The 49,959-nt window shown below is 67.5% G+C and carries 43 protein-coding genes and 1 tRNA gene; 9 read left to right on the top strand and 35 right to left on the bottom strand.

Annotated elements, in window-relative coordinates:
- Positions 1 to 171, bottom strand: a 171-nt coding sequence (locus tag JW876_05970; GenBank protein MBN1885051.1) for a C69 family dipeptidase, incomplete at its 3' end; no start/stop codon positions are given.
- Between the two features lie 346 nt (positions 172 to 517).
- Here JW876_05970 and JW876_05965 point away from each other — a divergent pair.
- Together JW876_05965 and JW876_05960 are read left to right on the top strand one after the other, a co-directional pair.
- The gene (locus JW876_05965) at positions 518 to 1,171 is read left to right on the top strand and encodes a CDP-alcohol phosphatidyltransferase family protein (protein ID MBN1885050.1); all 654 of its coding nucleotides are present in this window, start codon (positions 518 to 520) and stop codon (positions 1,169 to 1,171) included.
- Between the two features lie 4 nt (positions 1,172 to 1,175).
- On the top strand, positions 1,176 to 1,826 hold the full coding sequence (locus JW876_05960; GenBank protein MBN1885049.1) for an HAD-IB family hydrolase: 651 nt from the start codon (positions 1,176 to 1,178) through the stop codon (positions 1,824 to 1,826).
- A 19-nt stretch (positions 1,827 to 1,845) separates the two neighbouring features.
- Here JW876_05960 and JW876_05955 read toward each other — a convergent pair whose 3' ends face one another.
- From JW876_05955 to JW876_05905, 11 genes are all read right to left on the bottom strand, one after another.
- Positions 1,846 to 2,949 (bottom strand): ABC transporter permease, encoded by a 1,104-nt coding sequence (locus JW876_05955; GenBank protein MBN1885048.1) that lies wholly within the window; start codon positions 2,947 to 2,949, stop codon positions 1,846 to 1,848.
- A 1-nt stretch (position 2,950) separates the two neighbouring features.
- Positions 2,951 to 4,069: an ABC transporter permease gene (locus JW876_05950; protein ID MBN1885047.1), complete on the bottom strand. Its 1,119-nt coding sequence runs from the start codon at positions 4,067 to 4,069 to the stop codon at positions 2,951 to 2,953.
- Positions 4,066 to 4,803: an ABC transporter ATP-binding protein gene (locus JW876_05945; GenBank protein ID MBN1885046.1), complete on the bottom strand. Its 738-nt coding sequence runs from the start codon at positions 4,801 to 4,803 to the stop codon at positions 4,066 to 4,068. The genes JW876_05950 and JW876_05945 overlap by 4 nt, the downstream gene beginning before the upstream one ends.
- Complete coding sequence (locus JW876_05940) at positions 4,803 to 5,726, bottom strand: ABC transporter ATP-binding protein (GenBank protein MBN1885045.1); 924 nt, start codon at positions 5,724 to 5,726, stop codon at positions 4,803 to 4,805. The genes JW876_05945 and JW876_05940 overlap by 1 nt, the downstream gene beginning before the upstream one ends.
- Positions 5,727 to 5,753: 27 nt before the next feature.
- Positions 5,754 to 6,629 carry an efflux RND transporter periplasmic adaptor subunit gene (locus tag JW876_05935; protein ID MBN1885044.1) on the bottom strand — a complete coding sequence of 292 codons (876 nt, stop codon included), beginning with the start codon at positions 6,627 to 6,629 and terminating at the stop codon, positions 5,754 to 5,756.
- Positions 6,630 to 6,676: 47 nt separating this feature from the next.
- Positions 6,677 to 7,999 (bottom strand): TolC family protein, encoded by a 1,323-nt coding sequence (locus JW876_05930; protein MBN1885043.1) that lies wholly within the window; start codon positions 7,997 to 7,999, stop codon positions 6,677 to 6,679.
- Positions 7,992 to 8,645 carry a TetR family transcriptional regulator gene (locus tag JW876_05925; protein MBN1885042.1) on the bottom strand — a complete coding sequence of 218 codons (654 nt, stop codon included), beginning with the start codon at positions 8,643 to 8,645 and terminating at the stop codon, positions 7,992 to 7,994. Before JW876_05925 ends, JW876_05930 begins: the two co-directional genes overlap by 8 nt.
- A 239-nt stretch (positions 8,646 to 8,884) precedes the next feature.
- A complete protein-coding gene (locus JW876_05920) occupies positions 8,885 to 9,289 on the bottom strand; it encodes a biopolymer transporter ExbD (protein MBN1885041.1) in 405 nt (134 codons plus the stop codon).
- Positions 9,279 to 9,923: a MotA/TolQ/ExbB proton channel family protein gene (locus JW876_05915; protein ID MBN1885040.1), complete on the bottom strand. Its 645-nt coding sequence runs from the start codon at positions 9,921 to 9,923 to the stop codon at positions 9,279 to 9,281. Before JW876_05915 ends, JW876_05920 begins: the two co-directional genes overlap by 11 nt.
- 21 nt (positions 9,924 to 9,944) lie before the next feature.
- The gene (locus JW876_05910) at positions 9,945 to 10,748 is read right to left on the bottom strand and encodes a hypothetical protein (GenBank protein MBN1885039.1); all 804 of its coding nucleotides are present in this window, start codon (positions 10,746 to 10,748) and stop codon (positions 9,945 to 9,947) included.
- A 203-nt stretch (positions 10,749 to 10,951) separates the two neighbouring features.
- Positions 10,952 to 11,458 (bottom strand): T9SS type A sorting domain-containing protein, encoded by a 507-nt coding sequence (locus JW876_05905; protein MBN1885038.1) that lies wholly within the window; start codon positions 11,456 to 11,458, stop codon positions 10,952 to 10,954.
- Between the two features lie 129 nt (positions 11,459 to 11,587).
- Between JW876_05905 and JW876_05900 the strand changes: the two genes are divergently transcribed.
- On the top strand, positions 11,588 to 12,700 hold the full coding sequence (locus tag JW876_05900; GenBank protein ID MBN1885037.1) for a T9SS type A sorting domain-containing protein: 1,113 nt from the start codon (positions 11,588 to 11,590) through the stop codon (positions 12,698 to 12,700).
- Between the two features lie 105 nt (positions 12,701 to 12,805).
- Here JW876_05900 and JW876_05895 read toward each other — a convergent pair whose 3' ends face one another.
- From JW876_05895 to JW876_05880, 4 genes are all read right to left on the bottom strand, one after another.
- Positions 12,806 to 13,588: a hypothetical protein gene (locus tag JW876_05895; protein MBN1885036.1), complete on the bottom strand. Its 783-nt coding sequence runs from the start codon at positions 13,586 to 13,588 to the stop codon at positions 12,806 to 12,808.
- Between the two features lie 292 nt (positions 13,589 to 13,880).
- Positions 13,881 to 13,957 (bottom strand) — tRNA-Val (locus JW876_05890).
- Between the two features lie 4 nt (positions 13,958 to 13,961).
- Positions 13,962 to 14,117 (bottom strand): hypothetical protein, encoded by a 156-nt coding sequence (locus JW876_05885; protein MBN1885035.1) that lies wholly within the window; start codon positions 14,115 to 14,117, stop codon positions 13,962 to 13,964.
- Between the two features lie 105 nt (positions 14,118 to 14,222).
- Positions 14,223 to 16,079 (bottom strand): ATP-binding cassette domain-containing protein, encoded by a 1,857-nt coding sequence (locus JW876_05880; GenBank protein ID MBN1885034.1) that lies wholly within the window; start codon positions 16,077 to 16,079, stop codon positions 14,223 to 14,225.
- A gap of 266 nt (positions 16,080 to 16,345) precedes the next feature.
- On the opposite strand from JW876_05880, the gene JW876_05875 reads away from it, so the two are divergent.
- The 5 genes from JW876_05875 to JW876_05855 all read left to right on the top strand — a co-directional run bounded on the left by JW876_05875 (position 16,346) and on the right by JW876_05855 (position 25,362).
- On the top strand, positions 16,346 to 17,269 hold the full coding sequence (locus JW876_05875) for an Ig-like domain-containing protein (protein MBN1885033.1): 924 nt from the start codon (positions 16,346 to 16,348) through the stop codon (positions 17,267 to 17,269).
- Positions 17,270 to 17,439: 170 nt separating this feature from the next.
- A complete protein-coding gene (locus JW876_05870; GenBank protein ID MBN1885032.1) occupies positions 17,440 to 19,707 on the top strand; it encodes a carbohydrate binding family 9 domain-containing protein in 2,268 nt (755 codons plus the stop codon).
- A gap of 156 nt (positions 19,708 to 19,863) precedes the next feature.
- Positions 19,864 to 21,948, top strand: a complete 2,085-nt coding sequence (locus JW876_05865; GenBank protein MBN1885031.1) for a DUF3857 domain-containing transglutaminase family protein — start codon at positions 19,864 to 19,866, stop codon at positions 21,946 to 21,948.
- The gene (locus JW876_05860; protein ID MBN1885030.1) at positions 21,945 to 23,882 is read left to right on the top strand and encodes a DUF3857 domain-containing protein; all 1,938 of its coding nucleotides are present in this window, start codon (positions 21,945 to 21,947) and stop codon (positions 23,880 to 23,882) included. The genes JW876_05865 and JW876_05860 overlap by 4 nt, the downstream gene beginning before the upstream one ends.
- 121 nt (positions 23,883 to 24,003) lie before the next feature.
- Complete coding sequence (locus JW876_05855) at positions 24,004 to 25,362, top strand: hypothetical protein (GenBank protein MBN1885029.1); 1,359 nt, start codon at positions 24,004 to 24,006, stop codon at positions 25,360 to 25,362.
- A 43-nt stretch (positions 25,363 to 25,405) separates the two neighbouring features.
- Here the strand turns inward: JW876_05855 and JW876_05850 are convergent, their stop codons facing one another.
- The 16 genes from JW876_05850 to JW876_05775 form a co-directional block, all read right to left on the bottom strand.
- A complete protein-coding gene (locus JW876_05850; GenBank protein MBN1885028.1) occupies positions 25,406 to 25,873 on the bottom strand; it encodes a DUF5329 family protein in 468 nt (155 codons plus the stop codon).
- Positions 25,873 to 26,679 carry an ATP-dependent sacrificial sulfur transferase LarE gene (larE, locus tag JW876_05845; protein ID MBN1885027.1) on the bottom strand — a complete coding sequence of 269 codons (807 nt, stop codon included), beginning with the start codon at positions 26,677 to 26,679 and terminating at the stop codon, positions 25,873 to 25,875. The genes JW876_05850 and larE overlap by 1 nt, the downstream gene beginning before the upstream one ends.
- Positions 26,680 to 26,686: 7 nt before the next feature.
- Positions 26,687 to 27,763, bottom strand: coding sequence for an endolytic transglycosylase MltG (gene mltG, locus JW876_05840; protein MBN1885026.1), 1,077 nt, complete (start codon positions 27,761 to 27,763; stop codon positions 26,687 to 26,689).
- Positions 27,764 to 28,204 (bottom strand): Holliday junction resolvase RuvX, encoded by a 441-nt coding sequence (gene ruvX / locus JW876_05835; GenBank protein MBN1885025.1) that lies wholly within the window; start codon positions 28,202 to 28,204, stop codon positions 27,764 to 27,766.
- A 74-nt stretch (positions 28,205 to 28,278) separates the two neighbouring features.
- Entirely contained in the window at positions 28,279 to 30,543 is a 2,265-nt protein-coding gene (locus JW876_05830; protein MBN1885024.1) for a SpoIIE family protein phosphatase, read from the bottom strand.
- 126 nt (positions 30,544 to 30,669) lie between these two features.
- Complete coding sequence (locus JW876_05825) at positions 30,670 to 31,107, bottom strand: ATP-binding protein (protein MBN1885023.1); 438 nt, start codon at positions 31,105 to 31,107, stop codon at positions 30,670 to 30,672.
- Between the two features lie 37 nt (positions 31,108 to 31,144).
- Positions 31,145 to 31,486, bottom strand: coding sequence for an STAS domain-containing protein (locus JW876_05820; GenBank protein MBN1885022.1), 342 nt, complete (start codon positions 31,484 to 31,486; stop codon positions 31,145 to 31,147).
- A 43-nt stretch (positions 31,487 to 31,529) separates the two neighbouring features.
- On the bottom strand, positions 31,530 to 32,507 hold the full coding sequence (locus JW876_05815) for an RluA family pseudouridine synthase (protein ID MBN1885021.1): 978 nt from the start codon (positions 32,505 to 32,507) through the stop codon (positions 31,530 to 31,532).
- A 49-nt stretch (positions 32,508 to 32,556) separates the two neighbouring features.
- Positions 32,557 to 33,048 carry a signal peptidase II gene (lspA, locus tag JW876_05810; protein ID MBN1885020.1) on the bottom strand — a complete coding sequence of 164 codons (492 nt, stop codon included), beginning with the start codon at positions 33,046 to 33,048 and terminating at the stop codon, positions 32,557 to 32,559.
- A 3-nt stretch (positions 33,049 to 33,051) separates the two neighbouring features.
- On the bottom strand, positions 33,052 to 33,456 hold the full coding sequence (locus JW876_05805) for a TraR/DksA C4-type zinc finger protein (GenBank protein MBN1885019.1): 405 nt from the start codon (positions 33,454 to 33,456) through the stop codon (positions 33,052 to 33,054).
- A gap of 25 nt (positions 33,457 to 33,481) precedes the next feature.
- Entirely contained in the window at positions 33,482 to 36,628 is a 3,147-nt protein-coding gene (locus JW876_05800) for an isoleucine--tRNA ligase (GenBank protein MBN1885018.1), read from the bottom strand.
- Between the two features lie 230 nt (positions 36,629 to 36,858).
- Entirely contained in the window at positions 36,859 to 37,683 is an 825-nt protein-coding gene (locus JW876_05795; protein MBN1885017.1) for a purine-nucleoside phosphorylase, read from the bottom strand.
- Positions 37,684 to 37,775: 92 nt separating this feature from the next.
- The gene (locus tag JW876_05790; GenBank protein MBN1885016.1) at positions 37,776 to 38,069 is read right to left on the bottom strand and encodes a DUF167 domain-containing protein; all 294 of its coding nucleotides are present in this window, start codon (positions 38,067 to 38,069) and stop codon (positions 37,776 to 37,778) included.
- A 17-nt stretch (positions 38,070 to 38,086) separates the two neighbouring features.
- The gene (locus JW876_05785; protein MBN1885015.1) at positions 38,087 to 39,544 is read right to left on the bottom strand and encodes a DivIVA domain-containing protein; all 1,458 of its coding nucleotides are present in this window, start codon (positions 39,542 to 39,544) and stop codon (positions 38,087 to 38,089) included.
- A gap of 99 nt (positions 39,545 to 39,643) precedes the next feature.
- Positions 39,644 to 39,841, bottom strand: a complete 198-nt coding sequence (locus tag JW876_05780; protein MBN1885014.1) for a YggT family protein — start codon at positions 39,839 to 39,841, stop codon at positions 39,644 to 39,646.
- Positions 39,842 to 40,072: 231 nt separating this feature from the next.
- The gene (locus JW876_05775; protein ID MBN1885013.1) at positions 40,073 to 40,759 is read right to left on the bottom strand and encodes a YggS family pyridoxal phosphate-dependent enzyme; all 687 of its coding nucleotides are present in this window, start codon (positions 40,757 to 40,759) and stop codon (positions 40,073 to 40,075) included.
- Between the two features lie 214 nt (positions 40,760 to 40,973).
- Here JW876_05775 and JW876_05770 point away from each other — a divergent pair, with 214 nt between their 5' ends.
- A complete protein-coding gene (locus JW876_05770) occupies positions 40,974 to 43,091 on the top strand; it encodes an oligopeptide transporter, OPT family (GenBank protein ID MBN1885012.1) in 2,118 nt (705 codons plus the stop codon).
- Between the two features lie 111 nt (positions 43,092 to 43,202).
- Here JW876_05770 and JW876_05765 read toward each other — a convergent pair whose 3' ends face one another.
- The 3 genes from JW876_05765 to JW876_05755 all read right to left on the bottom strand — a co-directional run.
- Positions 43,203 to 45,407 carry a hypothetical protein gene (locus JW876_05765; GenBank protein MBN1885011.1) on the bottom strand — a complete coding sequence of 735 codons (2,205 nt, stop codon included), beginning with the start codon at positions 45,405 to 45,407 and terminating at the stop codon, positions 43,203 to 43,205.
- Positions 45,408 to 45,457: 50 nt separating this feature from the next.
- The gene (locus tag JW876_05760) at positions 45,458 to 47,677 is read right to left on the bottom strand and encodes a hypothetical protein (protein MBN1885010.1); all 2,220 of its coding nucleotides are present in this window, start codon (positions 47,675 to 47,677) and stop codon (positions 45,458 to 45,460) included.
- Between the two features lie 16 nt (positions 47,678 to 47,693).
- The coding region (locus tag JW876_05755) for a hypothetical protein (protein MBN1885009.1) at positions 47,694 to 49,959 on the bottom strand (2,266 nt) is incomplete at its 5' end.

Raw genomic sequence — 49,959 nt, 5'->3', positions numbered from 1 at the left:
GTGGTAGAGCTCGCCGTAGAGCTCGTGCGAATCGGCGGCGTAGGTGATCATCGTCGAGCCGTCGGCCGACGCTTTCTTCGTGACGAGAAAATTGGTGCATGCCGCGGCGGGCGCGGCGGCGAGCGTCGCCGTCAAAACGAGTGCGAGGGCGATCGCCGTCGTGGTCTTCATGCTGCGGTTCCTCCTTGCGGGCGGGCTGCCGGGCGGCGGCGTCTTTTCCGAGCGCCGTCCCTCGTGTCAGGGCAAACGAACCGGGCGACGGGCGGCTGCCGCGCCGCCGTGCGCCCGGAACTGTTCTTCAGTATTGCCCTTGCGGGCGCCGGATTCAAGGGCCGATTTTCCGCGGGCCGCGCCGCCCGGCGGGAATTGCGTTGCCCGTTCCGCCGCATCGCGCGTACAATGCGTCCGGAACGGGGGACCGACCGACGACAGACGATCGCGCGGGGCGCCGGCCCCGCCGGACGGCGCCGCGTTTCGACCCGGCGGAACGCGCCGCGCGCCCGCGGAAGGTGAGGTCATGACCGCCAACATCATCACGCTCGCCCGCATCCTCTTCGTCTTCGTGGCCGTCTTCCTCTACGGAACCGACGTGCGCGGGCAGATCGCCGCCTTCCTCCTCACGCTCCTCGTCATCTGGATGGACGCCCTCGACGGGTGGGTGGCCCGGCGGCGCGGCACCTCCTCGGATCTCGGCGCCCTCCTCGACATCACGGGCGACCGCATCGTCGAGATGGTCTTCTGGGTCTATTTCGCCGTTACCGGCATGATCTCCCTCTGGATTCCCCTCGTCGTCATCGCGCGCGGCTTCCTGACGGACTCGATGCGGAGCCTCGCCTTCGCCGAGGGACAGACCGCCTTCGGGGAAAAGACGATGATGCGATCGCCCCTGACGCGCCTGCTCGTCGCCTCGCGTTTCAGCCGGGGACTGTACGGGGCGGCAAAGGCCGTCATCTTCTGCTGGCTCGGCGGCCTGATCGCCCTGCGCGGGGCGATAACCCGCTACGCGTTCGCCGTCCCCCGGGATCTCCTGGCGGGGCTCGAGCTCGCCGGCAGGATCCTCGCCTGGGTCGTGCTCGTCATGTGCCTTCTCCGGGGGCTGCCCGTCCTCTGGGACGGCCGGCGATACCTCCTCGAGAAGCGTTTTCCGCGGGATCTCCGCGACGGGGACTAGGCCGATGAAACGCACGCTCGCCCTCTTCGACATCGACGGCACCCTCCTGCCCGGCTGCTCGGCCGAGACGATCTTCATCCGCTGGCTCGCGGCCCGGGGCGTGCTGACACCCGCCGACGGCGCGCGGTGGGTCGGCCGCTTTCTGCGGACGCTTCCGCGGGGAACGGTGGCCGCGGCAAAGGCGAACAAGGGCTACCTGGCGGGAAAACGCCCGGAGACGATCCGGGCGATGGCGGCCGACTGCTACGCCCGGTCGATCGCGCCCCGCATCCCCGCCGCGGCGCGCCGGCTCGTGGCCGGCCACCGCGAAAGCGGGCGGCGGATCGTTTTCCTCTCGGGGACGCTCGATTGCCTGATCGAACGGTTCCGCGACGATCTCGGCGCCGACGAGGCGATCGGCTCGACGCTCCTCGTGCAGGACGGCAGATACACGGGCGACATCGAGGGGATCCATCCGTACGGCGGGGCGAAGGCGGAGATCGCGCGCCGCCGGTGGGGCGACGGCTCGTTCGACCTCGCCGGCTCCTGGGCCTACGGCGATCGCCCGTCCGATCTCGCGCTCCTCGCCCTCTTCGGCCACCCGGCGCTCGTCGATCCCGGGCGCCGGCTCGCCGCGGCGGTGAGCCGACGCGGCATCGAGATCGTCCGCTTCTGACCGCCCGCCCGCTCCCGCCTCACCCCACGCGTTTCCTGAAGGAGAAAGTACCGAGCGTGAATATCCCCGCGCCGAAGACGGCCATCGGCGCGAGGTCGCGCCAGAGTTCGCACAGCGGCGTGCCCTTCTGGAAGACGTCGCGGACGATCGAGACGAAATAGCGCATGGGGTCGAGCAGAGTGAGCGCCCGGACGCCGGCCGGCATGTTCTCGATCGGGATGAAGAATCCGCTCATCAGGATCATGAACATGACGAAGAACCACGCGACGAACATCGCCTGCTGCTGCGTCCCGGTGATCGTCGACACGAAGATCCCCAGGCCGATCGTCGTGGCGAGGTAGACGAAGGCGGCCGCGGCGAGATCGAGATAGCTGCCGTTCATCCGGATGCCGAAGACGAGCACGGCGACCGTCGTGACGACGGCCAGCTCGGCGTAGGAGAGGACGAGGAAGGGCGCGAGCTTTCCCGCGAGGAGCTGCCGCTTGCCCAGCGGCGTCACCAGGAGCTGCTCGAGCGTGCCGATCTCCTTCTCCTTGACGAGGCTCATCGCCGAGAGCATCAGCGGCAGGATCGTGAGGAGGACGACGACGATCGCCGGCACCATGTAGTCCTTGGAATCGAGATCGGGGTTGAACCACATCCGCTCCCGCATCGCGACCGCCGCGGCCGGCCGCAACCGGCCCGCCGGCGGCGCGACGGCGCCGGAGAGGATCCCGGCCGCGTATCCCATGGCGACGCTCGCCGCGTTCCCGTCGACCCCGTCCATGACGAGGCCGGCCTGCGGACGGAGCCCGCGCGCCAGGTCGCGCCCGAATCCGGGCGGGATCACGAGGCCCACCTGCGCTTCCCAGCCGCGCATGCCGTCCTCGATCGAGGCGAGGCCGCCCGCGGCGGGTCGGAGATCGAATCGATCGGTGTTCGCGAACGCGCGGACGATCTCCCGCGAGACCGCGCCGTTGTCGAGATCGACGACGACGAGATCGACGTGCTTGACCTCGGTGGTGATCGCGAAGGAGAGGACGAGCAGCTGGACGACCGGCATCAGGAAGATGATCGCCATCATCGGGCGATCCCTGAAGATCTGCCTGAACTCCTTGCGTACCATGACGAGGATCCGTCTCATCTCATCGCTCCAGTCTCAGGCCGAACCGGCGCACGGAGAACGCGAGCAGGACCGTCGTCATGACGGCGAGCGGCGCCACCTCGCGCCAGAGATGCGCGATGCCGCTTCCCTTCAGCATGATTCCCCGGATGATCAGGAGATAGTACCTCGCCGGCACGAGGTAGGTGACGAACTGCAGGGGGCGCGGCATCGAATCGATCGGGAACATCAGCCCCGAGAGCATGATCGTCGGCAGGAGCGTCGCGGTGAGGGCGAGCATGATCGCCACCTGCTGCGTGCGCGCCCGCGTCGAGATCATCAGCCCCAGACTCAGCGCCGTGAGGAGATAGAGGGTCGAGAGCGCGGCCATCAGCCAGACGCTCCCGCGGAAGGGAACGTCGAAGAGGAGGATGCCGAGCAAAAGCACGACGAGGCCGTCGAGGAATGCCAGGAAAATGTACGGCAGCACCTTGCCGAGGATGATCTCCCGCGGGCGGACCGGGGAGACGAGGATCTGTTCCATCGTCCCCGTCTCCTTCTCGCGGGCGATCGTGATCGAGGTGAGGAGCGCGCAGATCATCACCATGATCATCGCCACGATCCCCGGCACGAAGAAGAAGGCGCTCTCGAGATTCGCGTTGAAGAGGACGGCCGTCCGCGTCTCGAAGGGCGAAACCGCCCGGGGGCGGCGATCGGCGTCGAATGCCGCGATCACCCGGCCGGCGTAGTTCCTGACGAGCTCGGCCGTGTTCGGATCGGCGGCGTCGATGACGACCTGGACCTCGGCCGTCATCCCGCGCCCGAGCCGGCGCTGGAAATCGTGCGGCACGACGAGAGCGGCCCGCGCCGTCCTCGCGCGGAAGCGGTCGGCGATGTCGTCGACCGCCGCCTCGCGCGCGTCGAACGAGAAGAGATCGCTCCCGGCGAAGCGCTCGACGAGGAGCCGCGAATCGACCGAACGATCGTGATCGATCACGACGAGGGGGATCTCCCCGATCTCCATGTTGAAGGCGTAGCCGAAGAGGATGAGCTGGATGGTCGGCAAAAGGAAGACGATTCCCAGCGTCCGCGGGTCCTTCCAGATGTGCAGCAGCTCCTTGCGGGCGAGGGCGGCGATCCGCCCGAACGACGCGCGTTTCATCGCTCCCCCCCCTCCGCGGCGAGTTCGATGAAGACGTCGTGGACGCTCTCCTTGCCGAACCGCCGCTTCAGCGCCGTGGGACCGTCCAGCGCGATCACCGCTCCGGCGCGCATGATGGAGATCCGGTGGCAGTATTCGGCCTCCTCCATGAAGTGGGTGGTGACGAAGATCGTCTTGCCACGCTCGGCCTCCTCGTGGATCACGTCCCAGAAGGCGCGACGGACGCGGGGATCGACGCCGGAGGTGGGCTCGTCGAGGAAGAGGATGGCGGGATCGTGGAGAAGGGCCGTCCCGAGGGCGAGCCGCTGCTTGAATCCGAGCGGCAGATCGCGCGTCAGCGTCCGCGCGTGGCGCTCGAGGCCGAGGTACGCGAGCAGATCCTTCTTCCGCTCGCCGATCGCCGCGCCGGAAAGCCCGTAGATCCCGCCGTAGAACTCGATGTTTTCCTCGATCGTGAGATCCTCGTAGAGGGAGAACCGCTGGCTCATGTACCCGATCCGGCTCTTGATTTGCTCGCTGTCGCGGCGGACGTCGAACCCGGCGACGACCGCCTCCCCCGAGGTCGGCGAGAGGAGGCCGCAGAGCATCCGGATCATCGTCGTCTTGCCCGCCCCGTTCGCGCCGAGGAAGCCGAAGATTTCGCCACGGCGCACCTCGATGCTCACCCGGTTCACCGCGGTGAAATCGCCGAAGCGCCTCGTCAGATCCCTCGTGCGCACCATGACGCCGGTCATCATCGATCTCCCCTCAGGAGGTCGAGGAAGAGATCCTCGATCGACGGTTCGATCCGCGTCCATTCATCGAGACGGTCCCCGAGAACCGAGCGCCACTCTCCCAGTCGTTCCCGCGGGGGCTCGCCGTCGAAGGAGACGTGCAGGGAATCGCCGAAGAGCTGGATGTCGCGCGCCGCGCCGGTGTCGGCGAAGAAGGAGCGGAGCCCCCGCACGTCCCGTCCCGTGACGCGAAAGAGGGGCCAGGGATAGCGGCCTCTCAGCTCGGCGGGCGTGCCGAGCGCGATCGCGTCGCCATCGAAGACCAGGGCCACGCGGTCGCAGCGGTCCGCCTCGTCCATGTATGCCGTCGAGACGACGACGGTCGTCCCGTCGGCGCGGATCCGCCCGAGCAGCGACCAGAACTCTGTTCTGGAGACCGGGTCGACGCCGAAGGTCGGTTCGTCGAGAACGAGGACCTCCGGCCGGTGGACGAGGGCGCAGGAGAGCGCCAGTTTCTGCTTCATCCCGCCGGAGAGGGCGGCCGCCTTCCGCTTCCTGAAGGCCGCCATCCGCGAGAACCGGTAGAGCTCCTCGATCCGCTCGTCGCGATCGGCGGCGGGCACCCCGAAGAGGTCGGCGAAGAACCGCATGTTCTGCTCGACGGACAGGTCCGGATAGAGGGAGAACCGCTGCGGCATGTAGCCGAGAACGGCGCGGATGCCGTAGACGTCGCGCGAGACGTCCATGCCGCGCACGAGGATCCGTCCCCCGTCCGGCTCGAGGAGCGTGCACATCGACCTCATCAGCGTCGTCTTCCCCGCCCCGTCGGGACCGATGAACCCGAAGAGCTCCCCCTCCCCGATCGACAAAGTGATTCCCCGCACGGCCTCGACGTCGCCGTACCGCTTTTGCATCGCCTCGATTTGTATGGCGTCGGTCGCCATGCCGTCCCCTTCCCGGCCGGGCGGTCCCTACCGCCGCACCTCGACGGGCATCCCGTGCTTGAGAACGCCGTCGGGGTTGTCGATCGCCACCGTGACCGCGTAGACGAGGCTCGTCCTCGTCTCGGGCGTGAGTATCTGCTTCGGGGTGAACTCGGCCTTCGGGGAGATCCAGTCGACGACGCCGGCGAGTCGGCGATCGAGGCCGTCCGCGTGGACGCTCACCGTGTCGCCGACGGAGATCGAGGGAAGCGTCTCCTCCCCGACGTAGATCTTCACCTGGACCTCCGTCGTCTCGATCACCTCGAAGACCGCCTGCATCGCCGGCACGGCCTCGCCAGGCTCGAAATAGCATTCCGTCACCATGCCGCCGAGGGGGGCGACGATCGTCGCATCCCCGATGCGCTTGCCGATCGAGAGGAGCTGCGCCTCGAGCTGCATCCTCCTCGCCTCGACGGACCGCACCGCCTGCGACGACGTCTCGAGAGCCGACCCGGCGTTTTGCAGCGCGTTGGTCGCATCGTCCACGGCCTGCCGCGTGGCCGCCTTTTCCTCGAGCAGGCGGGCCAGCCTGTCGTGGCGCTCGCGCAAATAGTTACGCTCGCTGCGCGCGCGTTCGCGCGCCGTGAGGGCCGTCGCCTCCTGCACGGCCACCTCGTCGATCGCCGCGGAGAGCCTGCGCCGCTCGTACGAGAGCTCGGTCGTGTCGATCCTCGCCATCACCGCGCCCGCCGCGACGCGGCTCCCCTCGTCGACGAGCCGTTCCACCAGCAGGCCCCCGGTGAGCGCCGGCACCTGCACGCTCGTCGCCTCGACGACGCCGGTGTACCCGCCCTCCCCGTCGCCTGCGCACGAGCCGAAAAGAAGCGCAATCGCCGCCGCGGCGGCGCATCCGATCGCTTTCATTTGTCAACCTCCCGTGCCATCCGTTTTGTCGGTATCGGGCCCCGTGCTCAACCGCCGGGCCGGGGATCGATGCGCCCCGTCGCCCGGGCGAGCGTGGCCCTGCCCGCGAGAAGATCGATCCGGTCCCGCCTGAGACGCACCTCCGCCGACGTGAGCGATTCCTCCGCGTCACGCAGATCGTAGGAGGTGGCGAGACCTTCTCCGTACCGCTCGAGGACGATGCGGTACCGTTCCCGTTCCTGCGCGACGAGCCGGCGCTGCATGAGGAGCTGCTCCCGTGCGCCGGCGACCTCCTCCCACGCGGCGACGACCTCGCGGCGGACGTCTGCGGCGGCGGATTCGCGCTCGATGCGCGACATGCGGACGGCATGGTCGATCCGGCGGATCTCGTTCGCGCGCCGGCCGCGGTTCCACACCTCCCAGCGCAGTTCCACCGACAGCGAGTAGTAGTCCATCCAGTCCTCCGAGAAGAAATCCACGCCGGGGCGCGCGTAGTGCCACGAGGCGCCGGCGCGCACCTGCGGCCACCATGCGGACGCCGCCGCGGCGCGAAGGAATTCCTTTTCCCGGATCGCGTGCTCCAGCAGGGCCAGCTCCGGTCTGCAGGCGAGGGCCCGGGCGATGTGCTCGTCGAGCGGGGCGAGGTCGAGGGCCGCCTCGACGTCGCCGGTCGTTTCGATGGAGTCGACGGCCGGCAGATCGACGAGCGCGGCCAGCTCCGCCGCCGTCGCGCGGAAACGGCGGACGAGGCGCGCGAGGGCCGTCTTCGTCTCGAGAAGCCGACCCGAGACCTCGAGCGTGTCGTAGACCGAGGCCTGTCCCTGCCGGAGGAGCCGCCGCGCCAGCTGCAGGTGGCTGTCGATGCGCCGGACGCTCGAGGCGAGCGCCTCCTGCTCGTGGAGATTTCCCTCGAGGGTCCGGTAGAGGCGGTGGACTCCGTGCAGGACGGCATCGCGCAGGAGAGCGGTCTCGCCGAGCGCCTGCATGCGGCGCTCCCCGGCCGCGCGGATCTCGTTTCTCGTCCGGAATCCCGTGAAGACCGGCATGGAGACGGCCGCGGCGAAGTCGTAGGTGTCGCGGACGCCGATATCGATTCCACCCGGCCTCCCCGTCAGCCGGCCGAGATCCAGGCGGGCGAGCTCGGAGACCCGTGAGACCCCCGAGGAGACATGGAGCACGGGCCAGGCGGCGGCCCGCGCCGCGTCGATTTCGGCCGAGGCGGCCGCGACGCGCTCCTCCATGAGCATGAGCGAGAGGTTGCGCCGGGACGCCAGTTCCAGGCACCGTTCGAGCGACAGCGTCTCGGCGGCCGCGAGGACGGGAAACAGCGCGATCGCCGCGATCGACAACGCGCGGACCGGGCTACGCATCGCCCGCCTCCTTCCCGGCGCGGATGCCGCGCCACGCGAGTTCGAAGACCTCGTCTTTCCGCGTTTCGGCGAAGGCCGCATCTCCCGGATCGACGCCGGGGAAGACGGCCGAGAGTATCGGGGCGGCGAGATAGACGTACAGGCACATCCCCAGCACGCTGAAGAGGAGATGATCCGGGTCGACGGGCCTGATCCGTCTCCGGGCGACCTCCCTCGCCACGAGTCCGCGAAAGCGGTTGTAGACCGATTCGCCGGAACCCTCCATGATGACGCCCCGGATCACCTCCCGGGCCACCGGTCCGCCGCGCCCCAGCTCCCACGTGATGAAGCGAACGACCTGCGGATTGCCGGCGAGGCGGTCGATGATGGTGCCGATCATCCCCCGCAGGAACGCCTCGATATCGTCCGTTTCGGGGATCGAGCCGACGACGCCGCGGAGGAAGGCGGCGATCTCCCGCTCGAGGACGGTGCGGTAGAGCCGCTCCTTCGACCGGAAGTAGTAGTGGAGAAGGGCCTTGTTGATGCCGGCGGCGTCGGCGATCTCCTGCATGCGGGCGCCGGCCTGCCCGGCGCGAAGAAACACGCCGGTGGCCGCCTCGAGGATCCGCTCCTCGGTCGTTCGCCCCCGCCCCGTCGAGTCCGGCATGCGCGCCCCCCGGATTAACCAGATAATTTAACCATCAAGTCAAATTATATACGTCGCTCCCGCCGCCGTCAAGGCCTCTCGCCCAGATATCCGCTATCGATGCTGTCTACAGCGGGATACGCAAAGAGAAACCTCCCCGGCGACGTGCCGCCGGGGAGGCGAGAAATGTCAACGATCCTTTACACCAGGTCGGCGGCGTCCCGTTCCCGACGCCCACGGGGAGCGCGCGCCCTCGTTCCTCACCTCTCCCCCGCCTGCGTGGCCACCACGAGCCGTTCGAGCCCCGCGCGCTTCGCGATGTCCATCACCTGCACCACCGTTCCGTGGCGCGCGTCGCGGTCGGCCTTCAGCACGAGCGTCCGATCGTCCGCCGAGGCGACCGCCTCGCGCATCGCCGCCTCGAGGCTGTCGACCGGCACGGCCCGGTCGCCGAAGAGGATCTCGCCGCCGGGACCGATGAAGACGGTGAGCTTCCCGGCGCGCGCCGCCTCGGCCGCCTCGGCCGCCGGCAGGTCGAGCTTCATCCCCGGCTGCTCGAGGAAGGTCGAGGAGACCATGAAGAAGATGAGGAGCAGGAAGAGCACGTCGATCAGCGAGGTGATGTTGATCGCCGCCCGCCGCTTCTGCTTGAGATCAAACCGCATCCTGCATCTCCCCGTTCCCGCCCGCCACGGCCCGCATGCGGTGCATCAGCGAGGTCGTGTGCTTCTCGATGTCGAGGACGAGGCCCTCGGCCCGCGAGGTGAAGTAGTTGTATGCCACGAGCGCCGGGATGCCGACCGCCAGACCGGTGACCGTCGTGATCAGCGCCTCGGAGATCCCGCCCGAGAGGATGTTGGCCTGCCCGATCCCCACGCGCGATATGACGTTGAAGACCTTCACCATGCCGATCACCGTGCCCATCAGACCGAGAAGCGGTCCGACCGAGGCGATCGTCTCGAGCACGACGAGCCCTCGCTCGAGGCTCCGCACCTCCTGCCGTCCCTGGTCGAGAACGACCTCCCGCTGCTCGTCCCGCGGCAGGCCGCGGTTGCGCAGCGCGGCGAGGACGACGCCGGCGAAGGCGCCGGGGTTGGCCTCGCAGATGCGCTCGGCGACGCGGAGGTCGTCGGCGTCCTCGATCCGCCCGATCGCCGAGACGATCTCGGGCACGATCACCTTCCGCCGCCGCAGGGCGGCGAGCCGCTCGATGAAGACGGCGAGCCCCAGCACCGAGGCGGCGAGCAGGGGTATCATGACGATGCCCCCCTTCTGCAGTTCCGCGAAGATCTCTGTCATGTCCGTGTCTCCCTCCTGTCGTCAACGCCGAACGAGGTAACTGAACGTCCACATCAACTCGAGATAGTCCTCGGGGAAATCGGCGGGCAGCGGGCGGAAGGGCGAGGACAGCTCAACCGCCGTCACGCTCGTCTCCATCAGCGAGCGATGGCCGTTGAAACCGATCACCTCGATGTCCGCCACCGAGCCGTCGGGCATCACCCTGAACCGGATCACCGTGTCTCCGCTGATCAGGCCGAGGTAGGTGAAGGCCCCCGGCGGATGCACGTTCTCCCGGAGCCTGCGCTTCATGTCGAGGATGTACGAGGCGTAGTCCCATGCGTAGGTGTTGAGCGAGATGCCGCCCATCTCCCCGGCGCCGAGGACCCGCTGGTCGTAGCTCGCGTCGTCGATGTACTGCCCGTGCGCGGCGAGGAACTCGCGATGCGCCTGCACGAGATAATCCCTGTCGGAGGCAGGTCCGTGGTCCCTCCTCTCCGCGGGGATGTGTTCCGCCGCCGGGTCGATCCCCTCCTCCGGCGCGGGATCGGTCCGGGCGCCGGGCTCGGCGGGCCGCCTCGCCTGTCCGTCCTCGGCCGGGGGGCTCTCCGCGTTTGCCCCGCCCGCGAAGACCCGGTGCTCGGTCAGCCCCTCGCTGTAGGGGACGCCGTCGTCTTCGTTCGACGGTCGCTCGTCCCGGGCGACGGCGTTCTTGTCTGAGAGGAGATGCGCCTCGTCGGGACGCCGCCGGATGGCGTCCTCGGGCGTTTCCACCAGTTCGAAGACGAGCGGCGGCTGATCGGGCGTCCCGATCTCCACGGCCGGGGGCTCGATCAGCCTGCTCATCGGCCGCCAGGCGGCGAATACGAGCAGGTGGATCAGTATGGAGATGGCGAGCGCCAGGCGTTGCGGTCGATTTCCGAACAGTGTCGCTTCCTTTGCATGCCGACGGGTTGTCGATTATACACGCCCACGGGTGCGACGTCGCATTTTTTTCGGGGAGGTTACGGACGGCCGCCGGGGCGGCTCCCGGCCGGTGAGGAACGCGTCTATTTCAGCAGGATGACCTTCTGCGTCTCCGTGGATCCCGATCCCGCCCGCATCCGCACGAAATAGACGCCGGAGGCGGCAGCGGCGCCGGCCGCGTCGCACCCGTTCCAGACCACGAAGGACTCCCCCGCCCCGTAGCGGCGATCGGTCAGGACGGCCACGCGGCGGCCCCGGACGTCGAGAACGTCGATCCGCACGCGGCCCGGCGCCTCGAGGAAGAACCCGATCGTCGTCGCGGGATTGAAGGGGTTCGGGTAGTTCGGCAGGAACCGCGCGCCGCGCAGCGGCGGCGCCTGCGGCTCCACGGCGGTCGGGGTCCAGTACCGGGGCACGCGCCCGCAGTTGTTGCCGAATTCGTACTCCCACACGATCGTCCCGTCGACGGTCACCTCGAAGGTCCAGCCGAGGATGACCGCCGAGACGAGCGTGTTGCCGTTCGGGAGCCTGAATGCGCCGCCCTGGGTCGCGCCGGCGTAGAACACCCCCGGCCCGCCGTACGTCCACACCGGGGCCGCCGGACCGTACGCGCTGTCGGGCTCGACGCCGACGGCGCATACGTCCGCGACTACACCTGGGGCGGCCCGGGCGAGGACGCCCCGTGGGGCGTCGCCCTCGACGCGGCGGGGAACGTCTACGTGGCCGGCTACTTCTCGCGCGACGTCGACTTCGGCGGCGGTGCCCGCTCGTCCGCCGGATCGTGGGACATCGCCGTCGTGAAGCTCGACACGGCGTTCGGTTATCTCTGGGACGCCGTCCGGGGCGGCGAGGGCGCCGACTTCGCCTACGACATCGCCCTCCTCGGAGACGACCACGTCTTCGTCGCCGGCAACTTCGAGGAGACGGTCGACTTCGGCGGCGGGCAACGCACCTCGGCGGGGGACGCCGACATCGTCCTCCTCGAGCTCGGCGGAGACGGCGCATGGCTCTGGGACGGCGCCTGGGGCGGCGCGGGCCGCGAGCGGGTGCAGGGCATCGTCCTCGATCCGCGCGAGGGGCTCTACCTCGCGGGACTCTTCAGCGAAACGGTTGACTTCGGCGGCGGCGACCGCGTCTCGGCCGGTCTCACCGACGGCTTCGTCGCCCGCTACGACGTCGACGTGCCGGCGACGGTCGACATCGCGCCCGAAACCCTCAACCTCAAGAGCAAGGGCCGCTGGATCACCTGCCACATCGAGCTGATGGAAGGATTCGATCCGTCGACGATCGACGTGTCGACGGTGATGCTCGGGGGGACCGTCCCGGCCGCGGCCAAACCGACATCGGTCGGCGACTGCGACGACGACGGCATCCCCGACCGCATGGTCAAATTCGACCGGCAGGCCGTGATCGGGCTTCTCCAGGGCATGGGCGGCGACGTGCCGCTGGCCGTGACGGGCTCGGTCGGCGAGAAGACCTTCGAGGGAACGGGCTCTGTCCTCGTGATCTGCCCGCCCGTTTTGAAGCCGGAGGAGAACGAGCCGGCGGCCCCCGCGCGGACGGCCTCGCTCGCCGCCTGGCCGAACCCCTTCAACCCGACCGTGCGGATCGCCTGGAGCGTCCCCCGGCAGGGCCGGGTCGTCGTGCAGGTCTGGGACGTCAACGGGCGCCTCGTCCGGACGATCGAGAACGCCGTGCGCCCGGCGGGCGACTACAGCGCCGAGTGGAGCGGCCGGAACGATATCGGCCGGCCGGTGAGCTCGGGTGTCTACTTCTGCCGCGTCTCGATCGGCGGCGAGACCCTCTCCAGGAAACTCATGCTGCTGCGGTGAGAACGCGCGGCGCGGAGATCATCGCATGCGAAAAGACCCGGTCGCCCCTGCGGGGCGGCCGGGTCTCTCTCTATCGCTTCCGCCGACGACGATCCTGTTCCGCTCTCACTCCGTCTTGATCGAGAGCGAGACGTTGTCGAGCTCGTACGAGGAGTCGTCGCAGTTATATTCCGCCCAGAACCCGATCGTGTGCGTGAACGCGGTGGCCGTGAACTCGGCCGTGAAGGGCGACCAGTCCAGACCGTTGGGACCGCGCGCGAACGATCCGACGACGACGCTGTCCGCGGTCACGACGAAGCTCTCGGCGAACTGGTTCCCGATCCAGTTCACGTACGGCCGGTACTCGCCGGTGATCTCGTACGTCAGACCTGGAACGAACCCGGAGACCTCCTGCTCGATCCCCGGATCGACCTCGCAGGTGCCGTACTCGTTGAGCCGCATGCATCCGGGCGGATTCCCGGCTTCATCCGTCCAGCCGCTCCACTCGTCGAAATTGTGGAGTGTCCAGCCGCTCGCATCGTCCGTGAAGCCGGGGTTGACGAATCCGGCCGTCACGTTGATCGCGACGATCACGGTGACCGTGTCGCTGCTCGCCGTGTTGCCGGCGTCGTCCTCGGCCGTCGCCCACAGGTGGTGCTGGCCGTTGTCCGACTCGGCATACGCGACATCGAGCTCGAACGGGGCCGTATCGTCGCTGCCGATCATGGAGGCGCCGTCATGGAACTCGACGAGCACGACCCCCTCGTCGTCGGAAGCATCGGCCGTGTAGAGGACATTTCCATCGGATAGAACAAGATTCGCAGAGGCCGAGAGTGCGATCGTCGGATCCGTCGTGTCGACCGTCGGCTCCGATCCCGTATCCGAATCGCTGCACGCCGACATCATCATGGCGCCCAGAAGCAATCCTGTTGCAAGAAGCTTCACAACCGATGCATTTCCCGATGAATAGACCACTCCACGCTCCTTTCCACGGCGTTCCGGCTGCCGAAAGCCCGCCAACCAATACCTGACAATACTACTCGGATTATATTCGATCGAGCGCCCACATAGTAAACAAAACTTTACTCCTGCGGGAGAAAAGCCCTGTCATCGATTCATTGCGGGAAATCTGATACCGGCGCCGATGCCGCCTCGCCCCTGTGCCCGGAGCAATCGCGTTCATGGCGGCAGGCAAAAAGCGTGGTGGGCGGAAGAGGACTTGAACCTCCGACTTCCTGCTTGTAAGGCAGGCGCTCTGACCAGCTGAGCTATCCGCCCATCCCTAGACGAGTGCGACGGGAACGAGGATGCAGTAGCCGAGGACGAGAAGCAGGGGCGCGGCCGAGAGGGAGCCCTGGTCGAGGAGCACGTAGCCCAGGACGATCGCGAGCAGCGCCGCGCCGAGTATCCACTTCCTGAAACGTCGTATCGTGTTCATCGTCTTTCTCTTCCTCCGGTTGCGGGGCACCCGTAATAATAGCAGCGGCGCCGCCGGTGTCAAGCGGTACGTGCGCGTCGGCCGCGCCGGAGCGATCCCGGCGGGCTACGCGTCGTCGCCGAGGGCGTCGAGCAGGCCGTCGAGCCGCCTCTTCTCCTCCTCGTACACCGCGTGCGCCCGTTCGAGCCGTTCGAAGCTCTCTTCGACGGCGCTCCGGCAGGCGTGCGTCCGCTTCGAGAGTCCGGCGATCCGCTCCCCGTCCCCCGTCTCGACGGCGGCGGCCATCGCCTCGTGGAGCGTCTCGAGCTCGGCCTCGGCCTCGACGATCGCCGTCTCGAGTTGTTCGATCTCCTTCTCGAGGGGCCGGAGCGACCGGGACCGCTCCCTGACGAACTCGGAGCGCCGGCGGCGCATCTCCTTGCGATCGACGCGACGCGCGAGCCGCTTCTCCTCCGCCTCGTCCGGCTCCGCGCCCGCCGCCTCCTCCCAGCCGACCGCGTCGAGGAAGCGCGAGTAGCTCCCCTCGTAGAGCCGCGCGCCGCCCCGCCGGAAGACGACGAGCCGCTCGGCGAGGCCGTCGAGGAGCATCTCGTTGTGCGTGACCATCACGATCGCGCCCTCGAAGGCATTCAGCGCCTCGAGGAGCGCGTCGCAGGATTCCATGTCGAGATGGTTCGTCGGCTCGTCGAGGAGGAGCACGTTCACCGGCGTGGCGATGATGCGGCCGAGCATCACCCGGCTCTTCTCGCCCCCGGAGAGGACGCGGATCTTCTTGAGTGCGGCGTCGCCCTCGAACATCATCATCCCGGCGATGTTCCGGGCCCGCTGGCCGTCGACGGCCGGATCGGCGGCGAGGATCTCCTCGACGACCGTCCGCTCCGGCGAGAGCTCGGAGACGTTCGTCTGCTCGTACCAGGCGGTCGCGACCGTCGGGTTGTACGAGATCTCCCCGCCGTCCGGGGCGAGCCGGCCGGCGAGGATCTTGAGGAGCGTCGTCTTCCCCTTCCCGTTCGGGCCGACGACGCAGAGCCGGTCCCAGGGCCCGACCGAGAAGGAGAGGTCGTCGAAGAGGGGCGAGCCGGCGTCGTAGCCGAAGGAGAGCCCCGTGACGTTCAGCACCGGCTTGCCGTTGAAGGGCCGCGAGGAGAAGGAGAAGTCGAGATCCTTCGCCTGCTCGAGCCGCTCGAGCTTCTCCTGCTTCTCGAGCGACTTGATCCGCGACTGGACCATCCCGGCGAGCCGCGCCTTGGCCCGGAACCGCCGGATGAACAGCTCGGCCTTCCTGCGCTTCTTCTCGTCGTTGAGCCGGGTCTTCTCGTAGACCTCCTCCTCCTGCGCGAGCTGGTCGTAGAGCTTGCCCGTGTCGCCGCGGATCTTCCGCAGGGTCTTGCGGTAGATCGCCATCGTGTGGGTCGCCACGTGGTCCATGAAGGCGCGGTCGTGCGTGACGAGGATGAGCTCGCCGCGCCACTCGCGGAGGTGACTGGTGAGCCAGCGGATCGAGGTGATGTCGAGGTAGTTGTTCGGCTCGTCGAGAAGGAGCAGGTCGTACTCGCGGACGAGGGCCTTCGCCAGGTTCAGCCGCACCTGGAAACCGCCGGAGAGCTCGCCGGGCGGGCGGCGCATGTCCGCGGCCGTGAAACCCAGGCCGGCGAGGACCTTCTCCACCTTCCACACCTGGTCGCGCTCGGCGGCGGCGAGCCCCGCGCATCCCTCCTCGAGGACGGTCGCCGCCGCGAAGGAGGGACTCTGGTCCACGCAGCCGATCGCGTAGTTCTTCGGAACGACGATCTGGCCGGCATCCGGCTCCTCCTCGCCCGTGATCAAACGGAAGAGGGTCGATTTCCCCGACCCGTTCCTGCCCACCAGGCCGAGCCGCTCCCCGGCGGTCAGCTTGAAGCTCGCCTGCCTGAACAGCTCCTGGGAACCGTAGCTCTTCGAGATGCCGTCGACCGTGATCATGCCGCTCCTTCAGCGCCCGCAAACGGCGCCACCGTGCCGCGAGGGGGGATATCCGTGTATTGTAACGCCTGCGGGGCCCGTTCACAAGCGCCGCGGCGGCACCATGCGGTATTGACTGACGGGTTGTCGGGGCATAGAATCCGCCGGGGCAACGAATGACACCGACACCGCGCGGCATCATCGGACCGTCACCTTAACCGGACAGACAGGAGGGCCCTTCCATGAGGAACACGCGACCGGCACGGCGAGCGACCGGACCCGCACCGATGCGCCGAACCGCGGCACCGACGAGGCTCCTGCCGTTCCTCGTCATCTCCGTCCTGCTCGCCGCCGCGGCCGGCTGCGACGAAGACGCGCTTCTGCCCCCGGACGGCGCCCCGCGGGTGCTGGCGACCTCGCCGGCCGAAGGAGACACGCTCGTGCCGGTGGACGCCGCCGTGACGGTTTTCTTCGACCGGTTCATGGACCGGTCGACCATCTCCTCCGGCTCCTTTACGCTCGACGGCCCGACCGGGCCGGTGGACGCGACGGTGGCCACCGGCGAACGGTCGGCGACCCTCTCGCCGCGCTCGCGTCTCGCCGGCCACTCCCTCTACACCGCGCGGCTCGACCCGGGGATCGCCGACGCCCAGGGAGCGGTCCTCGGCGTTCCGTACGCGTGGTCCTTCACCACCGGCGTGGCGAACCTCAGACTCGCTCCGGACGCCGAGTTCACCGTACGCGACCTGGGGCCGGACGGCGCGCCGGACGAGATCGCCTTCGGCGGCCCCCCGGGGCGGCATCTCTTCGCCGGCGCCGCCGACGGGTACACCGATCGCGCCGTTATCGAGTTCCCGCTAGACGCGATCGCGACCGGCGCGGTTCTCGAGGCGATCCTCTTCTTCAACATCACCAGCGTTTCCACCCCGGGCGGTGCGACATCCGTCGAGTTCTGGGGCTTCGCCGGCGACGGCGACGCCGGAACCGGCGACTGGGACGCCGGCTTTCTCATCCAGGCGATCGCCGACGCGGATCTCCAGGCGGGCACGACCTACGCATGTTTGATGACCGAGGCGATCAACGCCGCCATCGCCGTCGGCGCGATGCACGTCGGATTCCGGCTCGTCGTCTCGGGCGGGGCCTACGCCGAGATCGCGTCGACGACAGACATCACATCCCTTCCGGGGCCGACCCTCATCGCCGTGTATTGACCTCGGCGCGGCCCCGCCGCCATGCCCGGGACGCCACAGGCGCTGCGGGCGACGGCGAAAAAACTCGCGGCTCCCCCGCAACTTCTGGCGCGGCGGGACGTAATACTGTTATATTTTTAACACCACGTGCGGGAGACCCCGTCCGTCACGCATTGCCCGGGAGCGAATCGATGAAACACGGCACCGTCCTCGTCACCATCGTATCCGTCCTCCTGTCCGCATCGGCAGGCGGCGCCCGCGCCGACGAGGCCCGCGGCGAGTGGAAGCCCGTCTACCATCCCCGTCTCGAGATCCGCCGGGCCGCCGGCGCCATCGCCGTCGACGGCGTTCTCGGCGACGCCGGCTGGCGGGGAGCGGCCCGCGCGGACGGCTTCGCCGAGCACAACCCCGGCGACCAGACCCGGCCGGCCGTCGACACGGAGGTCTGGATCGCCTACGACGACGAGAACCTCTACGTCGCCTGGCTGTGCCACGACGATCCCGAGGCGGTGCGCGGCTACTTCTGCGAACGCGACGACATCTTCTCGGGCGACTACGTGATCCTCTGCATCGACACCTACGGCGAGGCGACCCACGCCTACGAGATCGCCACGAACCCGTACGGGATACCGGGCGATCTCCTCTTCTCCTCGGCGAGCGGCGAGGACATCACCTACGACATGATCTTCGAATCGGCCGCCCGCGTCACCGCCGACGGCTGGGGGGCCGAGATGGCCATCCCCTTCGAGAGCCTCCGCTTTCCGCGGCGGCAGGAGCAGACCTGGCGCGTCGACTTCTGGCGCAACCGCCCCCGCGAGTGCCGTTACCAGTACTCATGGGCCGCCTACGACCGCGACATGGACTGCTGGCCCTGCAACTGGGGCACGATGACCGGCATCCGGGGCGTCGAGCAGGGGGGCGGCATCGATCTGCTTCCCGCGGTCATCGCCTACCAGAGCGGCTCGCTCGGCGAGGACGGGGAGTTCCGCAACGACGACGTCGACGGCGACCTCTCCCTGGGGATCTCCTACGACGTCTCCTCCGAGCTCATCGCCGAGGCGACGATCAATCCCGATTTCAGCCAGGTCGAGTCCGACGCCGACCAGATCGACGTCAACTCCACCTTCGCCCTCTTCTACCCGGAGAAACGCCCCTTCTTCCAGGAGGGGGGCGACCTCTTCGACACGTACCTCAGCGCGGTCTACACGCGCTCGATCAACGATCCGTCGGTGGCGGGCAAGCTGACCTGGCGGGGCGGTTCGAGCAGCCTCGCGCTTCTCTCCGCATACGACGAGCACTCGGTGATCATCCTCCCCTTCGAGGAGGAGAGCCGCTTTCTCGAGAACGGCAAGAGCGTCTCGAACATCCTGCGCTACCGGCGGGACCTCGGCGAGCAGGCGCACGTGGGCCTCGTCGCCACCGATCGCCGATTCGACGGCGGCGGCTCGGGCTCGCTCGTCGGACTCGACGCCCAGCTGCGGCTTTCCCCGAGCGACAAGATCGAGATGCAGGCGCTCGTCTCGCACACCGGGGAGGTCGACAACCTCGCCCTCGCCGACAGCGCCTTCAACACGACTTTCTTCGACGGCGGCGAGCACACCGCCGGCCTCGACGGCGAGACATTCACCGGGCACGCCCTGAACGTGGAGATCGAACGGAACGCCGGCGATTACTGGGCGGGGATCGACTACACCGAGCTGAGCCCCACCTTCCGCGCCGACAACGGTTTCGAGCCCTCGAATAACTATCGCAAGATCGATACGAACCTCGGCGGCATCCTCCGGTTCGCCGAGACCAGCATCATCGAGAACGTCAACGGCAACGTCAATGCGGTGCGCAAGTGGAACTTCGACGGGGTGAAGAAGGACGAGTGGATCATGGCGAGCGGGGAGATCTATTTCCGCGCCGCGCAGACGGGGATGCACTCGTACTACATGCGCAGCAACGAGCTCTTCCGCGGGATACCGTTCGACGACATCTGGCAGGCGCACACCTGCTTCTCCACCAAGCCGAGCGGCCGCCTGCACTTCGGCGCGAACATCAACTACGGCCACCGCATCGCCCGCCGCGAGCTCGTGATGGGCAAGGAGACTTCCTACGGCGGCTGGGCCGACATCCGCCCGATCGACCGGATGCTGGTCTCCCTCTCCTACAGCCGCCTCTTCTCCGACGACCTCGACTCGGGCGAGCGGCTCTTCTCCCAGTCGGTCTTCCGTTCGACCGTGTCGCTGCAGTTCTCGCGCGAGTTCTCGGTGCGCCTCGTCACGCAGTACAACGACCGCGGGGAGACGTGGGACGTCGACCCGCTTCTCACCTACCGGATCAACTCCCTGACGGTCTTCTACGTCGGCTCGACCCACACCTACCGCGACCTCGCGCTCGACCTGGACGGGCGCGAGGGGTGGACGCTCGCCGACCGGCAGTTCTTCCTCAAACTGCAGTACCTGTTCCGGATCTGATCCGTGTCCGGTCAGGGGACGCCCCCCCGGGCCGCGCCCGCAGAGGCCGGCTTGACCCCGCGCCCGATACGCGTTACACTCGCCGCCTGTCCGCGTGCACACGTCCGCGGGCCGGTCGGAACCGACCTGCCCGCGCCCCAGACGGGAGGTTGCCCCGTGCGATCGCATCGCCACCACTTCGAAGCCTTCCGGGCGCTCGTCCCGGCCCTTCTCCTTCTGTTCGCCGCGCCGGCGCCCCTCAGCGCCGACGACGCCTGCGCGCCGCCGGGAGAGCAACCGCCCCCCGACGTCTTCTCGCGCCTCGCGGCGGCCGGCGGGGCCGCCGACCACGAGGGCGCCGACTGGATCGTCGTCCTCGACGAGGCGATCAACCGGATGAAACCCTCCGGCGTCACCTACGTCGACCGGTACGTCATCTACAAGATCCTGACCCCCGCCGGGTGCCGCGACCGATCGGTGCTCGACTGGGGCTACGACCCGCAGAGCAGCCACGTGGAGGTGCGCGAGGTGAACGTCGTGCGCGGCGGCGAGCGGATTCCCGTCGACGTCGCCGCGGTTCGCGACCTGCCCGCCCCCCAGCGCGCCATCTACTGGAAGGACCGCATCAAGACCCTCCAGCTCCCGCGGCTTTGCCCCGGCGACGGGATCGAGGTGCGGCTCTTCCGCAAGGGATTCACCTACGCGCTGCTCGGGGGAGCGGCCGCGGGAGCGACGCCGGCCGACACCGCCGCCGCCGACTCGACGGCCGCGCCGGATGACGATCGCTATATCCCGCCGATGCCCGGCGAGTACTTCGACATCGTCCTCTTCGCCGGAGAGGCGCCGATTCTCGAGAAGCGCTCCGTGTTGAACCTCCCCGGGGACAAGCGGCTCCACGCCGAGGTCTACAACGGCCCCCTCTACTCGAGCGCCACCTACGACGGGGAGCGTACCGAGTACGCCTGGTGGGGATTCGACCTCGCCCCCGCCGCGCACGAGGAGGCGCAGCCGGCGGCGAGCGACTTCGCGACGAAGGTCGTGATGGCCACCGCGGAGAGCTGGGAGGCGAAGAGCCGGTGGTTCTTCGACGTCAACCGGAACCAGTTCGAACCGAACGAGGCGATCCGGGCGAAGGTGCGCGAGATACTCGCCGGGGCGGGGCTCGAGAACGCGTCCGAGGACACCCGGGCGAAGGTCCTCCTCCACTGGGTCGCCCAGAACATCCGCTACAGCGGCCAGACGATGGGCGAGGGGGAAGGGTTCACCCTCCATCCCGGCTCGATGATCTTCGAACAGCGCTCGGGTGTCTGCAAGGACATCGCGGGGATGCTGATCACGATGATGCGCGCCGCGGGCATGGATTCCTACGCCGCCATGACGATGGCGGGAAGCAGGATCGACGCCGTGCCCGCCGACCAGTTCAACCACTGCGTCTGCGCCCTGCGCAAGCCCGACGGCTCATTCGTGATGTACGATCCCACGTGGGTCCCCTACAACAACGAGATCTGGTCGCTCCTCGAGGCCGAGCAGCACTACCTCGTCGGCACGCCGGAGGGCGAGACCCTCTCGCGCATCCGATACAGCCCGCCTGAAGATTCTCCCCTCCGCGTCGTCCACCTCGCGAAGCTCGAGCAGGACGGCACCCTCGAGGGCAGCTTCCGGCTCGACGGGTCGGGGGCCATCGACGGCCGCCTGCGACGCATGGTGACGGGGAGCGAGCGGGCGAACCTCGACGGCGCCGCCGCGGCCCTCCTCGCCTCCATCGGGAATCGCGTCGAGGCGGTCCGCGTCCGCCACCGCGAGGCGGACGACTTCAGCGGCGACATGTGGATCGAGATCGATTACCGGATCCCGCGATTCGCCCTGCCGGTCGACGGGGGCCTCGAATTCGAGAGCCCACTCATGAACCTGGTCACGGGGAACGGGAACCTCTTCCGCGCCTCCGCGGTGCGGCGGCCGGAAAAGCGCGAGACGGACGTCTTCCTCTACTACACGCAGCGTCTCGACGGTTCCGAGCGGATCCGCCTGCCGCGGAACTGGAAGGCGGTAGACACGCCCGCCCCCGACACGGTGGACGAGACCTACGCCTCCTTCACCGGCGGCAGCCGCATGGACGGCCGCGATCTGGTCATCGAGAGCCGGGCCGAGATCAGGCGGCGGCAGATACCGCCGGACGGCTATCCCGGGTTCAAGCGCGCCGTCGACGAGGCGGCCGCGTGGAGCGAGACGACATTCCGCGTGCAGAAGGGAGGCGCCCGATGACACGGATCACGACCATCACCGCAACCGTCGCGTTCGGCCTGCTCCTGGCCCTCTTTGCGTCGGCCCTCGGCGCCGCCGTCATGGGCGTTTCGCGAGGCCATGACCTCGACGCCCTTCTCGCGCGGGCAGGCGAGACCGTCGACCTCGGAGCGCACGACGCCGTCGTGCTTCTCGAGAGCCGCACGGTCGACCTCTCGGAGCCGGGCACGCGACGCACGACGGTGCACCGCGTCGTCCGGATCGCGACGAGCCTCGCGATCCGCCGGCACGCGGACCTGCGCATCCCCCGGGACGGCGACACGTCGACCCTGAACGTCCTCCTGCTGCGGACGTGGCGGGACGGGCGGTGGTGGCCGAGCGAGAGCGGGATCAGCGAAACCGCCGTCGTCGAGACGCTGCCCCGCGCGGCGGCGACGGCCGACGACTACACGGGGATGCGAGAGACGATGCTCCTGCACGACGGGGTGGAGCTCCCCTGCGTGATCGAAACGGCGTGGGAGATCGCCGAGCGGATCGATCCCGGCGCGGGCAGCGACGGACGGTTCATCTTCCGGCAATCCGACCCGGCCGTCGTCGCCGAGCTCGAGCTCGTCTTGCCGGCGGGCGCCGAGCCGCAATTCGCGGGGGCGAACGGCGCGCCGTCGCCGTCACGCGACACCGGCGAAAACGGCGAAACGATCCTGCGGTGGGAGATGACCGCTCTCGCGCCGCTCGGAGCGCACCCCGCGGGAGATCCCGCGCGCTGGGTTCCCGCCGTCTCCTGGTCGACGTGGCGCGACTGGCCGGCCCTCGGCCTGGCGATCTCGACGGCCGTCGACGCCGCGGCCGCCGACCTCGGTTTCGCGCTCGCCGACACCGTCACCGCACTCACGCGGCACGAACCGTCGGACGCGGCCCGCGCCCGGCGCGTCGCCGCCTTCATCGACGAGACGGTGCGACCGGTCCTTTCCGACGCGTCCTGCTGGCGCGCCGCACCGCGACCGGCCCGCAGAACCTGGGAGACGGCCTACGGACACGCCCTCGACCGCCTCGTCCTCGCCGCGGGGCTCTTCCGGGCCGCCGGCCTCGTGGCCGACCCGCTGCTGGTCGGAACCTCCCCCGGCCCGATCGACGAGACCGTCCCCGGCCTCTTCCCCTTCGGTCGGCTCCTGCTCCACGTCTCGGGAAGCGGCTTCTCCTTCACGGCCCTCTACGATCCCGTCGACGGGAGCCTCGCCACCGGTGCCGACCTCTTCGCCTCGCGAGTTGCCTGGGAGCCCGGGAATGACGATTCGCCTCGCGCCCCGGAGGGCTCGATGGCTCCGGCCGGCCTCGAGATCGACCTGTTTCTCGAGCCCGCCGATGACGGCGGCTGGACGGGGCGGGGATACCTGCGAGCTGACGGCCTCTTCTCGCCCTACGACGAGATGACCGGCGCCCCCGGCGCCGCGGAGAAACACCTCGGAACCCTCGCCGGCGCGCTCATCGCCGGCGCCGAGGCCGCCGGATTCGACCCGGACCGCTTCACGCCCGAGCGCGTGGCGACCTCGTTCCCGCTGTCGGTTTCCGCGCCGGAGCCGGACGACCGCGGGCGGACGCGCCTCGTCGCCGGCGATCCCCCCGGCGGCATGCTGGCGCTGCTGCATGGCGACGTTCGTCTCTACGAGACGAGCCGCATCGCCCCCGTCATCCTTCCCTGCCCGCTCGTGCAGCGGGTACGGTTGGATCTTCCCGACGACGGCCGGATCGTCACCCTTCCCGAGCCGCGGGAGGTGGCGAACGCGGCGGGACGGTTCACCCTGACCGTGCGGCGCGACGGCGATCGCGTCACGATCGAGCGAAAGATCTCAATCGGGACTCCGGCGATCGCCGCTGCTGACTGGCCCCTCCTGCGAGCACTTCTGCTCGAGGAGGCCGACGCGGCGAACCGGACCGTGATCCTGGGCGGCGCCTGAGAGGCCGCCCGGCATCGGCTTCGCGCATATCCTGTTGCCCGGCGGGTGCCGCTTCGTGTATACTGCCCGCGACGGCTGAAATTCCGGACACATCGGCAACTCGTTCACGGGAAGGTCCATCATGAGATCAACTCTCCGCATGGTGACGGCTATCCTGTTCTGCCTCCTCCTCGCGGCCTGTTCGACCAGCGCCCCGCCGACCCGGGAGGAAGACGGGCCGGCGCCCGATCCGATCGATCTCGTCTATCCGCCCGACGGCGCCACCGGGCAGAGCCTCGAACCCTTCTTCTACTGGACGTGCGACGACGAGCCGTCCGGCGACGACTGGGACTACGTCCTGTACATCGCCAACGCGGATACCATGCGGTGGGTCGGTGTGCAAGGAACGGTCACCTCTCCCCGTCAATACGACGGGATCCTCGGCTACGCGCTCGAGGAGCTCACGGAATACGCGTGGCGGGTGACGATCCGGAGCCACGACGACGACCTCCTCGCGGAAAGCCCCGTCTGGACATTCACGACCGGCGAGGGAACGAATAACCCGCCCCTGCGCCCCTTCGATCCCGACCCGGAGACGGATGCGACGGGCATCGGCGAGGAATGCCAGCTGACCTGGTCGTGCGAGGACCCCGACGGCGATCCCCTCGTGTTCGACGTCTGGCTCGGCCCCACGGGAAGCGAGGCGCTCGTCGGCGACGGCCAGGCCGCTTTTTCCCATGACGCATCGGGGCTCTCGGCCGCGACGGAGTACAGCTGGTGGGTCGTCGCGCACGACGACCGGGGCGGCGCGACGACGGGGCCGCAGTGGCGCTTCACGACGAGCGACGATCCCGGACCGTTCGAGGGCGTCTTCACCATCCTGACGCTCGGCCGCGTCATCCTCTACGACGGACAGGACGTCACGCGCGTCGACAACATCTCCGCGCGGTTCGACAGCGCCCTGGCGCCCTGCACGCCGGTCACGCCGCTCCGACCGGACGCCGTCTCGGCGGGCAGCTTCGATCTCGCCTGGCAGGAATCGCTGAATCTGTACATGTACTCCGACTACATCGCCGGGTTCTTCCTCAACCCGGGCACGGAGTACGTCTTCGACGTGACGGCGGGGGGCGGCGTGCCGGCCCTCGTCGAGCACGTCACCTTCCCCGTGTGCGAATGCTACATCACGAGTCCCGCTCCGGGCACCTTCCTCCCGCGGACCGGCTTCGATCTCGAGTGGCAGACGACCTGCGGCGGGACGGTCGACATCGTGATCGGGGATCTGAACGACGTGGATTCGACGGGAATCTACATCACCACGGAGAACGACGGGAGCTACACGATCACGAGCGAGGATCTCGCCCCCCTCTCGCCGTGGACGTACCAGCTGCAGATCATAATCGTGAAGCAGAACCGTCACCAGATCCTGGCGACGGGCTTCGACCCGCGGAGCTGGATCTGGGCGCGCGTGCTGAGCACGCAATACGTCTTCCTGAATCCGTGAGGAAAGACGGCACTGATCCGGGGACGGTCACGATCGGGCGGCGTCATTCGCCGTCGGGAAGGGTGCCGGCGGTCGTGTCGGGGGGAGATGTCTTCGTGACCGTGCGGCGGCGCCGGCGCAGATCGACGAGCGCGTCGCCCAGCCACTCGGCCGACGCGCGGACCTCGCCGCCCGGCGGGCGTACGAGGTAGGCCTTGCCGCTCATCATGCTCTTCGTCGCGGCGAGACGGATGAAATCCTCGGGAGTCGCGATCCTGTCACGGTAGTGCCTGTACTTCCGTTCCATGTGGCCCGCCGCCGCCTCGGCGTCGTGCTCGCGCCCGTTGCGGATGAAGACGCATCCGGATTCGCGGACGAAGCGGAGGAGCATCGAGACGGTATCGGCGAGGGCCGACGACGTGTCGGCCGGTCCGCCCCTGTTTCGGGCGACGGCGCCCGCCGGCGCGAGGATCGCGCACGCGAGGAAAAGCCCGACCGACGCCGCGACGATCCGTTCCGTGCGCGTCTCCATCATCCCTCCTCCCCGCCGTCGCCGATACCCTCGTTTAGGCTTCCCGATCTGAATCCGGCCAGGTCGACCGAGACGTAGATGAAACCGATCAGGCGCAGACCGGCGGCGAGACGGTCTCCCGTGTCGGGCTCGAGCAGCCGCGGGATTTCGTCCCGGGGCACCTCGATCCTCGCGACGGGCCCGTGATGGCGGACCCGGCAGACGGGAAAGCCCGCCTCCCGGAGGAGCGTCTCCGCCTCCTCCACCTGGCGCAGCTTGCCGGCCGTGATCTCCTCGCCGTAGGGAATGCGCGAGGCGAGGCAGGGCGATGCGGGACGATCCCAGTTCGGAAGCCCTCGCACACGGAGCAGTTCCCTGATCTCCGCCTTCGTCAGCCCCGCCGCCTGCAGCGGGCTTCCCACGCCGAGCTCGCGCACGGCCCGCGCGCCGGGACGGTAATCCCCCCGGTCGTCGGCGTTCGACGCCTCGAGGACGCAGTCGCATCCGCGCGCCGCCGCCGCCTCGACGATTTTCGTGAGGATCGCCTTCTTGCACCCGTAGCACCGGTCGGCAGGATTGGCCGTGAAGCCGGGATCGTCCATCAGCGAGCCCGCGTCGACCGTTACGTGCTCGGCCCCGACGAGACGCGCGATCCGCCGCGCCTCCTCGAGCTCCCCCGCCGGCACGAAGGGCGCCGAGGCCGTCACGGCGACGACGCCGTCCGCGCCGAGCGCGTCCCGCGACTCCGCCAAAAGGAGCGTCGAGTCGACGCCCCCCGAGAAGGCGACGGCCGCGCGGCCGCAGTCGCCGAGGATCCCGCGAAGCATCTCGATCTTACTGCGCGTTCCTGCTTTCAGGAGGAGCCCCTCCCGTGCCGGCCTCGGAGCCGTCGAAGAAGTCCTTCATCCATGGCTGCTCGCCGTCGCGGGCGCGTTCCTTGTTGATGAGGTGCTCCTGGAGCGAACGGCTGAAGAGATGCCGTCCGGAGCCGTCCGCGACGAAATAGAGATCCCGGCTGCCGACGAGGGGCGTCACGGCCGCCTCGAGGGCGGCGCGGCCCGGGCTGCAGATCGGCCCGGGGGGCAGGCCGGGAACGCGGTACGTGTTGTACGGGGAGGAGACGCGCAGATCCTTGTACCACAGCCGCCGCCGGACGCCCCCGAGCGCGTAGGCGACGGTCGGGTCCGCCTCGAGACGCATCCCGCCGACGAGACGGTTGTGGTAGACGGCCGATATCCGGGGCATCTCCGAATCGTACACCGCCTCGGCCTGGACGATCGATGCGAGCGTGACCGCCTCGTTGACGGTCAACCCGAGCGAGTCGGCCCGGGACTGGAGCCTCTCGTCGAATACCTCGTGGAAGCGGTCGACCATCCTGAGGATCGCCGTTCGCTCGTCGAGCGGCCACGAGAAGAGATAGGTGTCGGGGAAGAGGTATCCCTCGAGGGAGGGAGCGTCGATCCCCGCCTCGGCGAGAAGCGCCGAATCGGCCGCGAGCTCGAGGAACCGGGTGGAATCGATCTCGGTGGACGACGCCATGAGCGACGCGATCTCGCGCAGCAAAAGCCCCTCGGGAACGACGACGCGCGTGTAGTCGATCGCCCCGCGGGAGAGCTTGTCGAGAATCGAGGCCACGCTCTCCCCGCGACTGAAGAGGTACCGCCCCGACTGTATCCTCGTCTCCCGCCGGGTGAGCCAGGCCGCCCACCGGAAGAGGCGCGGCCGTTCGAGCACGCCGGTATCGGAGAGGGCGGCCTTGACCTCGTTGAATGTCGTTCCCGGCTCGATCCGGATCTCTATGCGCCGTCCGTTCTCGTCTGCGCCGCCGTCGTAGTACTGCCAGCCGACCTGGAAGAGGGCGGCGACGGCGGCGGTCACCAACACCGAGACGATTACCGTGACCTTCTGCATCTATGCCCTTTCGTCGAGCCATGACTGGAGCAGGAGGACCGCGGCGAGGCGGTCGATGTCCCCCGCCCTGCGGATTCGCCCCTCCTGCCCGAGAACGCGCTCCGCCTCGCGGCTCGTCATTCGCTCGTCGCGCAACTCCACCGCCACGCCGCACCGTCCGACGATGCGGTCGGCGAGCGCCCGCGACCGGGCCGACCCCTCGATCTCCCCGCCGTGCATCGCAAGCGGCAGCCCGATGACGACCGTCTCGACGCCGTTCTCATCGACGAGCCGCGCGACGTGCTCGACGAACGCCGTCTCGTCGCCGCCGGAGAAGGTTTCGAGCCCCTGCGCGGTGATCCGGAGCGGATCGCTCAGGGCGAGCCCCCAGCGGACCGTTCCCGGATCGATCCCGAGAACGCGCGCGGCGCCGGTTTCCTGCTTCCCGTTCGTTTCGTTCATTATATCACAGTCGGGGCTCTCCGGCCCCGGAATCGGAAATCCGTCCCTCGCCTCGTCGCGGCGCCGGGCCCGTCTCATGCCGTCCGCTTCAGCACGAGGATCGTCAAATCGTCGTTCGCGCCCCTCGGGTAGGAGAAGCGGTTGACCGACTCGACGATCTCGTCCCTGATCGACGCCGCCTCCAGCCCGCGGAGCCCGGAGAGGAGGGGATGCAGTCGCTCCTCGCCGAAGAGTTCACCGTCGTCGTCCTCCGCCTCGGTGACGCCGTCGGTCGTCACGACGAGCACATCCCCGGGTTTGAATCTGATTTTCCGGTTCTCGTAGGGAAATCCCGGCTGGACGCCGAGGATGAGGCCGCTGTAGTCGAGGATCTCGATCCTGCCGCCGTCGCGGACGACGACGGGGAAGAAGTGGCCCGCGTTCGTGTAGACGAACTCGTCGGTGCGCGTGTCGAGGCAACCGTAGAAGAGCGTGGCGAACTTGTCCGGGGCCGTCACGTCGCACATCACGTCGTTCAGCCTGCCGACGAGACCGACCGGATCGTGCATGTGTTCCTTCATCGCCCGGAGACTGGCCTGCAGCGACGCCATGAGCAGGGAGGCGGGCACGCCCTTGCCCGACACGTCCGCGACGGTGCAGGCGAGCAACCCCTCGCGCTGGAGGTAATCGTAGTAATCGCCGCCGACCTGCTTGCTCGAGAGGCTGACCGCGGCCGCGTCGTACCGGTCGACCACCGGGGGCCGCGAGGGGAGAAGGTTGAGCTGGATCGACCGGGCGATATTCAGCTCCTCCTCGATCAGCTTCTTCTCGACGACCTGGGCGAGCAGTTCGATCCGCGACAGGGAAGCCGATATCTGCGCGGAGAGCATCGAGATGAGCGACTGCTCCTCGGTGGAATAGCCGCGGTGCTCCCGGCGCCTGCCGAGCAGAAGCACCGCCTCGCACCTCGCGCCGCGCATGACGGGCACGATCAGTTCGTAGCGGGCGAACCGCCGCACGGTGCCGGGAAGCAGCTCGACTGCCTCGTCGAGAACGCGCCGGCCGGGCCGCATGAACATCCTGCCGGTGACGTTCAGGAACCCGAGCGCCTCCATGAAATCGAGCCGGACGATCGGCTCGCGGAACTGGGCGAGCGTCTCCAGCACCTGCGGCGCGTACCGGTCCTCGCGATCGGCGGTGATCTCCTTCGCGAGGAAAAGCTCGACGTCGTCTGCGTCGAAGATCGTGCGAAGGGCCTGCCTCGTCCGTTCGCGCATGTCCTCGAGATCGATCATCGAGAGGAGCTCCGCGCTGAGCCGCCGGATGCGGAATCGCGGCGTCTTCTCCTCGCTCAGCACCCGCCGCTCCGCCCATTCCTCGATGCGCGAGAAGACCGGCTGGAAGATGATGATGAAGACGACGATGAGCCCCGTCTCGACGAACTCCATGCGGCTCCCCGAGAAGCGGTAGAAGAAGGCCATCACCTGCTTGACGACCACGAGATAGAAGGAAGCGAAGATGGCGATGGCGCCGCCGTAGAAGATGCCCTTGCGCGCGATCTGCCTGAGGTCGAGAAACTCGTACCGGACGATCGCGAAGGCGATCGAGCCGCCGCCGACGATCAGCGACGCGTTGACCAGAAGCGCCATGACGGTCGGATCCGCCGCCGCCTGGAAGAGGATGGGGCCGATGCGGGCGAAGGCGTAGGTGGCGATACAGGCCCCGAGGCCGATGATCACCGCGCGGGTCTGGCGCCTGACGCGGGGGGCGAGATCGCGGCGCATCGAGGCGCCGAGCAAAAGCATCGAGAAGCCGGCGTAGGAGATGTTCACGAAGGAGAAGAGCGTGCGGTGCGCCTTGAAGAGAAGCTCCATCAATACGTTGAGCGAGCTGGAGAGCGTCCCCATCGTCGCCGCCATCCTGCCGTCGGCGAAGGGCAGGTCCGTCATGAAATCGAAGGTCTTCGACGGGTTGACGCGGTCGATCAGGAAGATCAGCATCACGAGGTGGAAAACGTGCGGCACGAAGAGGAGAAAGGCGCCTCGCTTGATGTACTTCCAGATGCGGTTCCGCACGGGATGGACGAGCGCGAAGAGGACGAGCGAGGGGAAGAAGAATTCCCAGGTGTATTCGAAACTCGCCACCAGGGAGCCGAAGAGGACGGTGCCTTCCCGGAGATTCCGCTCGAGGATCACGCTGGCCGCCCCGAGCATCGGGCCGAAACTCGCGAAGAGGAGCACCAGGGCGGTCGCCCAGCCGACGGCCGTCTTCGCCGAATAGCGGAGAATCGTCGTGGCGAGCAGGAAGATGATCGCGCCGCACACGAAATAGACCGTCGCGAGTATCGATGCCGTGGTCATCTGATCACTCCATCGGGGATCGCATCGGGAGTCTTGATGTCCCGCCGCCGCATCGCATGTAGTGATACGCCCGATCGCTTCTACGGGTTTCCGGAAGGTGGCGCGTCGGAAGAAACCGGACCGGCGTTACGCGTTCCCCGGACGCTTACCCGGCAGATACTTCACGAGTGCGATCTTTATCCCCCGATCCGGGAGTTGCTCGTAGGACAGCTCGTCCATCATGTGCTTCATGATGTAGATGCCGCGTCCGCGAAGGTGGGCGATATCGGCCGGATCGGGAATGTGTTTCATGTACTCGTCGAAATCGAACCCTTCACCGTGATCGAACGCCTCGACCTGGAAACGGTCGGGGAACATGGTCATCACGACCCGGACATTCCGCTCCGGGCAGCACTTGTTGCCGTGCTCGAGCGAATTCGTGCAGGCCTCGATCACCGAGATCGATATCTCGTTCTGCGCCTCCGGAGGAAAACCCATCTCGCCGACGAGTTCGACGCAGAGAAGATCGACCATGTTCAGAAACCGGTATTCGCTCGGAAACTCGAGTATGACGCTATCAGCCATGACGGGGCGTCCACCCTCCTCCCTGTGGGCCTTCAGGTCAGGCCCTGAAGCTCTGAACGACGGTGTTCTCGTCGTCGAAACACTCGAAGATCAGGTTCAGTTTCGTAACGTAGAGCACGCTCTGGATTTTCTTCGAAACGTGCAGGAGCTTGAGATCGCCGCCGTTCTTCCGCAGGGTCGTGTACCCGGTGATGAGGATGCCGACGCCGGTGCTGTTGACCCAGTTGACATCCTTGAGGTTGACCACGACATGCTTGCGCCCCTGCTCGATGAGGCCGTGGATCTTCTCGCGGAAGGCGTCCGCGTCGGGCCCGCCCATCAGCTTGCCCTGGAGATCGAGGAGCACGACGCCGTCCCGTTCCCTCGTGAGTAGCCTCACGGAACCTCCACGGAATCGCCCGGTCGCGTCGCGGTTCCGGGCGTCATCGATCGGGTTCGCCGGCGGCCAGTCCGAGCAGGTCGAGGACCGCCGCCATGTCGGCCGGCGGGTTCGAAGCGAACCGCATCCTCTCCCCCGACCGCGGGTGCGTGAACGCCAGCTTCGCCGCGTGAAGCGCCTGGCGGTCGATCAGGGCCAGCGCCCGGTTCGCCAGGTCGAGCTCCTCTTTCCGCAACGCCGCCTTTTGCGCCCGTCGACCGCCGTACTCCGGGTCGCCGAGCACCGGGTGCCCCTCGTGCGAGAGATGCACCCGGATCTGGTGCGTTCTGCCTGTCCCGAGCTTGAGAACAATATACTGGAACGGATTTCGGGTGTCTAGCACAGAGTAGGACGTGACGGCGGGCTTGCCGCCGGCGACCACGGCCATCTTCCGCCGGTCCCGGGGCGAACGGCCGACGGGGCGATCGACGACCCCCTCGGGCGCCGGCATCGAGCCCCAGACGAGCGCGCGATAGATGCGCGAGACGGAACGTTCCATCAATTGACGGGACAGCGAGATATGCGCCTCGTCGTTCTTGGCGGCGACGAGGAGCCCCGTCGTCCCGGCATCGAGGCGGTGGACGATTCCCGGCCGCAGCACGCCGCCGATGCCGGACAGATCGCCGCAGTGATGCAGGAGGGCGTTGACGAGCGTCCCCCGCGCGTGCCCAGGAGCCGGATGGACCACCATCCCCGCCGCCTTGTCGACGACCACGACATAACTGTCCTCGTAGACGATGGCGAGGGGGATATCCTCCGGTTCGACCGCCGGCGGTCGGGGGGGAGCGAAGGAGAGCGAGATGCGGTCTCCCTCGCGCACGCGATGCGATGATTTTGCGATGACCGCGCCGTTCGCCAGGACGCCGCCGGCGCGTATCTCCTTCTGGACGCGGGATCGGGAGAGCTCGGGGACGCGGTCGCCGAGGAAGGAGTCGATGCGCTCTCCCTCCTGCTCCTCGTCGACGACGAAGCTATGGACCATCCGGTCGTCCACGATGCTCCTTTCGCGGTTCGTCGGTCGGGCGGCGGCGTCAGGAGGCGGGGTCCGCCGGCGCCGGGCGATTCCCGCGATCATCCTCTCGCGGGTCGCGGAGGAACCCGGCGATCAGGACGACGGCTCCGACGGTCACGGCGATGTCCGCGACGTTGTAGACGGGCCATCGGTAGGAGCCGATACCCATGTCGATGAAATCGAGGACCTCGCCGGCGGCGATCCGGTCGATGAGGTTGCCGAACGCCCCGCCGAGGATGAGTCCGAGACAGACGCGTTTCAGCAGCGGCGCGTACCGCATGCGATACGAGAAGACGATGAGGGCGACGATCGCCGCGATCGTGACGGCGATGAGGATCGTCCGCGAACCGGCGAGGATGCCGAGGACGGCCCCCTCGTTCTTGCTCAGGGTGATCCGGAGAACGCCGTCGATGAGATCGGTCCCGCCGGAGAACCTGAAGAGTTCCCAGATGATCCTCTTGGAGGACTGGTCGAGGATGACGACCAGCGCGGCGATGGTGAAATAGAGCACGTCTCAGCGCCTCTTGTTCTTTTCCTTGCCACTCTTGCACTGGATGCAGAGCTTCGCGCTGGGCACCGCCTCGAGACGTTTCGCGGCGATGAGCTGGCTGCACTCCTCGCAGATGCCGTACTCGCCCCGGTCGAGACGCTCGAGGGCCAGGTCGAGGGATCGGAGGTAGTGCCCCTCCTGCGTCGCGTAGTAGAAATTCTTCTCCTTCTCCATGTAGTCGGTGCCGAGATCGGCGAGGTGGTTGGAGTAGGACTGCTTGGAACCCTCCCCGTCCTCTGAGGACTCGGTGATCGTCTCCTCGATGCGCCCGAGCTGCTTGAGGATGCGCTCGCGCTCGTCGATGATGAGCTTGCGGAACCTCTCGAGTTCCTTTTTCGTGTACTTCTTCTTCGCTTTCTTGTCGGTCATCGCGGCTCTTCCCCCCTGAACAAGGTCATCGGGCCTTCTCCATCCGGATGTCGATCTCGAACTCGTCTATGGTGAACCGTGTCTCGAACTCCCAGTTTCTCGCTCCGCGCTCCAGCGATTCGGCGAGGATCTCGCCGCAAATGTGGTCGCCGAACTCCCCGACGACGCGCTCGATCTCCGCCGGGCCGTCCCAGGCGATCCTGATCCGGTCGTTCACCTCGAGCCCCGACTCCTTCCGGAAGTTCTGGATGCGATTCACGATATCGCGCGCCAGGCCCTCGCGGACGAGCTCCGGGGTCAACCGGACGTCGAGCACCACCGTATCGCTCCCCTCCGTCTCCGCCTCGAATCCCTCGGCGGTTTCGCGGATCACCTTGACCTCGCCGGCCGAGATCGTCTCGCGGCGGCCGTCGATCTCGATATCGACCGTGCCGTCGCCCGCGATCGCGGCGATATCCGCCGCGCCCAGCGTTTCGAGAACGGAGGCGACCTGCTTCATCGCCTTTCCGAACCGCTTGCCGAGAACGGCATAGTCGGGCTTCACGCTGAACGATATGTAATCGTCGACGCCGTCGACGAAAACGATCTTCTTGACGTTCAACTCGTCGGCGACGAGGAGGACGAGCTCCTCGTTTTTCAACCAGCCCCTCTCTTCCGCGCGGGGATTGTGGACGTACATCGCGGCGAGGGGAGTGCGCACCTTGACCCCCGCCTTGTTCCGCGCGGCCCGCCCGATCGTCACCGCCCTGAGAACGCCCTTCATCCCCGCCTCGAGCTTCTCGTCGATCCGTTTCTCGTCGGGCGCGGGAAAGGCCTCCAGGTGGACGCTCGCGCCCTCCTCCTCCACGGCGCCCCGGAGACGGCGGAAGATCGCCTCGGCGAGGAAGGGGACGAACGGCGCGGCGAGACGCGTGACCCCGTCGAGGACGTGATGGAAGGTCTCGTAGGCGGCCCGCTTGTCCCCGCTCATCTCGTTCTTCCAGAAGCGCCGGCGCGACCGACGGAGATACCAGTTGCTCAACTCGTCGATGACGAACCCCTGGATCGTCCGTGCGGCCCTCGCCAGCTCGTAGGCGTCGAGGGCTTCGGCGACCGTTGCGGCCGTCGAATTGAAGCGGGATACGATCCAGCGATCGAGGGTATTTCCCGTGGACGGTTCGTTTCCCGGCTCGAATCCGTCGATCTCGGCGTAGAGCGAGAAGAAGTTGTAGAGGTTCCGCAACGTCCCGAGAAACTTGTTCGCCGCGTCGCGGAGGGCGTCCTGGTCGTACCGCTTGGGCAGGTAGGGCGCGCCGCTCGTCATGAGATACCAGCGCAGGGCGTCCGCCCCGTCGGCTGCCAGGGCGTCGCTGGCGAACACGGCGTTTCCGCGGCTCTTGCTCATCTTCTGGCCGTCGCGGTCGAGGACCATCCCGTGCGGCAGGCATCGCCGGTAGGGGCTCTCCTTCGTCAGGAAGGCGCCGATGGCGAGCAGCGAGTAGAACCAGCCGCGCGTCTGGTCGACCCCCTCGCTGATGAACTCGGCGGGGTACTGCTCCCGGAAGATATCCATGTTCTCGTGCGGGTAGTGGTACTGGGCGAAGGGCATCGATCCCGAATCGAACCAGCAATCGATCACTTCGGAAACGCGCGTCATCCTGCCGCCGCACACCGGACACCCGACGTCGAGATCGTCGATGAACGGCTTGTGCAGATCGAAATCCCCGGGGATCGGCTCGGAGATCGAGCGCAGCTCCTCGACGCTCCCGATGCAGAACTTCTCCTCGCAGGACCCGCAGGTCCAGATGTTCAGGGGAGTGCCCCAGTACCGCTCGCGGCTGAGCGCCCAGTCGATGTTCCCCTCGAGCCAGCGGGCGAATCGGTTCTCGCCGAGCTCGGGCGGGAACCATTCGACCTTGCCGTTCGCCTCGATGAGGAGATCCTTGAAGGCCGTCGTCCTGATGTACCAGGAGCGCCGCGCGTAGTAGACGAGCGGCGAATCGCACCGCCAGCAGAAGGGGTACGAGTGCTCGATCGTCGCCGATCGGTAGAGGATGCCGCGCGAATCGAGGTCCTCGATAATGCGCGGATCGGCCTCCTTGATGAACAGCCCCGCCCAGGGGGGGATCTCCGCGGTGAACCTGCCCTCGGCGTCGACGGGCTGGATGAAGGGAAGCCCCTCCTCGCGGCCGGCCCGGTAGTCGTCCTCCCCGAAGGCCGGTGCGACGTGGACGATCCCCGTCCCGTCGGACAGGGTCACGAAATCGGCCGCGATGACGCGGAAGGCCCCTTCGGTTCCGGCGAAGAAGGGAAAGCACGGCTCGTACCGGCGGCCGACGAGCTCGCGGCCCTTCATGGAGGCGAGGATCTCCCGGGGTCCCTCGAGGACGTCGAGGAGGGCCTCGGCGAGTATCAGTTCCTCCCCGCCGTGGCGCACGCGGACGTAATCGTACTCGGGACCGACGGCGAGGGCGACGTTGGAGACGAGCGTCCAGGGCGTCGTCGTCCAGACGAGGAAAGAGGCGTCATCGCCGGGGATCTTCAGCTTGATGAAGATCGACGGATCGCTGACGTCGCGATACCCCTGCGAGACCTCGTGGCTCGAGAGGGACGTGCCGCAGCGCGGGCAGTAGGGAACGATCTTGTGTCCCTCGTAGAGCATGTCCTGGTCCCAGAACTGCTTGAGGATCCACCAGACCGATTCGATGTACTCGTTCGTGCAGGTCACGTACGGCTCGTCGAGATCGAGCCAGTAGCCGAGCCTGCGCGTGAAATCGTGCCACTCGTCGAGGTACCTGAAGACGCTCTTGCGGCACTCGGCGTTGAAGGCGGCGACGCCGTACTCCTCGATCTGGTCCTTGCCGTCGAGCCCGAGGGTGTGTTCGACCTCGATCTCGACGGGGAGGCCGTGGGTGTCCCAGCCCGCCTTGCGGACCACGCGGTAGCCGCGCATCGTGCGGTAGCGGCAGACGATGTCCTTGATCGTACGGGAGAGGGCGTGATGGACGCCCGGCCGGCCGTTGGCCGTGGGCGGTCCCTCGTAGAAGACGAAGGGCCGGTCGGCGGGACGGGACTCGACGCTCTCCCGGAAGATACCGTGCGTCTCCCAGAACCGGAGGATCTCCGCCTCCGTCTCGATCGCCCGCCGCTGTGGCTGAAGCTCGGCGTAGCGCCGTGTCCGTCCGCTGTTCATGAGTCGCTCCGTTGCCTCGCCGCCTCCCTGGCGCGGGAGGCCGCGTCGACCGCATGCCCGCCCCGCCCGATGCGTCGGTGCGATACCGGGCCCGACGGGAATAGTATCTTATATATATTCGGCGCGGGGCTGTCAAGCCCTTCCGCCCGGCCCTTCCGCGCCTCGCGGCGCCGCGGGGAGGCGGACGGACCGCCCGCGGGCGGCCATCTCCCGCGGAAGGCCGGATACGCTCAGACCCTTCCGAGGAACTCTGTTACGAGCGTCCCGAGCTTCGTTCCGCCCCGCTTCGCCGTACGCACGATCTCGGCGATATCGACCGGCTCGAGGCAGTCCGGCAGGGCCGTATCGGTGACGATGGAGATGCCGAGCACCCGCATGCCGCCGTGGACCGCCGCGAGGTTCTCGGGAACCATCGACATCCCGACGACATCGGCGCCGATCCGGCGGAGGAACCGGTATTCGGCGGCGGTCTCGAGACTCGGGCCGGCCATCGCGGCGAGCACGCCCCGCCTGACGGGAATGCGGCGGTCGAGAGCGACCTTCTCGAAGAGATCGATGTACGCCCGGTCGTATGGTTCGCTCATGTCGGGAAACCGCGGCCCGATCCGTTCGTCGTTCGGGCCGATCAGGGGATTGTCTCCCATGAGGTTGATGTGGTCGGTGATCGCGACGACGTCCCCCCGGGAAAAGTGGGGATTCATCGAGCCGACCGCCGATGTGAGAATGAGCGAGCGGGCGCCGAGAGCCCGCATGACGCGGACCGGATAGACGACCTCCCGCATCGTGTAGCCCTCGTAGTAGTGGACGCGCCCCTCCATGACGACGACGCGCCTGCCGGCCAGCTCGCCGAGAACCAGGTTGCCGGCGTGGAGCCCCCCGACCGTCGAGACGGGGAAATGGGGGATCTCGCCGTAGGGGATCTTGACCCCCGCCCTGATCTTCTTCGCCAGGCCGCCGAGGCCGCTGCCGAGGACGATGCCGAAGGAGGGCTTTTCGCCGCCTTGTTTCCTGATGAATCGAACGCTTTCCCTGATCCGGGCATGGAGGTCCGACACGACGATCCCCTTCCGTTCCGGCCGGCACGCGCCGGCACGAACCGTTTATACACGGAGGGTCGGCCGCAAACAAGGGCGAAATGAGCGGGAACTCACGCGTCGGGGAATCCGGCGAGCGCCGTCTCGGCGCCGGGAGGCGCCGAGACGGTCTTCACGCGGGACTGGAGACCCGATTCTATGACGATCTCGCGGCGCCCGACGCCGAGGAGTTCCGCGAGGAACGCGACGAGCCGGTCGTTCGCCGCGCCCTCCACGGGACGCGCGCGGACGCGTACGCGAAGCTCCCCGGCGTCGTTCCAGCCGAGGAGCTCGTCTTTCGGCGCGGAGGGCCGGATCCGCACGCGGAACCCGACCCTCCCGTCAGTTCGTCTTCTGATATCCTTCATGCCGTCCGGCGGAACCGTCAGTCGTCGCGCCCGAAGGTCGACAGGTTCCTGCGCAGCTCCTCCATCGACCAGGTGGATTCGGCATCTTCCTTCGGCTCGTTTTCCCCGGGCCGGCCGGTCCCGGGGGAGGGGGCCGCCGCGGCCGGGGGCGCGGGCGCCTCCGGGGCGGTCCGGTCGGCCATCTCGGTCGCCGCGCCGGCCGCTTCGGTCAGCGTGCTCAGCGCCTCCTCGACCTCGTTGTCACGGTCGTTCGCCGTGGATGGGGATGCGTTCCCGGCGACGGGAATCTCGTAATCCTTCCAGTCGGGGCGGGCATCCCGCACCTCGTACTGCTTCCAGTCGTCGGAAGCCTGCAAAGGAGCCTGCGTCTCCACGGCCGTCGCGTTCTCCGCCGGGGCGGGCCCGCCGGTGTTCGCCAGGGGCGCGCCGGGCGCCTCCGCCGCGCCGGGCCACGCCGCCTCCTGCGCCCGCGGCTGCTTCTCTCCGCCGGGCACGCCGGCGAGCGGCGCGTACCCGGGAACGTCGCTCCGCGGCGCCGGCTGCATTGAGCGCCCGTCCGCGGCGTCCAGGCCGGGGTAGAGCTTCTCCTCGAGACTGTGCTGCACGATGCGGCGGGCCTCGTTCTCGACGACACCGCCGAGCGTCTCCTCGACCGTCACGTCGGCGGTCGTCTCATGGCCGTTCGGCGCCGGGCCCCGATCCATCGCCGGGGCCGGGGGACGCCCGGACGCCTCGGCGCGCTTTATCGCCGGGGCCGCCGGCGTTCCGGGCGCCGGCGCGCTCATCGTCTCTCCGGCACCGGTCTCTTTCCGGTCGGACGACGAGCCATCCCATCCCGGCGGGGGAACGACCGGTCGGGACTCCTCCTCGCGCTTGCGCTCGTCGCCCCACGTCACCTTGTCGGTCGTCTCGCGCCCGAAGGGCTCGGTGATCTTCTCGCGACTCATGCGCGGCGGCGTGACCGCCCGCTCGGCATCCTCGACGACCCGCTCGCCGATCCGCTCGATCTCCTCGTCGGCGTGCGCGAAATCCTCCTCGAACCCGTCGAGGACCTTGCGGTGGCTTTCGATAAGGGTCTTCATGCGGGTGAGATAGTTGTCTTTCTGCTTTTTCAGCTCGAGGACCTCGCCGCGGAGCTGCTGCGTGTGCGCCCGGATCGAGGCGGCCGCCTGCTCGGCTTCCATCTCCGCCTCCCGGACGATCAACCCGGCCTCCCGGTGCGCGTTCTCCTTGGCCTCGGAGGTCACCCGCTCCGCGGTCAACAGGGTGTTCCGCAGGTTCTTCTCGATCCCCCGGTACTCCTGGAGACGTTCCTCGAGCTCCACGATGCGCTCGCGGATACGCTTGTTGTCGGACAGCACCGCCTCGTACTCGTCCGCGACCGTCGTCAGGAAGGCGTACACCTCGTCGCCGTCGAGTCCGCGCATGGTCTTCCGGAATTCCTGTTTCCTGATGTCGAGGGGTGTGATCCTCATCGCTCTGCCTCCTCGCTGCGGACCGGACGGCGCACCGTCAGGACCCGTTTCCCCCGCTGGCGGGTTTCACCGTGTCGTTTCCATCGTTTCTCGCCCCCGTCATGGAAGCCGTCTTCCCAGCACGAAGGCGACACATTGCAGGATCGTGGCGAGCAGGAGCGGCGCCGCGTCGAATCCCCTGATCGTCGCAACCCGTCTGAGGGGCTTGAGCGCCGGCCCGAGCACCCGGTCGAGCGCCCCGTGCACCCTGCTCCGTCCGGGAGCGACATATCCCAGGAAGAGATATACCAGCAACACGAACGTCGATACGTTGCATACTGCAATTCCCAGGCCAACGGGGTCCGCGACAAAATATCCCATATCTCCCTTTTATGACAATATATTACATGCCACGCGGCGCGCGGGGGGCATCGCGACCCCCCCGCCGACCGGCCGCTGGCGGGCCGGCTGGCCGATTTCCTGACAGCCCGTTCGTTTGCGCCGGCGGACGCGCGCCCGCCGTCCGCGACGCGTTCCCGGCCGCCGCCCCTACGCGCCGCGCGCCCCGAAGAGGATGCGGCCGAGGCGGACGATCGTCGATCCCTCGGCGATCGCGATCTCGAAATCGTCCGTCATCCCCATGGAGAGGTGCCCGAGCACGCCACCGCCGAGCGCCGCGTCGGCCTCGTTCCGCAGGCGGCGCAGGAGTTGGAATGCCCCGGCGACGACGCCGACGTCGTCGACCCAGGGACCGACCGTCATCAGTCCGCGCAACCGGAGGCCGTCGATGGCTGCCACGGCCCCGCAGCAATCGACCGTCTCGTCGGGATCGAACCCGTACTTCGCCGCCTCCCCGCTCGTGTTCACCTCGAGAAGGACGTCGGTCGCGAGCCCGCGCTCCATTCCCGCACGGCCCAGCTTCTCTGCGAGGCGCAACGAATCGACCGAGTGCACGAGGTGGAAGCGCCCGATCGCCTTCGCGACCTTGTTCGTCTGGAGGTGACCGACGAGATGCCAGCGGCAGGGAAGATCGACGGCGGGCGCCTTGGCCAGGAATTCCTGCACCCGATTCTCGCCGACGTCGACGATCCCCGCTTCGATCGCCTCGCGCACGGTCGCGGCCGGGTGCGTCTTCGTGACGCCGACGACGGTGATCCCGGACGGATCGCGCCCCGCGCGGGAGGCGGCCTCCGCCACCCGCTCCAGGACACTGCGATAATTCTCCCCGATCGACATGCGTTCTCCCCGCGCGGCCAGGTTACACACTGCATCCGTTCGGGGCCGTCTGTCAACGTTTCTGTGCCCGGCTTTTCCCTTGCAACGCCCCCGTTCGAGCCCGTACAGTGGTGGTCGCCCGCGGCGCCCCGGCCGCGGCGCCCCGGCGTTCCGGCCGGGGCCGATCGGCGATCATCGTCACGGCAGAGGGCGTCCGGGCCCGGAAAGGAATCACATGAACGACGCTGCGCGGGAGTTCAAGCCCTACGTCCCGGCAAACCAGCACCTCCCCGAACTCACGTGGCGGGCGGTCATCCTCGGGGCGGTGCTCGGCCTCATCTTCAGCGCCGTGACCGTCTATCTCGGCCTCAAGGCGGGACTCACGGTGGCGGTCAACATCCCCATCTCGATCATCGCGATGGCCTTCTTCGCCGCGGCCGCCAAGGCGAAACTCGGAAAGCCGGCGACCGTCCTCGAGATCAGCACCGTCCAGACGACCGGCGCCGCCGGCGAATCGATCGCGGCGGGAATCATCTTCACCCTGCCGGCGCTGATATTCCTCGGGTTCTCCCTCGACGTGACCAAGGCCTTCGTCGTCGCGCTCGCCGGCGGTTCGCTGGGCGTCTGTTTTCTCATTCCCCTCCGGCGCTATCTCATAGAGCGCGAGCACGGCGTCCTGCCGTACCCGGAAGGGATCGCCTGCGCCGAGGTGATCAAGAGCGGCGAGCAGAGCGGCTCGCACGCGAGCGCTGTCTTCTGGGGCGCGGGAATCGGCTTCCTCTACAAGATACTGATGAGCGTCGGCAGGTTCTGGCGCGAGGCGCCCCTCTGGCGCCCCCGTTTCTACGCCGGCTCGACGCTGATCGGCGAGGTCTCCCCCGAGCTGCTCGGCGTCGGGTACATCATCGGCCCGCGGACGGCGAGCATCATGGTCGCCGGCGGATTCATCTCCTGGATGCTTTTGATCCCCCTGATCAGGTTCTTCGGCGCCGACATGCCGATCTCCGTCCAGGAGGGCGGGGCGATCGTCGAGACGACCGTCGGCGAGGTGGCGAACTACTCGATCCTCTGGAGCCGGTTCGTTCGCTACATCGGCGCGGGGGCCGTCGTCGCCGGCGGGATCATCAACCTCGTGCGCGCGATGCCGACGATCGTCCATTCCTTCCGCGATTCGATCGCCGAGATGCGCGGCACGGGGGGCGAGACGTCGGAGCGGAGCCGCATCTCGCTCGATCTGCCGATCTCCTTCGTCGCCGTCGGCATCTCGATCGCCTTCGTTTTGATCTTTCTCCTCCTCAACTTCTTCATCCACCCGGGGCACTGGTTCGGCAATCTCGTCGCATCGCTCCTCATCATCGTCTTCGGGTTCTTCTTCGCCACGGTCTCCTCGCGGCTCGTCGGCGAGATCGGCGTCTCGTCGAACCCGACCTCCGGGATGACGATCGCGACGCTCATGGCGACGTCGCTCATCTTTCTCGGCGTCGGCTGGTCGGGAGGCGTCTACACGGCGGTCGCGCTGATGGTCGGGGCGGTCGTCTGCATCTGCGCCTCGAACGCGGGGAACGTCGCCCAGGCCCTGAAAACCGGCTACCTGCTCGGCTGCACGCCGAAGAAGCAGGAATACGGATACATCATCGGCGCATTCACCTCGATCTTCCTCGTCGGATTCACCGTGGTGATACTCAACAACGCCTTCACGACCGAGCAGCAGATCACCAACCCCTCCTTCCGCCTTCCAGACGAGGCGGCCAAGGAGACGGTCGTCGAACGGGAAGGCGTTTCGTACGACGTCTTCGGCATCCCCGGGTCAGGGGAGAAGTACCTCATCAACCGGGGCGACCCCTCCGACGTCATCCGCCAGGAGGCGGGAATCGGCTCCTCCAGGCTCCCCGCGCCCCAGGCGCGCCTGATGGCGACGGTGATCGACGGTGTCCTCAACCGCCGGTTGCCGTGGGTGCTCATCCTGATGGGGATCTGCCTGACGATCGGCGTGGAGCTCTGCGGCGTGCGCGCGCTCGCCTTCGCCGTCGGCGTCTACCTGCCGCTGTCGACGACGATGCCGATCTTCGCCGGCGGGGCGATCAAGTGGGCGATCGACAGGTTCTCGCGCCGCGGAACGTCCGCCCAGGAGGAATCGGGGCCGGGGATGCTCTTCAGCAGCGGCCTGATCGCGGGGGGAGCCCTCGGAGGACTTCTCTTCGCCATCCTCACCGGCTTCGAGCTCGACCGCGTGCTCGGCGTCGGTCCACGGCTGCTCGGCGGCCTCGCCGACTCGAGCTGGTTCAGCATCGCCGTCTTCGCCGTCCTCTGCGGCATCCTCATCCGCACGGCCACGAAGAAGAGCGCCGACTGAGCAGCGCGGCGCTGCGATCGCGAACGGCCGGGCCCCCGAGGGGCCCGGCCGTTTTCATAGCCGTCGATCCTCTACTGCGCCGGATTGGAACCGCTCCCGCGCCCGCCGGCGCTAATCGGGCATCACCTCGTCGTCCTGCCTGATCTGCCACGCGGAGAAGACCGCGTCGGCGATCGAATCGACCTGCTCCTCCCTGAAGAACCAGAGGGGAAGCCCGAAGACCACGTTCGGCGCCCCGACGCACCCGGGGGCCTCGCCGACGACCGACTCGAAGGCCGTGGAGAAGAAGGCGACGGGAGCATGCCGGACGGCGGAACGCGAACTCACCGTCATGTTCAGGTAGATCGGGTTGAAGTTCAACGAGCTGGTCAGTCCCGAATTACGCATCCAGTAGGGCGGGTCGTACATCTCGACGTAGGTGAATCCGCGCACCGTGGGATCGAAATAGCTCCCTGACTGCACGACCTCGGGCCTGAGATCGACGCGGGCGGGAAAACTCTTGTAGCGTCCGGTGACGACGTTGTTCGCCCGCCGCATGTACGAGAGGGCGTCGATCGACACGTCCCGGTACGGCAGGTTCGGGTACGGGTAGAAGGGCCCCGACGCCTGGTCGAGGATCTGGACGCAGAAATGGTCCTTCGAGCCCCGGTAGTCGGGGAACTCGATGGGGAAATGGCCGACGCTCCCGGCGAGCTGGCCGCGTCCGTCCCCGCGCAGCACGACCCAGACGTGTCCCCCGAGCCTGAGATAGTAATCGAGGACGTTGAAGGAATACTTGTCGGTGTACCCCGCGCGATCGTCGTCGGCGCTGCGCGGAGCATAGAGCCGTTTCCACGTGCAGAACTCCCGTCTCGCCCCGCCGTCGAGCCAGAGGACGTTCTTGTACCGCCACAGGTAGTCGAGATCGGGAGGGAAATACGCATGCTCGGCGGTGACGTACACGTCGCGCGAGGCGACGAACCCCTTCGCGCGGTCGCAGATCGACATCCAGAAGACGGTATGTTCCTCCTCGGTCGGGAGGGCGTAGTACATGAAATTCTCCGGCAGCTCGAAATCGTCGACGAAGAGCAGGTTCCGGTCCATGACGCTCGGAACGACGGTGAACTCGATGATCGCGATCGTCGAGATGCCCAGGTTGTCGATCGATTCCACGCTCAACGTGTGCGCCCCGCTGTAGAAGCGGACCGGCGGGATCGAACGGTTGTTGAGGTTGAATCCCACGGACCACTCCGACGGGTCGGCGTAGTCCTCGATATCCCAGCCGTACCGGTAGCCCGAAACCAGGCCGCCGTAATCGGAGGCGTCCCCCAGCCAGCTCACCGTCAGGGGGAACCCCGAGGGAATCATGATCTGGAGCGGTTTCGTGCGCGTGCCGATGAATGACTTCGAGCCGAGCCCGGGGACGTCGACCTGGAGGATCGGCCCCGTCGGCATCCTGCACATGAAGACGCGGACGTTGCTGCGGATGCTGTAGATCGAGGAAATGGCCCCCGCCTCGTCCTTCGCCTGGAGCGCGAAGATGTACGTCTTGCCGAAGGTGATGATCTCGTCGTCCCCGATGACCGTGGAGGCGCCCGAGTCCTCCGGGGCATGGCGCCAGATCCAGGGCGTCCACTTCTCCTCGAACTTCTCGGGCTTCCCGTTGAGGTCGTCGACGATCCCCTGGTAGAAAAGAGTCGTCATGTACCGCACCGAATCGATGTCCTGGTAGTTCCACGGGCTGTCGATCGGATCCTTGCCTTGCCAGTGGAAACGGATCGTCGGCGGCAGCATCTGCGCGCCCCGGTCGGGATTGGGAAAGACCGGATCGGTGATGGTCACGCTCGGCGCGAGCGTGAATGCCGTGAAGGACCGGACGGCGGGATCCGAGCGCGCCCCCCGGTCGTCGATCGCGCGCACGAAGAAGGTGTGATCGTGCACGTAGCGGTCGTACGGGTAGGTGTTGAAATAGACGGTGCCGCCGAGGGAATCGGCGCTCACGCGGATATCGACGCGGGAATCGGTCGTTCGCGTCCAGGTTTCGGCGAGCGCGGTGTCCGCCGGGTCGAAACCGATGGGATCGCCGGAGAGGCAGGCGTACTCGTAGTACTCGATCGCGCCGTCCCGGTCGTACGCGAACCAGTCGAAACGGATGACGTAATCGGTGATCTCCCCTTCGGGCGGGCCGCTGGAGAGCCAGATGTTCGGCTTCTGGTTCTCCGACCCATCCCCGACGTACACATCCTCCGAACACGACGAAACGAGAATGACGCTTCCCGCGAGCAGGATCGCGGCCGCGGCGACCGCTCTGCGATACTTGTCTTTTCGTTCGCGCATTGCCTTCCTCCCCGTGCAGGGGACATCGCCGGAAACCGTCCGGCGATCCGCTATTCAGCGCTGATGCCCCAGGTCCTGAAGATATCCCTCGCGACCTCGGTGACGGCCGCGCGATCGAAGTACCACAGCGGCACGCCGAAATGCACGGAGGGCGCCGGAATGGCCCCGTCCGCGTCCGCGATCACGTAATCGTACTTCGTTGCCCAGAATGCGCATGTCTGGAAATTGACGAGCGACAGGCCGTCGATGGCCACGTGGAGGTACATCGGGCGGAAGCATGGCTGGGAGATCGCGCCAAAATAATCCATGATGTATTTCGTGTCGTAGAGTTCCACGTACGTGAATCCCCGTTCGTCGGGATCGAAGAAGCTGCCCGGCTGGATCGCCTCGTCCCAGAGATCGATCCGCCGCGGCAGATCGGGATGCGCCTTCGTGTACGAATCGCTCGCCCTGACCATGTGATCCATCGCGTCCAGATCCTCGTTCCGCACCCGTCCGACCGGCACGGCGAACTGGTTGACCGAGATGACCTTGTCGAGGACCGACACGCAGTAGTCGTGGTATGCGGACAGGTTCACGTACGCGGGAGGCAGGTGCTTCGGCATGACGATGTCGAACCACGGCAACGATGCGGCCAGCGCCCCGTGGTGGTCGCCCTTGCCGTTCGACCAGAGATGGCCGCCTCTCGCGACGTAGTAATGGAGGATGTTGTAGGCGTACTTCTCGTTCGTCTGGATCGCGACGCCGACGGGAATCCTCACGAGCTTCATCCATGCGTTGAACTCGTCCCGGGCGCCACCGTATGTCCAGATGATGTTCCTGTACCGCCACAGCAGCTCGATATCCGGCGCCACGTATCCGTAATCCTCCGTGTCGTAGACGTCCCGGTCCGGATCGAATCCCTTGGCCATGCCGCAGATCCCCGTCCAGAAGGCGTCATGCCGCGACTCCACGGGCAGGGCGTAGTAGGTGAACTGTTCGTTGAGCATGAAATCGTCGACCCACAGCAGGGGCCGGTCCATCACCATCTGGAGGAGGGTGATGTCGAGCTGGACGATGGTCTTGCAGTCGAGATTGTCGACGGCCTCGACGAACAGATTGTGCACGCCCGTGTGGAATTCGAGGCTCGGAAGGCACGTGGTGTAGGGATTCACGGAACAGGCCCACTGGTCCGGGTCCTCGAGATCCTCCACGTCCCAGCCGTAGCGGTATCCCTTGACCACGCCGCCGTATTCGGTCGCGTCGCCTTCCCAGGAGACCTCGATCGGAAAGCCCGGCGGCACGGTGACCGAGAGCGTCCGGTTGTTCGTGCCGACCTTCGTCCACGATCCGAAATAGGCGACCGACAGGGTCAGAACTGGCCCGGTCGGTATCCGGGTCATGAAGACGCGCACGTTGTTCCGGTCGCTGAAGACCGACGTGACGGCGCCGGCGTCATCCTTCGCCTGGACGGCGAAGACGTAGGTCTTGTTCATCTGCACGTCCTCGTCGTCGCCGATGAAGGTCGTGACTCCCGAGTCCTCAGGCGCATGCCGGGCGATCCAGGGCGTCCACCGGTGCTCGAACCGTTCCGGCGTCTCGTTCAGGTCGCGCAGGATGTTCAGATAGAAGAGATGATACATGTAGCGGACGGAGTCGACGTCCTGGTAGTTCCACGGACTGTCGATCGGATCCTTTCCCACCCAGCCGAACTTGACCACCGGCGGCAGGTTCTGCGCGCCGCTCGCCGGATTCGTGTTCACCGGCTCCGTGATGGTCACGCTCGGCGCCAGCGTGAAGGCGGTGAACGACCGGTATACCGTCTCCGAGACAGCTCCCCGGTCGTCGACGGCGCGGAGGAAGAAGGTATGCGTTTTCTCGCATCGGCCGTACGGATATTCGTTGATCAGGATCGTCGTATCGAGCGCGTCGGCCCTCACGCGGAGCTGGAGTTCCGACGCCGTCGTCCGCGTCCACGCGTCCGGGCCCGTCGTGTCGGCGGGATCGAACCCGATCGGGTCCCCGGCCGCGGCGACATACTCGTAGTACTCGACGGTGCCGTCCGGGTCGTCCGAGAACCAGGCGAAGTCGACGATGTAATCGGTCATGTCGCCCTCGGGAGGCGCCGCGGTCAGCCAGACCTCCGGCGGCATGTTCCCGCTCCCCCCGTCGACGAAGACCCCCTCGTCGCATGAGATCATGCAGATGGAGAGGAGCGCCGGCGCACACAAGGCGAGAGACAGGCGACGCCCGCGCCCTGCCTTCCCGTCTCCAGTGCGGAATCCGTTCATCGTCGCACGCTCCCTCTCACCTGATGACGACGAATTTCCCCGTCGCCCGCTCGAACCGCCCGTCCGCGGGCTCCACGCTGTAGAGATAGACGCCGCTCGTCACGTCCTGCCCGTTGCGGGAGACGAGGTTCCACGGGCAGGTGCCGCTCGTGGCGACCGCATCGTGGTGGAGCACCTGCACGAGATCGCCCGCTATCGTGTAGATGCGGATGACGGTCCGGCACGCCGGCAGGTTCCTGAACTCGACCTTGACCCCGGTCGGGTCGCTGTTGTTCGGATCGAGCCGCCAGGGCGCCATTCGCTCCGCCGTCGCCGGATTCGGCACGACGTAGACCCCCTCCTCGTCGTATTCCTCGCTGCCCAGCGCCATCGAGACGGGCATCGTGTAGCAGAAGTTCGCGTTCGGAGACGACTTGCGCCCGACACGCACCGGAACGCCCCCGTCCGTCTCGTGATCGTACGCGATGACGGAATAGAAATAGTGCATGCCGTTCTTCGGCGTCTCGTCGTCGACGCGGTAATAGACCTTCCCGCCCTCGAAGCCGAGGTTCTGCCGCGCCATCGTCTCGAGCGTGTCGCACTCGTCGGTCGTCATCCCCGGCGGACAGGGAGGGTGCCCCAGGGGATCCCGCCAGAGGGATTCCTCGAAGGCGCGCAGGTAGGCGTTCCGGTCGGGGAGCCGCTCGAGCGGCGTGTAGCGCCAGCCGCCGTACTCGATGAGGCTCCCGAAATCGGCGTCCGGCGGGAGGCCGTTGACGAGATCGCGGATCTCGTAGAGCCGCCAGAGGTCGATCGAGGGGCCGCTCGTCTCGGTCGTGCCGAGGGGACGGGTCCAGCCGTCGGCGCGGTAGATCTCGTACCCCTCGAAATCCAGGAGGCCGGTGACGGGATCGGGCACGCGTTCGCTGAAATCGTCCCAGTATATCGACACCCTGCCGTCGCCGGGAACGATGCGCATATGGGGAGGCGGCGGCGCGGAGCCGGTCACGTAATGGACCCGCGACTCCTTTCCCCGGCGCCCGATCCGGTAATAATCCTGACCGCCGGCGAACATGTAGCATCCCGTGTACTGCCAGAGCCATATCTCCTCGCGGCAGTCGGCGTTCACCCACAGCGTGTCTCCCTCGTCGACGTCGACGAGGCAATCCGGCCAGGCGCACATGTTGATGGGAACGTCCTGGGCGGGCCCGAGCACGCGGCTCTCGTATCCGTCGACGCCGGTGCTCGCGTCCCCGTCGACATCGTACATCCCCCCGAGATAGATGATCATCGCCTTCGCGGCGTTGTCGAGCATCTCGTCGCGGCTGCCGCCCGCGACGAAGGCGACGTCGACGTACACCGTCTCGAAGGGCGGCAGGTACCCGAAGGATCCGACCGAGGCCACCACCTTGTAATCGTTCGGCCCCGCGTTGCCCATCGGCCGGAACGACGTCGAGAGCACCTCGAAGCGCTCGTAGTCGTTCGTGGGCTCGCCACCGTTCTCGTATGGCTGCAGCCCGCGGAAGTACCTGATCGCCTTGTAGTTGTAGCGGTCGAACCCCTGGTAGTCCGAATCGAACGAGCTCATCGTGTAGCCGAGGAGCAACAGCCCGAAGTATCCGGGAGTGCGTCCGTCGTCGCCGTTGGCGTCGTAGACGTAGGGGATGTGGAGCTTGACCGGCCACTCCCATTCCCCGGTGAGACCGCACCAGTCGCCCTCGTAATAGTCGACGAGATCGTCCATGTGGTAGCTGCCCGAGTTCCTCGGCCCGGCGTCGAAGTCGGCATAGACGCCGACATGCAGGTCGCCGAGGTAGTTGGCGCCGGTGTTGGTCACGTAGTACCGCACGCAGACGAAATCGTTGAGGTACTCGTCTCCCCACTGGAAGCTCTCCTGCCGCACCATGATCTTCATCGGCGTGTGTTCCGACCAGACCTCGCGCGCCAGCGGCGAGTCGTCGGTGTACCAGCAGGAGAACATCTGGTTGCCGATCGCGTAGTAGTCCTCGTCGATCCGTCCGTCGCCGTCGTCGTCGATGCCGTTGGGCCAGTCCTCGTCGACCAGGCCGTCGCCGTCGTCGTCCGGGTCCTGCGGCAGGCGTCGCGTTCCGGGAAGCCCCTCCGCGAGTTCGTACATCTTCACGTCTGGATCGGACGATGGATAGAATTCCGTCTCCGGGTACCCCGTCGAGACGGCCGGGACGCCGTAGAGCTCGGCCCCCACCCAGATTCCCGCCGCGTAGAGGTACTCCACGCCCGATCCGGCCGGCCACTGGGCCGACGGCTGATCGGCCATCGGGTAG

The organism is Candidatus Krumholzibacteriota bacterium (assembly GCA_016931295.1).
Classification (GTDB): Bacteria; Krumholzibacteriota; Krumholzibacteriia; order Krumholzibacteriales; family Krumholzibacteriaceae; genus JAFGEZ01.
This window is presented reverse-complemented; position numbering and strand designations above follow the sequence as displayed.

Coding starts and splice junctions, on each gene's coding strand:
- JW876_05965 (MBN1885050.1), top strand. CDS start 518: ATGACCGCCAACATCATCACGCTCGCCCGCATCCTCTTCGTCTTCGTG.
- JW876_05960 (MBN1885049.1), top strand. CDS start 1,176: ATGAAACGCACGCTCGCCCTCTTCGACATCGACGGCACCCTCCTGCCC.
- JW876_05955 (MBN1885048.1), bottom strand. CDS start 2,949: ATGAGACGGATCCTCGTCATGGTACGCAAGGAGTTCAGGCAGATCTTC.
- JW876_05950 (MBN1885047.1), bottom strand. CDS start 4,069: ATGAAACGCGCGTCGTTCGGGCGGATCGCCGCCCTCGCCCGCAAGGAG.
- JW876_05945 (MBN1885046.1), bottom strand. CDS start 4,803: ATGACCGGCGTCATGGTGCGCACGAGGGATCTGACGAGGCGCTTCGGC.
- JW876_05940 (MBN1885045.1), bottom strand. CDS start 5,726: ATGGCGACCGACGCCATACAAATCGAGGCGATGCAAAAGCGGTACGGC.
- JW876_05935 (MBN1885044.1), bottom strand. CDS start 6,629: ATGAAAGCGATCGGATGCGCCGCCGCGGCGGCGATTGCGCTTCTTTTC.
- JW876_05930 (MBN1885043.1), bottom strand. CDS start 7,999: ATGCGTAGCCCGGTCCGCGCGTTGTCGATCGCGGCGATCGCGCTGTTT.
- JW876_05925 (MBN1885042.1), bottom strand. CDS start 8,645: ATGCCGGACTCGACGGGGCGGGGGCGAACGACCGAGGAGCGGATCCTC.
- JW876_05920 (MBN1885041.1), bottom strand. CDS start 9,289: ATGCGGTTTGATCTCAAGCAGAAGCGGCGGGCGGCGATCAACATCACC.
- JW876_05915 (MBN1885040.1), bottom strand. CDS start 9,923: ATGACAGAGATCTTCGCGGAACTGCAGAAGGGGGGCATCGTCATGATA.
- JW876_05910 (MBN1885039.1), bottom strand. CDS start 10,748: ATGAGCAGGCTGATCGAGCCCCCGGCCGTGGAGATCGGGACGCCCGAT.
- JW876_05895 (MBN1885036.1), bottom strand. CDS start 13,588: ATGATGATGTCGGCGTGCAGCGATTCGGATACGGGATCGGAGCCGACG.
- JW876_05885 (MBN1885035.1), bottom strand. CDS start 14,117: ATGAACACGATACGACGTTTCAGGAAGTGGATACTCGGCGCGGCGCTG.
- JW876_05880 (MBN1885034.1), bottom strand. CDS start 16,079: ATGATCACGGTCGACGGCATCTCGAAGAGCTACGGTTCCCAGGAGCTG.
- JW876_05875 (MBN1885033.1), top strand. CDS start 16,346: ATGCGCCGAACCGCGGCACCGACGAGGCTCCTGCCGTTCCTCGTCATC.
- JW876_05870 (MBN1885032.1), top strand. CDS start 17,440: ATGAAACACGGCACCGTCCTCGTCACCATCGTATCCGTCCTCCTGTCC.
- JW876_05860 (MBN1885030.1), top strand. CDS start 21,945: ATGACACGGATCACGACCATCACCGCAACCGTCGCGTTCGGCCTGCTC.
- JW876_05855 (MBN1885029.1), top strand. CDS start 24,004: ATGAGATCAACTCTCCGCATGGTGACGGCTATCCTGTTCTGCCTCCTC.
- JW876_05850 (MBN1885028.1), bottom strand. CDS start 25,873: ATGGAGACGCGCACGGAACGGATCGTCGCGGCGTCGGTCGGGCTTTTC.
- larE (MBN1885027.1), bottom strand. CDS start 26,679: ATGCTTCGCGGGATCCTCGGCGACTGCGGCCGCGCGGCCGTCGCCTTC.
- mltG (MBN1885026.1), bottom strand. CDS start 27,763: ATGCAGAAGGTCACGGTAATCGTCTCGGTGTTGGTGACCGCCGCCGTC.
- ruvX (MBN1885025.1), bottom strand. CDS start 28,204: ATGAACGAAACGAACGGGAAGCAGGAAACCGGCGCCGCGCGCGTTCTC.
- JW876_05830 (MBN1885024.1), bottom strand. CDS start 30,543: ATGACCACGGCATCGATACTCGCGACGGTCTATTTCGTGTGCGGCGCG.
- JW876_05825 (MBN1885023.1), bottom strand. CDS start 31,107: ATGGCTGATAGCGTCATACTCGAGTTTCCGAGCGAATACCGGTTTCTG.
- JW876_05815 (MBN1885021.1), bottom strand. CDS start 32,507: ATGGTCCATAGCTTCGTCGTCGACGAGGAGCAGGAGGGAGAGCGCATC.
- JW876_05805 (MBN1885019.1), bottom strand. CDS start 33,456: ATGACCGACAAGAAAGCGAAGAAGAAGTACACGAAAAAGGAACTCGAG.
- JW876_05800 (MBN1885018.1), bottom strand. CDS start 36,628: ATGAACAGCGGACGGACACGGCGCTACGCCGAGCTTCAGCCACAGCGG.
- JW876_05790 (MBN1885016.1), bottom strand. CDS start 38,069: ATGAAGGATATCAGAAGACGAACTGACGGGAGGGTCGGGTTCCGCGTG.
- JW876_05785 (MBN1885015.1), bottom strand. CDS start 39,544: ATGAGGATCACACCCCTCGACATCAGGAAACAGGAATTCCGGAAGACC.
- JW876_05775 (MBN1885013.1), bottom strand. CDS start 40,759: ATGTCGATCGGGGAGAATTATCGCAGTGTCCTGGAGCGGGTGGCGGAG.
- JW876_05770 (MBN1885012.1), top strand. CDS start 40,974: ATGAACGACGCTGCGCGGGAGTTCAAGCCCTACGTCCCGGCAAACCAG.
- JW876_05765 (MBN1885011.1), bottom strand. CDS start 45,407: ATGCGCGAACGAAAAGACAAGTATCGCAGAGCGGTCGCCGCGGCCGCG.
- JW876_05760 (MBN1885010.1), bottom strand. CDS start 47,677: ATGAACGGATTCCGCACTGGAGACGGGAAGGCAGGGCGCGGGCGTCGC.